Here is a 57671-nt window from a genome sequence, read left to right as displayed (position 1 = left end):
TCAGCTCAAGATAATCACGCCAGTGAGCGGATTCCTGCAGGGATGCACTACTGCTCTTTTGAATGACCTTACTCATGATTGAACCTCACTGAATCCTTCAGATATGTTCATACGGAAGTTGAGAGCCACCAGTGTCAACAGCAAAACAGCACCTCCCAGATTATGGGCCACTGCCACTGAAAGTGGCAGGCTGCCCAGGATGTTACTGACCCCCAAAATGACCTGTACCAGCAGAGCCAGAAGCATCAAAGTGGCCAGCACTCTCAGGCTGTTTCGGTTATTAGACAACTGTGTATTACTATATCGAAGTACCTGTACAAAAAGGAACAGCAGAAACACCGTAGTCACCAGTGCCCCTAATCGGTGTAAAAGATGTATAGCAGTCCGGGCTTCAGAGTCCATTTTTCCACCCAGATAATTCGGACCAATAGACTGGCTGACATTCAAACCGTCGGCAAAATCAGCCTCAGGCAGCCATTGCCCCTGACACATAGGAAAATCAGGACAGGCCAGGGCGGCGTAGTTGGAGCTGGTCCAGCCTCCCAGTGTGATCTGTAAAATCAACACCAGCAGTCCGACAGCGGCTAAGCCTCGCAGCCGATCTCTCTGGCCAGAGGAGGGGAGTTTTGGCCAAACCAATCCGGATAAACGAAGGGTCAGTAAAAACAACAAACTAAAGGTAGCAAAGCCACCCAGAAGATGAGCGGTCACCACCTGGGGCCAGAGCTTTAATGTCACAGTCCACATGCCGAAAGCCGCCTGCAGAATAATCAGCCCCAGAATCAATAAAGGCAGTTTTAATGGCTGTCCCGGCTCTTTCCGGTTCCGGACGGCCTGAATGGCGATCATCAAAACCTGCAGCAGCAGGGAGCCTGCGACATACCGATGCACCATTTCAGCCCAGCCTTTGTCGACCTCTACCGGGGCATGGGGAAAGAGTGTTTCCGCTATGGCTATTTCCTGCGCTGTTTCAGGTACTGTCAGGAAGCCATAACAACCTGGCCAGTCAGGACAACCCAGTCCTGCGTGAACCAGTCGTGTATAAGCCCCTAACCCGACAACCACAGCGGCCAGCAAGGTTGCAAACAGGGAGAGATAAAAACCCGTTCTCTGTCGTTTTGTCTGGCTTCTTGTTTTTTTAATAGACGCTGTCGTCATAGAACACCTTTCAATGTCAGCCGATGTTTGATGCTTTAAGCAACTTCCTTAAGTCTTTTAATAAATCTCCACCGTACTGCCCTGGCTGATACTTCATCATGATATTCCCCAGGGGGTCAACGATGTAAAAGCCATTGGTTGGCCATTCTCTTTTTTCACCCGGGTTTTTACCCAGAGCCTTCAACACCGATTCTTTACGACTGCCTAACCAGATCAGATCAGGGTGTTCGCTGAGTAAACGCTTGTTTAATTCAGGATTCGATGAGGAAGAAATGAACACCCGAACGACCCGATCACTGTCTCTACCCAGCGCCAGATGCGCCTGACGGGTTTGATAGAGCGCTTCCTGACAGGCCTGATCAGAACAGGCATCGTCACCAAACACCAGAACCCCCCAACGTCCCTCCAGCCCTTGCAGATCAAACATTTCATTATTTTTCTCAAGCGTCATACTCTGGAAGCTGGCAGGGGGTAACAACAGTTCACCTTTGTTCGTACGACCATCCGGCACAAACTGTGTTCCAAAGAAATAAAAGTACCAAGCCAAACCCATTGCCAGAGATGGCATGAGAATAACCAGAGCCAGTTGCCAGCGACTTTTTGTTTTCTTTACTCTTTTCATTCTTATAATACCCGGTTGATTAGATAGTCACATTTCTGCACTCAAAATATAAAAGGAATCCGGATCATCCCCGGCTCCGTCAAGGTCCATGAGGGCATAACCGAGTTCTCCATATTCGGGAGGTCTCATAAACCGGAACGCTGACGACAACCAGGTTATTTGTGCCGGTGTTTGCAGTGAAATATCACCATCGACCTGAATAGACAGCGGTGTCTCATCCTGATGTTGAATGCCCAGTTGAGTAAAAACAAGCTCCCGTTGACCTGACCAATTGCGTAATTTCTGCATATTCGTCCGAGTCAGACCTGACCAATTGAGTAATCTCTCCATAGTCATCTGAATAAGTGTCCAAATGGGATGCGTCCTCTGATGACTATAAAGCAGCTTTCCCCGCGTACAGATCGGGAGCATGTAATTAAAAAGGGCGATTCCACCTCCGAACGTTGGCCCTGTACTTGCGGCCAGAAAATTCAATGGAATATTGAACCTGCCATTATCAGTAGTGCACCTGACTATGGGTGTATTCCATCTCATCGCTGAACTGATGGCTAACATTGCAGAGGCCATACTTCTGGGTGAGTATCTGAGCAGTCGGCTTGGTCGTTTACCACTGTTGTGGTCGTCTTTCTTTTTTTTCATCTGGGTCGCCATACCCAGATCAAACTCGCTCACTGCCAGAACCGTTTTCTTCTCGCAACTGCCTCTTTCACAACCTTCAATTTTATAGGCACCAAAGCGCATAGGAGTGCCATATACCAATGTCCGAAGGGCATGCATCGGTTTACCCAATCGGAGTGTATTCGCAATGTCGTTTCCCTTACCCGCCGGTATAACACCGATAACAACTTGTGGTTTACCTTCAAGACCCTGAACCACCTCATGGATAGTGCCATCGCCACCAACAGCAACAATCAATAACTGATCTTCCTGATCGTGTTGCACCTGTTGCCAGTCCAGATATGCCTGCATTGCCAGTTCCGTTGCATGACCCGCATGTTCTGTAAAAAAAACGTTATATGTCGCTTGTACCGCAGCTGCAGCCTGGTCTTGTGAGCCGACTGCTGTATAGTGCTGGTCGACCGCTTCTTCAATTCTGTCCCAGACCCTCCAACCTTTACCATTATTACTGGCAGGATTGACGATAAAGCAGGCGTGACGAATCGTTGCAAATCCATATACAGGAATAAGAAACACAAAAAGCAGCAGGACATATAAATAAAAAACTCGACTACTCACAGTAAACCATCCCCTTTTCTGTCAGTCACGGATACCTGTTTTTGTTGGCATTGATCCGGGCCTGGCGGTGGTAATTGCCATAGATACAAACCCAGCCATTAAAAACCATTGGATAGCTTAGCTGAGGTTTTTCTGAGAAACAGTCTGATAGCCACACTGAAAATTTAAATGGAACCCTGCTTTTTCCTGGCTCTTTAATCCTCCACTTCATCGAGATACATCAGGGCATGACCGAGTTCTCCATGTTCGGGAGGTCTCATAAACTGGAACAACCCCCTCAGCCAGGTTATTTGTGCGGGTGTTTGCAGTAAAATATCACCATCGACCTGAATAGACAGAGGTGTCTCAACCTCGTTTTCAATATTCAGTTGAGTAAAGCAAAGCCGCTGCATACCTGGCCAGTGGAATAATCTCCCAATGGTCATCTTGATAAGTCTCCAAATGAGGTGCGTGCTTGTCTCCATGTTAATCTGAATAAGTGTCCAAACAGGATGAGTCCTGTGCTGATTATAAAGCAGCTCTCCAAAGAATCTGGACGGTCCCATATCGTTATAAAGGGTAAGCCCGCCTCCTACCGTCGGCCCTGTCCCTGCTGCCAGAAAATTCAAGGGGATATCATGATAGCTTCCACGATCAAAACGACACCTGACATTGGGTGTATTCCATCTCATTGCTGAACTGAAGGCTAACATTGGATAGGCCATACTTCTTGGTGAATATCTAAGCAGTCGGCTTGGTCGCTCACCACTGTCGTGTTCATCTTTCTTTTTTTTCATCTGGGTCATCACACCCAGCTCAAACTCATTCACTGCCAGAACCGTTTTCTTCTCGCAACTGCCTCTTTCACAACCTTCAATTTTGTAGGCACCAAAAGGCATAGGAGTGCCATAAACCAATGTCCGAAGGGCATGCATCGGTTTACCCAATCGGAGTGTTTTCGCAATGTCGTTTCCCTTACCCGCTGGTATAACACCAATAACAACTTGTGGTTGACCTTCAAGACCCTGAACCACCTCATGGACAGTGCCATCGCCACCAACAGCAACAATCAGTAACTGATCTTCCTGATCATGTTGCCCCTGCTGCCAGTCCAGATATGCCTGCATTGCCAGTTCCGTTGCATGACCCGCATGTTCTGTAAAAAAAACGTTATATGTCGCTTGTAGCGCAGCTGCAGCCTGGTCTTGTGAGCCAACTGCTGTGTAGTGCTGGTCGACCGCTTCTTCAATTCTGTCCCAAACCCTCCAACCTTTACCATTATTACTGGCAGGATTGACGATAAAGCAGGCATGGCGAATCGCTGCAAATCCGTTTACAGGAATAAGAAATACAAAAAGCAGCAGAACATATGAATAAAAAACTCGACTATTCACAGTAAACCATCCCCTTTCTGTCGGTCACGGGTAACTGTTTTTGTTGGCTCTGTCCGGGCCCGACTGAGGCATTTACCGAAGATACAAACCCAGCCATTGAATAGCGTAGCCGAGGTTTTTCTGAGAAATAGTCCCACTGCAATACCCAAAATTTACATGGAATCCTGCTTTTTCTTCGCTCTTTCGTCCTCGGCTTCTTCAAAGTACATGTCGAAATAATTGTAATCACCATATACGGGAGGTCTCATAAAATGTAACACTCCCGGCAACCAGGTTATTCGTGCCGGTGTTTGCAGTAAAATATCACCATCAACCTGAATATCCGGAGGTGGTTCCTTCACGTGCTCAATGTCCAGTTGATTAAACTGAGCCCGTTTGAGGCCTGACCAATTGAATAATCTCTGCATAGCCACCTGAACAAGTGCCCAAAGGGGTGGATCCCACTTCTCACCATAAAGCAGCTCCCCCTGCGAACTGTCTGCTCTGACACCATCCTGAAGGCCAAACTCGCCTCCGATTATAGGCCCCGTGACCCCTCCGGCCAGTATATTCAGAGGGATATGGAATCTGCTACCCCCATTAATGCTGCACTTGACCATAGGTGTATTCCATCTCATTGTTGAAGCGAGGTCTGAGAGTGGATAGATCATATTTCCGGGTGAGTAACTCATCAGTCGACCCGATCGTTCACCGCTCCCGTAATCACTTTTCCTTTTTGTTAACTGATTCGTCACTCCCAGATCAAACTCATTGACTGCCAGAACCGTTTTCTTCTGGCAACTTCCTCTTTCACAAGCTTCAATTTTATACGCACCTAAAGGTTGAACGGCTCCATAAACCAGTGTCCGAAGGGCATGCATCGGGTCACGCAATTGAAGTGATCTTGCTATATTGTTTCCCGTACCCGCCGGTATAACCCCAATAATAACTTGTTGTCGATGAGCTTCTAAACCCTGAACCACCTCATGAACAGTGCCGTCTCCTCCCACTGCAACAATTAACAACTGATTCTCTAATAACTGCCTGGCCGAGGCGGACTTCAACGCCTTCCTCCCGGCTTCTTTATAATGTAATAACTTCTTCTTTAATAATTTATGCTCGTCCCCCTGCAGCTCCTGCTCCTGTTGCTCCCGCTGCTCCTGATGCTCCTGCTGCCAGTTCTGATGAGCTTGGGTTGCCAGATCCGTTGCATGACCTGCATATTCCGTAAAAAACACTTCAAATGTCGCTCGATCCTGAGCAGCAGCCTCGTCCTGTGAGCCTACTGCTGTGAAATAATGATTGACAGCCTGTTCAATACTTTCCCAGACTCTCGCACCCTGTCCATTATTACTGGCTGGATTAACGATAAAGCAGACGTGGCGGATATCTGCCAATATGCTTTTCGGAATCTCTGGATATGGGTTTCCCGGAATCACCGCAAATCCGTTTTTCGGAACAAGAAATACAAAAAGCAGCAGTCCATATAAATAAAAAATTCTGCCAGTCACGTTGAGCCATCCTAATTTCTGTAAGTACCGGAACTTTTTTATGCGGTTTTTGCCAGCTTCCAGAAGACTGATGTCTCCATCTGCCATAGGACCCACCATTAAAAACCATTAGACAGCTTAGACGAAGTTTTTCCGTGTAATGTTCAAGCCCTACTTAACGTTTAAAAAATTCAAGTAAAGTCAGCTCTTCTTCACGACGCATTGCCTCATAACCGAAATCACCGGGTTCAGGGGGTCTCATAAACTGGAATACTTCTGGCACCCAGGTTACTTGTGCCGGGGTTTGCAGCAAAATATCACCGTCAACCTGAATATTCTGAGGTGCCTGACCGTGCCCAATGTCCATTTGAGTAAACCAAGTCTGTTGCAGAGCTGACCGATTGAATAATCTCTGCATGGTCATCTGAAAAAGTGTCGAAATCGGGTGAGCCCTCCGCTGATTGTAGAGCATCTGTCCCTGGTCACTGTTCGGACGCATACCATTAAAAAGTCTGACTCCACCTCCAATCGTTGGCCCAGTTCCCGCTGCCAGCAGATTCAGGGGGATATTGAAGCTGCTACCGCCATCAATACTGCAATCGACTGTAGGTGCATGCCATCTCATTGCTGAACTGAGGGCTGACATTGTATAGACCATTCTTCTGGGAGAGCATCTCAGCAGTCGGCTTGGTCGCTCGCCACTGTCGTGTTCGTTTTTCTTTTTTGTCGCCTGAGCCGTCACACCCAGATCAAACTCGTCCACTGCCAAAACCGTTTTCTTCTCGCAAGTTCCTCTTTGACAACCTTCAATTTTGTAGGCACCAAAGGGGGCAGGTCTTCCATAAACCAGACTCCGAAGGGCATGCATGGGATTACCCAAACGAAGTGTTCTTGCTATATCATTCCCCGTACCTGCCGGTATAATCCCTATAACGACTTGCGGCTGTTGATTTTCTAAACCCTGAACCACCTCATGGACAGTGCCATCCCCGCCAACGGCAACGATCAGTAACTGATCTCCATGAGCGTGTCGCCCTTGCTGCCAATTCCGGTATGCCCGAAGTGCCAGTTCCGTTGCATGACCAGGGTGCTCCGTAAAAGACACTTCATATGTCGGCCCTAACGGAGAAGCAGCCTGGTCCATAGAGCCGCTTGCTGTATAGTATTGGTAATGGTCGAGGGCTTCCTTAATACTGTCCCAGACTTTTTCCCCCTGGCCATTATTACTGGTGGGATTAACAATAAAACAGGCGTGGCGAATTTCTGCAAATCCATTTTCCGGAATAAGGAATATAAAAAACAGCAGGCCACATAAACAAAAAATTCTGCTAATCACAGTGAATCATCCTCTTTTGCATCAGCTGCGGACACCTCTTTATGGTGCTTTTGTTGGCTTTGACCCAAGCCTGAACATAGCATCTGCCAGAGATAGAGAAAGAGCAGGACCAGAGCCATCAGGAACCATTGAATAGCGTAGCCGAGATGTTTCTGAGAGGTAGTTTTCATTGTCAGGGGGCGTATCAGATAAGCGCCGGGCTGATTCTGTTCCAGCTTCAGAATATATAGAGGTAGCGTCTGCCCCAATGCTTCCCCCATTCGGTCAAAGTGGATGGCCTGAATACGTTTGGGCCACTCTTCATGCCAGATATCTTCACCCAGCGTGAACGGATTCCCCAATAACCGATAGAGTTTGCCCGTTAACTCAAGTTCTCCATCAGGTGTCTTGATTTCCGGCAAACTGTCTCTGGATTGAGCAGGTATCCAGCCTCTGTTGACCAACAAGTACTGACCATCATTGGCCAGAAAAGGCATGATCAGGTCGTAACCGGCACGACCTTCGTGAATCTGGTTATCGAGAAAAAAAGCCCGACCGAAAATAAAACGACCACGGACGTTTATCGGCAGATACATGGCATCAGAGTAGCGGCTGATATCAGACAGGCTGAGAGCGGGCATGGTCTGTCGTTCTGCCAGGGTCTGCTCAAGCTCAAGCTTCTCCTGGTATCGGGACATCTGCCAGAACCCCAGTTTGATCAGCAGGGGCAAAAGCAGCAACACCAATAGCGACAACTTAACGCGATAGCTCTTAAGGGATCGATAGCTATACTTCAACATCGGGTGCTCTACCAAACTCCGCTGTTATTCTGATCTGAATGCCTTTAACGTAAGAAAAAACATGTGCGACACAGATTGATTTAACAATCGGTTAAGCAAACCGTTTTTCATCAACTCAGGCATCAGCAGGGAGCGTAATATGTGGTTAAAAATTATTATTGTTGTTCTTTTTCTTGCCGTACTCTTCTGCCTGGGCAGAGGCATGTACTTTCTACTTAAAGGTGATGGCGGTTCCGCCAAACTGGTAAATTCACTCACCGCCCGGGTTGGCCTGACCGCCCTGATCATGTTGATCATTGTGGTGGCCTGGCTGTTTGGAGATGTTCACAGTAACGCTCCCTGGCTGTACCGCTAAACGACGAAAGTCGTTAGTTTCCACCTCTTCCCGGAAATGTCGGGCTCTCCTCATATCAGATAAACAAAGATAAACAGGCCGAGCCAGACCACATCAACAAAGTGCCAGTACCAGCTGGATGCCTCAAAAGCAAAATGGTTATCCGGCTTAAAATGCCCTTTATAGATACGAATCAGCATGATCAGCAACATTATGGCACCCAGGGTGACATGTGCCCCGTGAAAACCCGTCAAAATAAAGAACGTTGAGCCATAGATACCCGCGCTCAGGGTCAACCCGAGCTCATTGTAGGCTTCGGCGTATTCTTCAGCCTGAAAGTAAAGGAAAGTAAAACCCAGAATCAGGGTGAGAATCATCCATACCTTCACCTTGGTTCTCTCTGCCTTTCTGAGGGCATGGTGTGCAATCGTCAGGGTAATACTGGAAGCGACCAGTAACAGGGTGTTCAGCAGAGGAAGATGGAATGGATCGATGACCCCTCGGGCTCCCGGGAATGTTTCATTATCCGGGTTGGTCATCAGCGGCCAGTCCGCTTCAAACTCTGGCCAGAGGTGTTCATGAGTGGAAGCACCGTCTCCCTCGCCGGCCAGCCAGGGAACGGCAAAGTAACGGATATAAAAGAGCGTTCCGAAGAAAGCCGCAAAGAACATGACTTCGGAGAAGATAAACCAGCCCATACTCCAACGGAAGCTGCGGTCCATCTGGTCACTGTAAAGACCTTTGCGGGACTCTTCGATGACATTACTGAACCAGCCAAAGATCATGTAGGCCATGATCAGGGAGCCGCCGAAAAACACATAATGTGCAAACGAATCTTTTACCCCGGCAGACATGTCGTTCATCATCATGCCTGCACCCAACAGCATGGTAAAAAGACCTATCGAGGCAATGATCGGCCACTTGCTCTGGGCCGGAACATAATAGGTACCTTCACCTTCTTGAGCCATCAGAATCTCCTCAGGACGGCAGTGTCCTCTCTCCCATTGTCGTCACATCAAACAAGGTGTACGACAACGTTAGTTTGGTGATATGCCGGGGTAATGCCTGATCCACAATAATTCTAAGCGGCATGATTTTTTCTTCGCCTGCTTCCAATGTCTGGGTGGTGAAGCAGAAACACTCTACCTTGTGCAGATAGTTGGTAGCCTGAAACGGTGAAACACTGGGAATGGCCTGACCGATCATTCGTTCGCCGGTCGGGTTGCGGGCAAAGAACTCCAGCTCGCCAACCTGCCCGGGGTGAACCACCACTTCTGTGACGCTGGGTTTGAAGTCCCAGCTCATCTCAGCATTGTTGGTTGCCACAAACTGCACTTTCACCTTCCGGCTGGTATCCACCTCAGCCGTTTCGGCATTGTAGCGGTATGGATTCGGATCGGTTTTGCCATTGAGTCCCGTTACCTTACAAAACACGTCGTATATGGGAACCATGGCAAAGCCGAAACCAAACATACCGCCAGCCACCAAGCCAGTCTTGATGACAGTTCTCCGCGACAGGTCGGCCGGGGTATCATCCTTCTCACTCATTACTTCACGTCCGGTGGTGTGGTGAAGGTATGGTAAGGTGCTGGCGAAGGCAGGCTCCATTCCAGACCTTCTGCACCTTCCCAGCTTTGAGCCTTGGCTTTCTCGCCGCCCCTGATGCATTTGATCACGATAAACAGGAACAGCAGCTGCGTGGTTCCAAACATAAAGCCACCGATACTGGCAATCATGTTGAAGTCGGCAAATTGCAGGGCATAATCCGGAATACGGCGAGGCATACCCGCCAGCCCGATAAAGTGCATCGGAAAGAAGGTCAGGTTCATACCGATAAAGGACAGCCAGAAATGCGTCTTGCCCAGCGTCTCGTCATACATATGACCTGTCCATTTGGGCAACCAGTAATAGACCGCAGCAAAGATGGCAAAAATTGCACCGGGTACCAGTACGTAGTGGAAGTGAGCCACGACAAAATAGGTGTCGTGATACTGGAAGTCAGCAGGGGCAATAGACAGCATCAGCCCAGAGAAACCACCAATGGTAAACAACACCACAAAAGCAATACTGAACAGCATGGGGGTTTCAAAGGTCATGGCGCCCCTGAACATAGTGGTAACCCAGTTAAAGACCTTCACTCCGGTAGGTACAGCAATCAACATGGTGGCGTACATAAAGAACAGTTCACCCACCAGCGGAATACCTACGGTAAACATATGGTGCGCCCAGACAATAAACGACAAAAAAGCAATACTTGCGGTGGCATAGACCATTGACGTATAGCCAAAGAGGGGTTTTCTGGCGAATGCTGGCAGAATGGCTGACACAATCCCGAAGGAAGGCAGGATCATGATGTACACCTCCGGATGTCCGAAGAACCAGAAAATATGCTGGAACAGAACAGGGTCGCCACCACCGCCGGCGTTAAAGAAACTGGTGCCAAAGTGGATGTCCATCAGCATCATAGTCACAGCACCGGCCAGTACCGGCATAACAGCAATCAGCAGATACGCAGTAATCAACCAGGTCCATACAAACAGCGGCATCTTCATCATGGTCATGCCGGGTGCCCGCAGGTTCAGAATGGTGGCGATAATATTGATCGCCCCCATGATGGACGAGATACCCAGCATGTGGATGGCAAAGATAAAGAAGGTGGTTGACGGCGGCCCATAGGTGGTTGACAGAGGTGCGTAAAATGTCCAGCCAAAGTTTGGACCCCCGCCTTCCATAAACAGTGTGCTGATCAGCATCACGGCTGCAAAAGGCAGAATCCAGAAGCTCCAGTTATTCATTCTTGGCAGCGCCATGTCTGGCGCACCGATCATCAATGGAATCATCCAGTTAGCCAGGCCGACAAAGGCAGGCATGACCGCACCGAATACCATGATGAGACCGTGCATGGTGGTCATCTGGTTAAAGAAGCCGGGATCTACGATCTGCATCCCTGGTTGAAACAGTTCCGCCCGGATCACCATCGCCATAGCACCGCCGGTCAGGAACATAATAAAACTGAACCAGAGATACATGGTGCCAATATCTTTATGGTTCGTGGTTAGCACCCAGCGCACCAATCCCCTGGCAGGACCGTGATGGTCATGATGCTCGCTTGGCTTGTCATTTGCGCATGTGTCTGTCACAGCAGTCATGGTTGCATTCCTCACAGTCCAGCCTGATGTGTATTAGTATTCGGCTCATTCACCGCTGGCTTACTGACAGCAGCAGACCCGCCTGAAGCTTCAGCATCCGTCGCTTTGTACTCCCCGGTATTCTTGTATTCCAGAATTTGCTTCGGCGTGACCAGATCACCGGTATTATTACCCCAGGCATTTCTTTCGTAGGTAATGACTGCCGCCAGATCGACTTCGCTCAACTGGGCAGCAAAGGCCTGCATGGCGGTACCCTTCTTGCCGTTCAAGACAATATCGATATGCGCTTTGACCTGATCTTTCTCAACAGCCATTTTTGATCCTTTGAGAGCAGGAAACAGGGGCGGCATACCCTCACCATTGACCTGGTGACAGGCCGCACAGACTCTTTCGTAGGTGTTTTTTCCGCGCTCCATCAGCTCGGCCATAGTCCAGTTTTTACTGGTTAACTCACGCTCTTTAGCAGCCAGTGTTTTCTTCTCTGACAACCAGTCTTCATAGTCATCCGGTGACCTGACATCCACTACAATGGGCATAAAGCCATGATCCTTCCCACACAGTTCTGCACATTGACCACGATAAATTCCGGGACGTTCGACGTTGGTCCAGGCTTCGTTAATAAAACCCGGAATAGCATCCCGTTTAACGGCGAATGAAGGTACCCACCATGAATGAATAACATCTGCGGCAGTGACCAGGAAACGGATCTTTTTACCTGCAGGTAATACCAGTGGTTCGTCAACCTCCAGAAGATAGTTGGGGTCTTTGCTGCGAACGTTATAAATCTGTTCCGGTGTAGTTTTGAGATTACTGAAGAAGGACACTCCTTCTCCCAGATACTCATACTGCCACTTCCATTGATACCCGGTAATTTTGATATCAATTTCAGCTTCATCCGTATCGTAAATATCAATCAGTGTCTTTGTTGCCGGAATCGCCATGCCCACCAGAATTAATAGTGGGATAGTCGTCCACAGTATTTCTACAATCGTACTTTCATGGAAGGGATGGGGCTTAACGCCTCTTGATTTACGGTGCATGAAAATGGAGTAAAACATAACACCGAATACCAGAATGCCAATGACCACACAGATAATAAATATGGTCATGTGCAAGTCGTAAACCGAACGACTGACTGCCGTAACCCCCTCGGTCATATTGACTTTCCAATCAGCCAACAGACGGCTGGGCATCATAAAACCTGATAGTGTGGTCAGAAAAACCAGAAAGTATTGACCGACTCCCCCGGAAACAATAGAAGAGGGTCGTTTTCTGGAAGTTAAACAAGTGGAAGAAACCAGAACTTTTCCTGATCCGAGCGACAATAACGACCGGACTATTCGAAAAATGGCACCATACCGGAACCCCGCCATTGGCACCATCCGGGATGGGCGATATTTACCGCTCATGCTTTTCGTCCCGTTCATGGCAGTTTTTATCAAAAGAAAGAGAGCTAGTGCGTGCTGCATCATTCCCTTACATCCCCTGACTGTCCGCCCAGACAAGGCGGTGACTTATTATTATTGTTCAGCAGACCCAAGTCTTGCTTTCAGAGGCGACGGGGCAGCAAGCATCCGGACATCCCCGAGCAATGCTTACTGACTTGACTAGTTGTCGTTACCGGACAGGAGCCACACAGCATCTTGCCAGAAAAACTGCAATACACTTTAACTATCAGAGCTAACTACCAGAGCTGCTGATTTACAGAGATTTCAGCCAACCGTCTACCTGTTATTTCTTTTTCGCTGTGGAGAAAAAAACAACCCGGTTCAGGCTATCTGCGGAAAGTCAAAGTGCCAATATTCAATCGCAAGAGAGCGCTAAGTAACCGACAACGTCATACTACTTCGGACCCGACCTGCAAAACCTACTGCACAGGAACACCCTGCAAATAACAATACCCGTGAGACGCATTGAGTGATTCATTCAACCTGACAATGATCGCTCATCAAGTATAGTCCCAGAACCTCATTAAACAACATGATTGCACAAAATGAAAAGAGTCTTGTCAAAAAATACCTTTAATAAAAAATTGCCACTTGTCGTTTAAAATAAGGTAACGTGAATTCAATGGAAAGAATACCTGTTTAGACTTTTTTCGATCACTCTTATTGAGTCAGCACAACTTTGTAACGCCTGTCACAGATACAAACATCCATTCATCTTCTTTATGATATTTTTGTTACACCTCGAAATGGGTGGATCAGAACCAACTTTCAGAGCCTGTTTAAGCATATGTAGTGTGTCATTTTTTTGACTGCACAAGTGCTTGCACTTTTTCATTTTTGTCGTAATTTACAGTCTTTTTTAAATTCTAATTTAATGAATAAAAGATCTTTGTATTATGAAAAAGAGGTATTTAAAAAAGCTTGAGTTCTTGTTGGTACTATGGTCTTTTTAACACCTTCACGGTGACGTTGCAGTACCCAAATTAATAGCAACCGCAACGGAGACAATCATGGACGTAGTGGCAATTAATAATCTGATCGATTGTGCCCGAAAGCATGAAGAGGGCTCAAGCCACCTTCAGTCGCTTGTCTGTCAACAGGTGGAGCAGTTGCACCACACAATCGAACTTCCCGACGACATGGCCAGTGAGACACTGCTGAAGTTTGCAGTTGAATACATTGATCATGTACCTGACTTTCTTGAAGCGCTGGATCAGGCTTCAAAGGAACTGGACATTGAGGCTTTCATTTCCCCTTTTCTAAGCATTGCCGAAGAGAACTTTCTGGCACCGGTTTTGCAGTCCCAAAATAATGTGGGGCTGTTTGATCTGCTGGATAAAGCCTACTTTACGCATCGACTGATTGAGGAAGTAAACGACAGTTACCTATCTCGAATCGGCTCTCCCCTGATCCCGATGAACATGACCTGGGCCAACCTGATCATTCATGCCATTCTGGGTGAAGAGTTTGGCAATGAGCTGGACAAAATCGTTGAGCAGACGGTCAGGCACATGATTCGTTCGCAGGAGCTTTATAACGATCGCATGTTCAAGGATTTCGTCAACAACCGCAATCCGGAGCAGTGGGTAACGACCTGGTCAAAATGGAATTGCCTGTCCAGCCGTATGGGTATTGAACTGAAGTTTACGTCAGCAGCCTGATCCGGGGCACTGACGATGAAGTAGACGTTAATGCAGAGGACTGTATTTGAACATCGCTTGTTAAACTCCAATAGCCATGGCGCATTTGCAAAGCAGCACAGCTGTGAGGGTTTATCATAACATCTGATTTCGAACTCAGGGTTGTTGATCCAGTATTCTTACGATCTGAACAGCGCTTTCCTTTTTAGCATCATCATCCGACTTCCTGTCTTCTGGGGAGACCCTCGTCACTGGTGGTTTCCCCGCAAGAGAAGGATCTTTTTCCATCACATCCGAATAATGGCATTCCACGCACTCGCGATAGTTTTCACCGTTCTCGGTGTACATCCTCACCGAATCCTGCTGACCACAGGATGGACAGACGGCTCCGGCAATAAATCTTTTCGTTGTCATAGCTCTGAGGCCTACAGCAAACAGGTGCCACAGCGCATAAATGCCTATAGCACATAAAGAAATACCAAGACCCCGAGATCCCATGATCTCAGAGCCTTTCATTCAAAATTCTCTTTTCAGACAGAGATACCCGAATGGCGCAACAGAGCATCCACTTCTGGCTCCCGGCCCCGGAAATTTACAAACAGCTCCATGGGCTCCGCAGAACCGCCTTTTTCCAGAATTTCATGCAGGAAAGACTCACCGGTCTGGCGGTTGAATATACCCTCTTCTTCAAATCGGGAGAAGGCATCCGCAGACAATACCTCAGCCCATTTGTAGCTGTAGTAGCCCGCCGCATACCCTCCAGCAAAGATATGGCTGAAGCCATGCTGGAAACGATTGAAGGCCGGAGGCATAACCACAGAGACCTGACTGCGAACTTCATCCAATACCGCCTGAACCGTTTTCCCTTCACTCACGCTTTTTGAAAAGTCTTTATGCAGTTTGAAATCAAACAGTGAGAACTCCAGCTGACGCACCATCATCATGGCGGACTGGAAGTTTTTAGCGGCCAGTAATTTATCCAGTTTATCTTCAGGCAGAGGCTCGCCCGTTTCAAAATGGCCGGAGATCAAAGCCAGACCTTCTTCTTCCCAGCACCAATTCTCAAGAAACTGGCTGGGCAGCTCGACTGCATCCCAGGCTACGCCATTGATTCCGGATACGGCAGAATAATCGACCCGGGTCAGCATATGATGCAGACCGTGACCAAACTCATGGAACAGGGTCACAACTTCATCATGGGTCAGCAGGGCTGGCTGATTACCAACGGGTGGCGTGAAGTTACAAGTCAGGTAAGCCACTGGCAGCTGAACTTTGTCGCCAATCCTGCGACGCACCCGGCACTCACCCATCCAGGCACCACCGCGCTTGTGTTCACGGGCATAGAGGTCGAGGTAGAAACGACCAATCACTTCGCCATCGCGAATAACATTGAAAAAGCCAACATCTTTGTGCCAGGTTTCAACGTCGGTGACCTTGTCAAAGGTAATTCCAAATAGGCGTTCCACGACAGAGAACATGCCATTCACTACTTTTTCTGACGGAAACCAGGGACGCAACTCTTCCTGAGAAATAGCGTAGCGCTGCTGTCTGAGCTTCTCGCCATAGTAGCCAATGTCCCAGGCCTGCAAATCTTCAGCACCGTGTTCTGCTTTGGCAAAGGCTTTCAGTTCATTCAGTTCTTTTTCTGCCTGAGGCTTGCTCTTACTGGCCAGATCTTCCAGAAACGCAACGACCTTGTCAGTGGAGTCAGCCATTTTGGTCGCCAGTGAGTATTCCGCATAGTTATTGAACCCCAGCAGTTCGGCCAGCTCCTGACGTAGCTTGAGGATTTCATTAATATTGCCTGAATTATCAAATTCACCCGCATTCGGACCCTGGTCCGATGCCCGGGTACTGAACGCTGTATAAACCTCTTCCCGCAACTCACGATTGTCTGCATAGGTGATCACCGGGAAATAGCTCGGAAAATCCAGATTCAGCATCCAGCCTTCGCTGTGACCTTTGGACTCAGCCAACTGTCTGGCGCCTGCCAATGCGGATTCAGGCAGGCCGACCAGCTCTGATTCATCGGTAATCAGTTTGGACCAGGCCATGGTGGCATCCAGAACATTGTCAGAAAACTTACTGGTCAGTTCAGAAAGACGTTTTTGAATGTCGCCATAACGAGCTTTTTTCTCTTGCGGCAGGGCAACACCCGCCAGTTTGAAATCCCGCAGATTATCGGTAATGACTTTTTTCTGAGCCTTATCCAGATTCTCGAACCCCTCTGACTCAGACAGCGTCAGATAGGCCTGATAGAGATCCTGATTCTGACCCAGCCATGTTGAATATTCGCAAAGCAGGGGAAGACAAGCATTGTAAGCATCTCTTAGCTCATCGGTATTGACGACAGCATTCATATGACCCACCGGTGACCAGGCCTGATTAAGCCTGTCTCCCAGACTGTCCATGGGTTCCTGAAGCGTCTTCCAGCTGAAGGTTTGATTTTTATCTGCCAGAAGTGCGTCTACCGCTTGCTCACTTTCGGCAATAATGGTCTCTACAGCCGGTTTTATATGCTCTGGTTTAATCTTGGCAAAAGGAGGCAGTTCGCAGGTTTCCAGCAGTGGGTTGCTCATAATTCAGATGCTCGCTGTTTATTGTCCAAACTGATGGTTCTTTTTATGTCTATGGGTGCAGGATTATCGGTTTTCAAGGACAATGCAATACTTGAAAGCGTTCTGCTTCGCGACAATAGTTGTCTAAAAGGCATAACTTTCTTTCAGTTTGAGCAATTGTTGTTCTAACTTTCCCTGTCTGAGAAACTATTGAGGCATGAGATGAGTCCAACTGTATTCAAGGAGAAGCACTATGCCATCATCAACGCATGGAATATGCACTTCCGGAACTGAAGTGACAAATATCTCATCTCATGGCATCTGGCTAATGACCAGTGGCAAAGAGCTGTTCATGTCTTACGAAGATTTTCTATGGTTCAAGGACCAGCCAGTTAGCGCAATCATCAACGTTGAAGAACTCAGAAAAGGTCACTTCTATTGGCCAGATATTGATGTTGATCTTACTGAAACAATGATTGAATCTCCTGACCGTTTTCCTCTTAAAGCCCAGACAAAGAGCAAGCAAAGAAGTCAAACATCATGACAAGCCAATCCATCAGAACCTTCAGAGGTCATACCCCAGCACTGGGTGACCGGGTATTTATTGACGAAACCGCCCTGGTCCTGGGCGACGTAGAAATTGGTGAAGACAGCTCCGTCTGGCCCATGGCGGTGGTGCGCGGAGATATGCATCGCATCCGCATAGGCTCACGCACCAGTATTCAGGACGGTTCGGTGTTGCATATCACCCATGCCAGCGCGTTTAACCCCGATGGTTATCCGTTGATTATTGGTGATGAAGTGACGGTCGGTCACAAGGTCACCCTGCACGGTTGTACGATCCACAATCGCTGCCTGATTGGCATTGGAGCCGTGGTGATGGATGGCGTAGTGGTCGAGGAGGAAGTGATTGTCGCTGCGGGCAGCCTGGTGCCACCGGGAAAGCGACTGGAAAGCGGGTTTGTCTACAAAGGCAATCCAGCCCGTAAGGCTCGCCCAATCAGTGAAAAAGAGAAGGCTCTTTTCTCTTACGGTGCCGACAACTATGTGAAGTTGAAAAACGAATACCTGGGCCTTTAGAAGGTTATTAAAAATAAATTTAATATAATTAAAATTCACTTTCGCCCAAAGTATTACAGACGCTTGAACTATCCAGACCTAATCTTCCCATATCAGCAAATGATTTGGGGAGATTCACCATGAGCGAAGCCATTAAGCCCATCAACACAGCAGCCACTCAACAGTCCCACTGGATCGCAGACAGCCAGATGGATAAGCAGGAAATCTACAACGCTGAAAAGCAGGCTGAGAAATTTCATGAAAACCTCAGCGCCCAAACCGCTGAACAGCATTCTGGATATATGAAAGATAAACAGGCAAGACTCGCATTATTGCTGAGCCAAAAGAATTTTGTTATCTGAGCCTATGCAGATTGACTGGGGCTGCTATGCTGTCAGCTCCATTCACGTAAACAGGTTCCATAATTCATGTCCCTAGAAGTAAGACTTGAAAAGCTTGAAACCCAGCATAGAAACCTTGACGCAGATGTGCACAGTCTGGCCAGGGTGTGTGCAGATATAAAAAACATCGCACTCACTAATCAGCATGATATTGCCGGATTGAAGTTAGATGTTTCCGGGGTGAAGACGGATCTCGCTGGTGTGAAAGCCTGCATAGCTGCATTGACAGAAGCCACCCACGCAGGGTTCAAGAGGGCGGATGAACAACACAATGAGTTCGTCAGGGAAACCCGCCAACGCTTTGATGAACATGACAAGCGCTTTGATGAACATGACAAGCGCTTTGATGAACATGACAAGCGCTTTGACGAAGTCGATCGGCGCTTTGACAAGGTCGACGAGCGTTTTGATCGGCTCGAGTTACTCATTCGTCAGAGAATTCCCAATACACAAAACTAATCACTTCCGAAAACTTACCCTTCCACAAAAAGCCCGCCAGATTTTAATGGACGGGCTTTGCCGTGCAAAATCGACAAATCAGGATTGGTTTTTTTAAAGTCCAGATGTTATAAGCCCGCTCAATTTTTTTATTCCAATTCTGAGTCTAAGCTGAACCGATGGAAATCTACTCCACAGCCATATTGCTGTTCCTGATTATGGATCCGCTCGGCAATATGCCAATCTTTATCTCTGTTCTAAAAGCTGTGCCCCCCAGGCGTCGGGTCAAAATTCTGATGCGGGAAATGCTGATCGCCCTGTTGATTCTGGTGATTTTCCTGTTTGTCGGCGATGCCATGCTACGGGTACTCCATCTCAGGCAGGAAGCGGTCAGTATTGCAGGGGCGATTATCCTCTTTATTATCGCCATCAAGATGATTTTCCCTCCCAGCCGAGGGGGTGGCATCATGGGTGACACTCCCGATGGCGAGCCTTTCATCGTACCTTTGGCCATTCCTTTGATTGCCGGTCCTTCTATCCTGGCCACCCTGATTCTGTTGGGTAATCAGCACCCGGGAGAACAGGCTAAACTGGTGACGGCGTTGCTGATCGCCTGGGCTGCATCCGCCGCCATCCTGATGTGCTCAAATCAATTTATGAGAGTATTGGGCAACCGTGGTGTATTCGCTATTGAGCGACTGATGGGGATGATTCTGGTGATGCTTTCTGTGCAAATGTTTATGGATGGTATTGCCAAGTATCTGGGATAATTCCTAATCGTTTGGAGGCTGCAAAAAGTCAGCCTCCAATCTCAAAAGCCGTAAAAGTATCCTTAATTTATATCTTCCATACAAAATACTTATCGCCTGATGCGCTGCAAAAAAGGTGTAACTTTGCCAGCATAAAAAAACTGCATAACCCTTATGAAAAAAACTTATAACCATAGATTAAGGAAAAGTCAGTTTATTCACCTGTATTTTTATAAATTTCAACAAGTCTAACTTTTTTGAACGATTCAATTTTTACGCACATACGTTCAAAAACCTTCTTGATCCTTTTTACAACTTTTAGTTATATTCGGTTACCCGACCACTGTGATTCGGTTTTTCTGTATTAAAAACACATAATCCGAATAGTCGATGATCAGGGTCGGGGAAGATTTCCGTGATCTGTTTTTCGGGATCAATGCTACACCCGGCGGAATTGACGACAGTAGTCCATCAAATAAAAACAACCACCCAGTAGATGACTCTTTACTCAAGTTGAGAACATTGAACAAGGTGTTATAAAACGGCAATACACAGGATCGTGTGTTACTCGTCTTGCTCTGACACATCCGTCAGCAGCAACAGCACCCGCCCATTACCATAACTCCAATCAGAATTATGCGTTGACCGTTATCAGACCGGTCATCGAATGAAGGGGATAACAATATGAAGAAGCCATTCAAGGCTCTGAAGCTTGCCGGTATTCCGGCTTTGACTCTGGCTGCCAGCATCATGGCCGCCTCCAGCGCCAACGCCGCAATCGTTCCGGCAGGCACACAACTGGCACAGGTCCAGGAGCTGGTCCGCGGGAACGGTGCAGAGCCTGCCTCTCTGGATCCACAGAAAGTAGAAGGCTCTCCAGGCAATAAAGTTGTTAAAGATTTGTTTGAAGGTCTGGTAAACCAGGATGCTGAAGGCAATGTTATTCCCGGTCAGGCAGAAAGCTGGTCAATTTCCGACGATAACAAAGTATTTACCTTTAAGATTCGAGATACAGCAAAGTGGTCCAATGGAGACACTGTAACAGCCCATGACTTTGTTTTTGGTTTCCGAAGAGCTGTAGACCCAGTCACTGCGTCACGCTATTCCTGGTATATGGAAATTCCCACTATCGTTAATGCTTCTGAGATTATCAAAGGTGAACAGCCCGTTGAAAGTCTTGGAGTCAAAGCTCTTGATGATAAAACCTTTCAGGTAACGCTTGAAAAACCTGTACCTTACTTTATCAAAATGCTGGCTCACTACACTATGTTCCCTGCACCGGAGAAGGTTATAAAAAAATATGGAAATAACTGGACCAAGCCGGAAAATATAGTATCAAATGGCGCATACAAGATGGAAAAATGGGTTGTGAATGAACGAATTACATTGTCTCGCAATGCCCAATATTGGAATAATGAACAAACCGTCATTGACAAAGTCACTTTCCTGCCAGTCTCTGGCAATATTGAGCTTACACGCTACAAAGCAGGTGAAATAGACTTTACCAACGGCATAACACCTATTCCCGTCCAGCACTTTGCCAGCTTGCAGAAAAGCATTCCTGATGAAATAAAAATCACCCCAAGGCTCTCCACTTATTATTATGAGTTTAATGAGAAGGTTAAGCCTTTTGATGATGCTCGTGTCAGAAAGGCCCTTTCCTATGCAATCAATCGCAACGCTATTGCCAAGTATGTAATGAAACAAGGTGAAACACCTGCTTATACTTTCACACCTAAATCTGTAGCTGGTTTTATTCCACCTGAAATAGATTACAGCAAGATGACTCAAGCTGAGCGTGATAAAGAAGCCAAGCGCCTCCTGACAGAAGCCGGTTTCGGTCCTGATAATCCATTAGAATTTGATCTCCTCTACAACACTGATGAGGCACACAAACAGATAGCTATTGCCATCTCGCAGATGTGGAAGCCTTTAGGCGTTGAAGTCACACTGGAAAATCAGGAATGGAAAACCTTCCTCGATAGTAAAGATGAAGGTAAGTTTCAGGTTGCCAGAGCAGGGTGGGCAGGAGACTATAACGAAGCGTCGACCTTTCTTGATTTAAAAACATCCACTCATGGTCAAAACGATGGCAAGTTTAATAGTCGTGAGTATGATGCCTTAATGGAAAAATCCAGAACTGTTACTACAGACGAAGAGCGCGCCGAACTTTATCGCAAAGCAGAAGAAATACTTGCAGAGGATATGCCTTTAGCACCTATCGTTGAGTACACAACAAGCCGACTGGTTAAGCCATACGTCGGTGGTTACCCAATGAGCAATGTTGAGGACAACGTTTACACCAGAGATTTGTATATCAGGAAACATTAATCTCTCTGGCGTGGAAAACCCCTGGTTCCCACGCTCTTGAGGGATGTCACAAACCCTCCGGTTTCCGGACTGAAGCCCGGCAACCGGAGGGTTGGTAACAGCCTCTCCTGCATGGAAACAAGTTTTACATACAGTCAGGGACACATAGTCGTCTAAGACTAACAAAGAGTGTACCTATGTTTATATTTATTCTGAAACGCATCGGCGTTGCCATTCCGACACTGTTCATTCTCGTACTTTTGTCGTTTTTTCTGATGCAGATGGCTCCGGGCAGTCCTTTCACGGGCGATTTCAATATGCCACCGGAGATCCTGGCCAACCTTGAAGCCAAGTACCACCTCGACAAGCCGCTCTGGCAACAGTTTGCCTATTACCTGAAAGACCTTCTGCAGGGCGACCTGGGACCGTCTTTCAAGTACAAGGATTACACCGTTAACGAACTGGTGGCCCAGAGCTTCCCGGTTTCCCTGACCATTGGCTCACTGGCGTTTTTATTCACCGTTATTGTGGGAGTTGGACTGGGAACTCTGGCAGCCCTGAAGCAAAATTCCTGGATCGACTACACCATAATGACGTTCTCCATGGTGGGCGTTGTACTTCCTTCTTTTGTGATTGCGCCACTGATGGTACTGATCTTTTCCATCAGCCTGAAGTGGTTGCCTGCGGGTGGCTGGAACGATGGCAGCTGGCAGAACATGATTCTTCCTGTCGCCGCCATGGGTATTCTTTATGTAGCGGCAATAGCCCGAATCATGCGTTCCAGCATGATTGAAACCCTGAACAGCAACTTTATTCGTACTGCCAGGGCCAAGGGTTTGCCAAAGCATCACATGATTCTCAAACATGCCCTGAAACCCTCATTGCTGCCTGTTGTTTCTTATCTGGGCCCGGCTTTCGTCGGCATTATCACCGGCTCTGTGGTGATTGAAACCGTGTTTGGCCTGCCGGGCATGGGCCAGCATTTTGTCAATGGAGCACTGAACCGGGATTACTCGCTGGTATTGGGACTGACGATCATCATTGGTTCACTGACCATCCTGTTCACCGCTATCGTCGATATTCTCTATGGGCTGATCGATCCAAAAATCAGGGTGGGGGGTTAAACCATGGCGTCTATTTCCATGAAAACCGGCACTGTGAATAACATGGTGAAAAAAGAGAGCCAAAAGGCTGTGGAAAACTTCTCCGAACAGCTTGCCAACGAGCGCTTGGAGATTGAAGGGCGCAGCCTCTGGGCCGATGCCCGCCGACGCTTTCTGAGTAACAAGGCCGCTGTCGCCAGTATGATTGTTCTGGCAGCGGTCACCTTGCTGATTATCTTTGGCCCTGCGGCCAGTCAGTTCACTTATGAAGAAATTGACTGGGCCAATATGGCTGCACCACCCTCTATGGAAACCGGACATTTCTTTGGTACCGACCACCTCGGTCGGGACCTTTTCGTACGGACCCTTGAAGGCGGACGAATCTCCTTCATGGTAGGTGCACTGGGGGCTCTGGTGGCCGTTATTATCGGAACCATTTACGGTGCCATGGCGGGCTTCCTGGGTGGCCGTGTTGATAACCTGATGATGCGGGCCCTGGAAATTCTTCAGTCTTTCCCGTTTATGTTTCTGGTTATTCTGATGATCACTTTCTTCGGACGCTCCATATTGCTGATCTTTATCGCCATAGGGGCGGTCTCCTGGCTGGATATGGCGCGTATCGTCAGGGGTCAGACCTTGAGCCTGAAGAGCAAGGAGTTTGTCGAAGCGGCCATCATCAGTGGCGCCAATTCCAGCCAGATTATTTTCCGTCACCTGATTCCTAACCTGCTCGGTATTGTGGTGGTTTACGCCTCCCTGCTGGTGCCCGGAATGATTCTGTTTGAATCCTTCCTGAGCTTCCTGGGACTGGGTGTACAGGAACCCATGACCAGCTGGGGTGCACTGGTCAACGAAGGCGCCATCTCTATGGAAGTGGCGGTCTGGCAGCTGGCCTTCCCGACCACTTTTCTGGTGATTACCCTGTTCTGTTTCAACTTTATTGGCGACGGGCTCCGTGATGCCCTGGACCCGAAGGATCGTTGATATGCAACTATTAGATGTCGATAACCTGCGGGTTCGATTTACGACACCCGACGGAGATGTCACAGCCGTAAACAATATGACCTTTTCTCTGAAGGCTGGTGAAACACTGGGCCTGGTAGGAGAGTCCGGGTCAGGTAAAAGTCAGACTGCTTTTGCTCTCATGGGGCTGCTGGCCAAAAACGGCATTATTGAAGGTTCCGCCAGGTTTGAAGGACAGAATATTCTGGCGCTGAGTGAGACTGAGCTGAATCGTATTCGTGCCCAGAAGATCGCCATGATCTTCCAGGACCCCATGACCTCGCTGAACCCTTACATGAAAGTAGGGCCTCAGCTGATGGAAGTTCTAAAGCTGCATAAAGGCATGAGTAAAAAAGAAGCCTTTGAAGAATCCGTAAAAATGCTGGATGCGGTAAAAATTCCTGAAGCTCGCAAGCGAATGAGTATGTATCCCCATGAGTTTTCAGGCGGTATGCGTCAGCGGGTTATGATTGCCATGGCATTGCTGTGTCGTCCCAAACTGTTGATTGCTGACGAACCGACCACCGCTCTGGACGTCACCGTTCAGGCTCAGATCATGGAGCTGTTGAATGAACTGAAGACCGAGTTTAACACCGCCATCATTATGATCACTCACGACCTGGGGGTGGTGGCCGGCATCTGTGACAAGGTACTGGTGATGTACGCCGGTCGTACCATGGAATATGGCACCACCAACGAGGTCTTCTATGATCCTCGTCATCCATATTCCCGAGGCCTGCTGGGTGCGATTCCACGACTGGATACACAGGGTGATTCGCTGCCCACTATTCCGGGCAATCCTCCGAACCTGTTGAGCCTTCCACAGGGCTGTCCTTTCCAGGAACGTTGCCCTCATGTCATACCACGTTGCCAGCAGGAAGCGCCGCCACTGGAGAGCTTTGGCGAAGGTCGTCAGAAAGCCTGTTTCTGGACACCCGACAACCCCGTTAATACTTCCGGCAGGGAGGTGGCAGCATGAGCCTTCAGCGATTTATAAAAAGCCCTCAGCGAGCTATAGAAAGCCCTCAGCCTATTTTGAAAGTTCGGGATGTTAAGGTTCATTTCCCGATTCATAAAGCCAAAAACTGGCCCTGGGAGAAATCCCCGGTCCTCAAAGCCGTTGATGGTGTCAGTTTTGATCTCTTCGAAGGAGAAACCCTCGGTGTCGTAGGTGAGTCCGGTTGCGGCAAATCAACACTGGCCCGCTCGATCATTGGTCTGGTGAAGGCTACGGAGGGTAAAATTCTCTGGCAGGACGACAATATTGCCGGGCTACCGGAAAAAGCCATGAAAAGTATCCGCAAGGATATCCAGATGATTTTTCAGGACCCTCTGGCGTCACTGAACCCGAGAATGACCGTAGGCGATATCATTGCCGAGCCTCTTCACAACTATTACCCGGATCTCTCGAAAGATGAGATTCTTTCCCGGGTTCGTGAAATGATGACCAGGGTGGGCCTGCTGCCTAATGTTATTAACCGTTATCCCCACGAGTTCTCTGGTGGTCAGTGTCAGCGTATTGGTATTGCCCGGGCACTGATTCTCAAGCCGAAACTGGTGATTTGTGATGAGCCGGTGAGTGCTTTGGACGTGTCCATACAAGCTCAGGTGGTTAACCTGCTGAAAGAGCTTCAGCAACAGATGGGACTGTCACTGATCTTTATTGCCCACGACCTGAGCGTAGTCAAGCACATCAGTGATCGGGTACTGGTGATGTACCTGGGTAATGAGGTAGAGACCGCCAAAGCCGAGCCAATGTATGATGCCCCCCGTCATCCTTACACCAAAGCTTTGTTGTCGGCGGTGCCTGTCCCTGATCCGAAAATGGAAAAAGAGAAGGAGATTGAACTGTTGGAAGGTGAACTGCCATCGCCTATCAACCCACCCAGCGGCTGTGTCTTCAGAACCCGCTGCCCGATAGCAGAAGCCAGCTGCGCCGAGCATCGTCCAAGACTGATGAATGTAGGCAACCAGCATTTTGCGGCCTGTCCCAAGGCCTGATTAACTTCTCACCTGTCTAATGGCAGGTGAGTCGTCTTGCCGTTCAGCTAGCCTTCCGGCAACCAATTCTCTGTCATGATTTGCTCAAAATCCCAGGGACAGCTCTCTGGAAAACTGCTCTCATCCAGTCTCTGATGGGGCTGGACGTAATCATTCATGGCCTGAATAGCCAGTTTCTTACCACTGGCGTAAGCGTCGTCAAATACCTCACAGACTTTATGATTCAGGTGGGAACGGTCCTGAAGCAGAATGACCAGCTGTTCCCTCTGTTCCCGGATAGTGCCTTTCCAGCTACGGCAGTTATATGGCTCTGGAAGCACCGGATTAATGACTTGAGTCTGGTACTGGTATTTGAGCAAGTGCAGCAAGAGAGTCGTTAGCCTGGATCGAAGGGTGTTTCGATCATTGCCCATATCATCAAACTCCTCAATGACTCTCTCCAGATCAAGTTGATCAAAGCGCCGGTTGATCAAGTGATCTTTCTGTTGCTCTTTCCAGCGATAAAAGTCAGTTTCGTACAGGTTTTCCATAAGCTACCTCCATTGCTCTTCCACTTTAGGCAAAAACAAAAAGGGGAGCAAAGGCGAACTGAAGAAAGATTCCTACAGATGGGGCTGTCACTGATCTTTATTGCCCATGACCTGGGCGTAGTCAAGCACATCAGTGACCGGGTACTGGTGATGTACCTGGGTAATGAAGTAGAGACCGCCAAAGCCGAGCCGATATATGTCGCCCCCGTCATCCTTACACTAAAGCGCTGCTGACTGCGGTGCCTGTCCCAAGGCCTGTATCTTTACTTCTTGCTATATCTGCTGACGCAGATATGGCTCCCTTTCTCATAAACCTGCAGAACAAAACAGGTAACTGACTGGCACAGCCACTAGCTGATCCGAGAAGGGTAGTACCCTGTCTCCGTTATAGACGATAACACCTCGTTGAATACATCCTGTTTTTATCAGCATTTCCTGAGCCGCAAACATTTCCTTCTTAATCGTTAAGCCTGCTTTCACTTCAATACCTGTCGCTCGTCCGCTACGTCCGGACAAAATAAAATCCACCTCTCGCTTGTTTTTGTCACGGTAATGGAACAATTGACAGTCCTCATCACTGACAACGATAGCTTTCAGCAATTCTGAGCAAACCCAGGTTTCCATCATTGGACCCATCAGATTTTTATCAGCCTGAAGCGAATCTTCATTGATACCTCTCAGCGCACAAAGCAGTCCAGTGTCCACAAAATGTATTTTGGCCTGCTTGACACTTCGTTTCAGCTCATTGCGATGCCAACCGGGAATTCGCTTCACCAGATAAAGATTTTCCAATGCCGAAACATACTTCTGTACCGATTTAATATCCATCTGCACAGCCTTTCCAAGACTGGCATAGTTCAAAGCATTTGATGAAATAGAGGCTAACCGTTTCAGTAGTTGAGCCATTTCATCCAGCTTTTGCAGCTGGAACACTTCTTTGATATCTCGCCGAACAATGGCATCGCTATAGGAAAGATGCCAACGAGCCCTCCGTCTTGGTGAACGTTGCTGAACTTCAGGATAACCGCCGCAGACAATCGCCGAGATAACGTCATCGTATCCAAAAGAAATCAAGGGCTTTGGAACAAAATCTGGAGACAAGAGTTGTTTAATAATATCGTTTTCATCACTACTGAATAAAGACTGTTGCAGCTCAGGTTGACTGAACGGATACAGGGTCACGAACTCAACTCGACCAGCCAGAGAATCTGCCAGTGTGGGCAGCGTCATAAGATCAGCAGAGCCGGTCAGAATAAAAGAACCAGGCTGACGATCTTCATCTACTAACAATTTGATAGTACGTACCAGTTCAGGAGCCCTCTGAACTTCATCAATAATGACAGGGCGTAATTGATGACGCAGCAAGCCAATAGGATCATCACGGGCAATGGATAGAATATTTTCGTCATCCAAAGTTAGATAACTACCCTTTTCTATTAGCTCGGGTAGCTCCAGAAGATGCTTGCTCAGAGTAGTCTTTCCAGACTGTCTTGGGCCGGTTATCACCACTACGGGTGTATCAGTCAGACATTCCTGAAGGTACCGTTCAAGAGCTCTGGTAATGTAGGGCATGTTTTCGACCAAAATGGATTTTAAACCCGACTATTATGGATTTTAGTTAAGACTAAAATGGATTTCATTTAAGACTATTATGGATTTTAGTTAAGACTAAAATGGATTTCCAATAAAGATATAATGAATTTAAATCACTCAGTCATATTGCCTGTCAGCTGGTTTGGGACGAAGCCCATGGCTCCGCAAGCCGGTCAGACTGAATGGCTGAAAACCCGACATCACCCCTGAAGCGTACTGATTAATTATGTTTCAGGGGTTGTCATCTGGGCATTTCAAGGGTTTAATTCGCGCATTCTAAACAGCCCTGAGCTTGATCAACGATCGAGCCTTCCGGCAGAGTGAAACGCTTAATAAGTGCTTCCCATTCACTGTTGGTTCTTAATTTCCAGTTTCTCTATCCCTGTCCTGACTGGCTGGTTGGACCTTCCCGTTATTGAAGGTTGGTTTTAAAAGGAAAGGCATCATGCTAAAAGACAACACATACCTTGAGACCCTCTATAATGGCTACGGCCAGAGCTTTTCCGTCGATGAGATGTTGTTCGAACAAAAAACCGAACACCAGCATCTGGTCATATTCAACAATAAGATGTTTGGTCGCATGATGGCACTGGACGGTGTTATCCAGACTACAGAAAAAGATGAGTTTATCTATCACGAAATGATGACCCATGTGCCGATCCTGACTCACGGTAACGTCCGTCGTGTTCTGATCATCGGTGGTGGTGACGGTGGTATCCTGCGTGAAGTGCTCAAGCACAAAAGCATTGAACACGTCACTATGGTTGAGATTGATGGCGCAGTGGTCGATATGTGTAAAAAATGGCTGCCTGATCACTCCGCTGGCGCTTACGAAGACCCACGGGCCCAACTGGTGATTGACGATGGCATCAACTTTGTCAGTGACTGTGAAAAAACACCTGACGGCAGCTTTGACGTCATCATTTCTGACTGTACAGACCCCATCGGTCCCGGTGAAGTGCTGTTCTCTACAGAGTTTTATGCTGGCTGCAAACGTCTGCTAAAAGAAGGTGGCATCTTTGTCGCTCAGAACGGCGTCTGCTTTATGCAACTGGATGAAGTAGAGACCACCAGCCGTCGTCTGGGCCATTATATGAAGGACTGCTACTTCTACAGTGCCGCTGTACCCACTTATGTAGGTGGTATCATGACCTTTGCCTGGGGCTCCGACAATCCCGAAGCCCGTCACGTTTCTCTGGCAACGGTGACTGAACGTTTTGAAGCCTGCGGTGTCGAAACACATTATTACACTCCCGCTATCCACAAGGCAGCTTTTGCTCTGCCCGGATACGTAGAAAAGGCGATACAGAAGGTCAATGACTAACCCAGTGATGCCCGGCTTTCCGGAAGGCCCGATAAACAACCCTGACGCGGTGATCAGAGAAAGCGGATGGAGCGTTGAAGCCTCACGCTCCACCTACAACGCCCGCTATTGGAGCCAGGGATACTTCGATATTAACGACGATGGTGAAGTCGTTTATCTGCCCAGGGGCAGACCGGCAGTCAGTCTCAATAATATTGCCGCCCAACTGGTCCGCAAAGGTGCATCATTACCGATCCTGGTACGTTTCCCGGAGATTCTCCACGATCGGGTTAACACACTGTGTGACGCCTTTAACCAGGCCATTGGAGAATATGGCTATCGCAATGATTACCTTGCGGTTTACCCCATCAAGGTGAATCAGCAGCGAGCCGTGGTTGAAGAGATTCTGGAAAGCCAGGCCGCCAGGCAGGATCGCCAACTGGGTCTTGAGTCTGGCAGTAAACCTGAGTTGCTGGCGGTATTGGCCATGGCCAAGCGTGCCAGCTCTGTCATTGTCTGCAATGGCTACAAAGACAGGGAATACATTCGTCTGGCACTGATTGGTGAAAAACTGGGGCATCAGGTCTATATCGTTCTGGAAAAAATCACCGAACTGGAAATGGTTCTGAAAGAAGCCAAAGAACTCGGTGTCACCCCAAGACTGGGGCTTCGTGTTCGCCTTGCTTCCCAGGGTAAGGGAAAATGGCAGGCCAGTGGTGGCGAGAAATCCAAGTTTGGTCTGTCTGCCAGCCAGGTACTGAATGTCATCAAGCGACTAAAAGACAATGGCAACATGGACTCTTTGCAGCTGCTGCATTTCCATCTGGGCTCCCAGATGTCGAATATTCGTGATATACGCAAGGGCATCAGCGAATGCGCGAGAGTTTATGCAGAACTGTATCGCCTGGGTGCACCGATCCATTGTCTGGACGTGGGTGGCGGTCTGGCTGTGGACTACGAAGGAACCCGAAGCCAGAGTAACTGCTCCATGAACTACAGCCTCCAGGAATATGCGAACAATATCGTTTATACCCTGGGAGACCTTTGCGCCGAACAGGCCATTCCTGTACCCAGGATTATATCCGAGTCGGGTAGAAACCTGACGGCTCACCATGCCGTCCTGATCACCGACGTAGTGGGTGTTGAAAGCTACGAGCCGGAAGAACCTGATGCACCGGGCAAAGAGGCCCCACAACTTCTCCATAACATGTGGCGCTCCTGGCAAGATCTGGTGAAAGGTGTTGAGCAACGGGCACTGGTTGAGCTGTTCCACGACACTCAGAGTGACCTTTCAGAGGTTCATACACAGTTCGGAATCGGTCTGCTGGATCTTGAGCAAAGAGCCTGGGCAGAAAGTATTAATTTGAGAATTTGTTATGAGCTGTCCAGACGTCTGTCTCATAAAAACCGCTCTCACAGACCTCTGATTGATGAGCTGAGTGAAAAACTGGCTGACAAATTCTATGTCAACTTTTCACTGTTTCAATCTCTACCCGATGCCTGGGGGATTGATCAGGTTTTCCCGGTGCTGCCACTTTCCGGCTTGAACCGTCCGCCGGAAAAGCGGGCCGTTATGCTGGATATTACCTGTGACTCCGATGGCACCATCGACCAGTACGTTGATGGTCAGGGCATTGAAACCACTCTGCCGGTACCTGAGTGGCACCCGGATAAGCCTTATATGATTGGTATTTTCCTGATCGGCGCCTATCAGGAAATTCTGGGTGATATGCACAACTTATTTGGCGACACCGACACGGTATCTGTTCGTGTCACGGAACTGGGATTAGTCGAGATGTTTGATTTCCAGACCGGAGACACAGTGGAAGATGTTCTTAAGTACGTCAATCTGAAGCCGGAAAGCTTCCTGCATACCTACAAGAAACTGGTGGAAGAGTATCTGCCGGAATCCAGCCGGGCCTCTGTGCTGGCAGAGCTGGAAGCGGGCTTGAAGGGTTACACCTACCTTGAACACCTGGGAGGAATTGAGCTGTGATGTTCTTCGAAGGCTCTGAAAAAAAAGTAGAAGTCATTATAGCGACTGAAGCCGGTTCGCTGCGTGGGCTGGGCAAAAACTTCTGGTCCGATATGGTAGCCAAGGCTCAGGCGGACATTCTGACGACCCTGAGCAATGACTACTGCGACGCTTACCTGCTGTCTGAATCCAGCCTCTTTGTCTGGGAAGACCGCTTCCTGATGCTGACTTGTGGAACCACAACTCTGGTCGATGCCTTCCTGTTTTTTCTGGAACATGTGGCTGACGAACACATTCTGTTTGCCAGCTTTCAGCGCAAAAATGAGTACCTTTCACATCTGCAGAAAACCTCTTTTGAAGAGGATATTCACCGGATTCAATCTGATTTGAAAGGTAGTGCTTTTCGTATTGGCAGTCTGGACAGTCATCACAACTATATCTTCCATCTGAATCGTCCCTACCAGCCCAGGGCCGATGACCAGACCAGTGAGTTACTGATGTATCACATCAAAGGTGAGAGCGCTCAATATCTGCGCGGTGAAGGGCAAACGATTGAAGGTATCCGAAAACTACTCAGACTGGAAGAAATATTGCCCGGTTTTGATCTGAGTGACTGGCTTTTTGAACCTTTTGGTTATTCTCTCAACGCCATCAGAGGTGATCGTTACGCCACTTTCCATATCACACCTCAGGAAGACAGCTCCTATGTCAGTTTTGAGACCAACCTGAATATGGAAGACGCTGCTATTCTGGAAAGTCTGCTGGAAGCCCTGCGCCCGGGCAGTTGGGACCTGATTGGCTTTAATGCACCAGCTCCCCTGCGGGAAAATGGCGAGTTCAGCTGTCTGACAGAATGCCTTCTGCCTTTGGCCTGTGGCTATGAAATGAGTTTTAATCATTACCAGCACACAGAGCAGCGCTCACTGCAGGCCGTGGAGCTGACGGGATAAGATCATGACTACGCTGACAAAGAAGGAAGACCACTCCCTTTACGCTAATGCCTTTGGCTTTCTGCGGCTGCCAATGAATTTCAACCCTGTTCAGTCTGGTACTGACCTGATCATTACCGGTGTTCCATTTGATCTGGCGACTACAGGGCGCAGCGGCGCTCGCTTTGGTCCTGAGGCTATTCGCAAGGCTTCAGTCAACCTGACCTGGGAGGGCAAGCGCTGGCCCTGGTTCTTCAGCCTGAAAGATCATCTTTCTGTGGCTGACTGCGGTGATCTGGTCTTTGAATGCGGCAATGCACAGGATATGAGCGATACCCTGTTCCAACATGCCGACCGGTTATTGTCTGTTGGCAAACGTATGCTGACGTTTGGCGGCGATCACTTTATTACCCTGCCTTTGCTCAGAGCCCACGCCAAACATTATGGACCTCTGGCACTGATTCACTTTGATGCTCATACCGACGACTATGACCAGGGTGGTAAATTCGACCACGGAACCATGTTTTATCATGCCCAGGTTGAAGGGTTGATTGATACCTCGGCTTCGACCCAGGTGGGTATTCGAACCAATTACGATCACAAGAACACCCCCTTCAATATTCTGGATGCCAGTTACGTCAACAGTACCCCAGTGGCAGAGATAATTGACAATATACGTAAAAGAACAGGTAATCGCCGTGTTTACCTGACCTTTGATATCGACTGCCTGGACCCGGCTTTTGCTCCGGGAACCGGAACCCCGGTTTGTGGCGGCCTGACCTCGGACCGGGCTTTACAGCTGCTCAGAGGTCTTGAAGGTCTGGATATTGTGGGCATGGATGTGGTTGAAGTCGCGCCGGCTTACGATCACGCCGATATTACCGCTCTGGCTGGTGCTACGATTGCTCTCGAGATGCTTTATCTTCAGGCAGCCCAATCAAAAGCCACCTGACAACCATCCGGCTCAGGCAAGCTGCCCGTTGGTGCTTTGCCTGGCAGGGAGTTGTCCTACCACTCTGACCACTTCAAGCTTATCGGAACATGACAGCAGGGCAGGGTGTGAACCCGGCTCGCCTTCCGGTATCGGCTGTCCCATCTTCTGATAGAAGTCGACCCAGTAGGGGAATATTTCTCCGGTTTCCAGATCACGAAACCCCATGGGGGTTTCCGGAAATACCGGCTCTCCCTTGTTGGCAGACCTGAACGCTTCCAAAACAAGAGCACTGCAGTACCAGGCTCGGTCACTGATATCGGATTGAGCATGACCCTCCGGAGAGAAGTTTCTGTTATAGGGCGAGTGCAATTGCTCATCAGCAAAGGCCAACGCTTCATCAACTAAAGCAAGCCATGGAGACTTGAGACGAGCCATCAGAATGCAAGGCCGCCCCAGTCCATCACATACGGATTTGTCGATAAACTGATTCAGGCTTAATGTCTGAACCTTTGGCATGACCGCTTCAACCAGCTCCCCGCCTTCCATAGCAATGGCGACATGATTCAGAGCCATGCCGTTGTAACCGGCAAACAGTCTGCTGATAACCCACTCCAGCTCTCCTCCCTTGCGCAGTTGAAACAGAAGGTCGCCTTTTTGCAGTTCTGGAATGGAAATTGCGTTTGGCTGCTCAGTCATTTATCAAAATCCTCATAAAACCTGATGAGAGATTTCTGGAAATATTCAGGTTTTCTGCAGCCTCAGCCGCCGAAAGATTCATAGGCTCCAGAACACAGAACCTTACAATTTCCCTGGATGATCCGTCCTTCTATTTCTGATTCGTTTTGTCACAGGACGCTACTCAATAACAGTTTGAAGCTTTGCCAGGACTTCATTAACCAGTGTTTCAGGGGCGCTCTCAACCTTCCTTGATGGCCTTGCCCTAAGATCAATCATCCTCACACCATTAATGAGCACCACTCCCTGAGTCTCTGTTCCCGTTCCCATCAATGGAACAGTAAAACCCTGCACACGGGAATAATTACCTTCCTGGGTAATTGGGGCAACCAGCATAGAGCCCAAGCGATTAAATGCGTTTACGGAGAGTACAAGACAAGGTCGGCTCTCTCCCTGCACTTCAGATCCCGACACTGGGTTTAGATTCACCCGGACGATATCGCCACGATCGTAAATGCTCAAAGTGCTTCATCCCCAACAGGCGGGATAGAATCCCATTCGGTTAACTCTTCCGGCATGGCCGCTGACAGATCGCACTGGGCCAGCAATTCATCCATTGAATAGCGTGGCCGCTTGGTGGCCTTGGTAATCACCAGACTGTTTTTCACCTCCTCAATAACGATACTGTCACCATCCTTCAAATTCAGCCTGCGCAGAAGCTCTGACGGTATGAGTTCAGGTGGCAACTTGAATATAAGCAGCACTGGTCGGGTGGTGATGTTATGTCAGTGAAACCTCAATCCACCAGAAAGTAGCAACCCTGGCCAGGTGCCCCCATAGAAATACCTAACTGACTTCTTTTGGTCATTGTTAATCCACAATGTTTCACCAGATTGCACTTCCAGCCATATACTGCCAGACCTATCTGGAGAGAACTCCCCCATCTGGAGAGAAATAATCATCCACAGGACTCCTATAAAACTAAAAATTTTGCCGTTCATCAACTGAATGCGTAACCACATGTACACCATCCCCATACAAATTGTTATTGCCCCTAAATTGAGAGAATGGCGTGGCGGGCATTGGTTGTACTTCCCTTTCCCCGAGACTTCTGCACATGGGACAGGTTCTATTATTCACTAGCCAGGTCGCCAGGCATCTTTCATGAAACATATGGGTGCATGGTTCGAAAACCTTGACTTCACTTTCGGCAAAAGGTGCATAACAAATAGGGCATTCTTCGCTCAGCTCTTGATAACGTGCTGACTGATCATTTGGGCTGTTGGGTGGTGTGGTTCCGTTCATATCTCTTACTCCTATCTCTGTTTTTCAAATAACCTGTAGCGTTAGATCATTGTCTATCCATTTAGTTCCCAGTGCTTATTTTTTTGGTACGCCCGGCATGGGCATGAACTTATGGGCTGAAAGTCCCTTGTGGAAGAACCTACACAGGATTCTGCCTTAAAAATTGCAATGCTTTGCAGGTTCTTATAATCAGGCACTACGAATGTTCATCTCTGGCTTTATGGCGATAGCAGGGTATTTTTTTAGCAGCTTTTTATCGTGGATTAGTTTTTACCATCAGAGGCGCCCTTCGTTTCGCCACTCGCTCGTTTCTTCGTGATGAGTTTCCGGTAACTGGTTCCATCGGTTTTTTGATGCGTTCAAGGGTATCCAGCTTTTTCGGGTAATGGGTTTCCAGTAATTCCCTTACTTCTTGCTCCATAGAACGGTTAGCAAAATCGTCGGGGGGTCATTTCTTTCGAGCTTACGGATCGCCTGTAACCTTCATGATCTCGCCAGCCTCGGAGTTTGGCTGCTCAGTCGTTTAACCCCCAGAGAGCTCATTTCTGAGCATTTCCAGAACAGGAGTGGTCTCCGGACGGACACCTCTCCAGATAGCAAACTGCTCTGCGGCCTGTTCTACCAACATACCCAGACCATCAATCACGGTTCCCGCCCCCTGATCCAATGCCCAACGGTTGAATACTGTATAAGAAGCTGAATACATCATGTCATAACAACAGGTCGAAGCAGCAATGACTGATGGTGGAACTGGAGGCAGATCACCATGCAAACTGGCAGAGGTTCCATTGATGATAATATCAAAATGACCTTCCAGTTCTGAAAAACCGGAAGCTTTTACGGGTTGCTCCGGAAACAGGTCTGCCAGAGCCTCGGCCTTGCTGACAGTGCGGTTGGCAATCACCACTTCGGACAGCTCCTGTGCAAGGATTGGCTCAAGGATACCTCTTACCGCACCACCAGCCCCAAGAACCAGCACCCGCGCTCCTTTGATTGAAACACCATTGTTGACCGTCAGGTCCTGAACCAGACCGAGTCCATCGGTATTGTCTCCGTTGAGAGCACCTTGTTCATCCAGCCAGAGGGTATTAACTGCCCCGGCTTTCTGAGCCCTCGCCGTTCGCACAGTTGATAGCTGCCAGGCCTGCTCCTTGAAAGGAACCGTTACACTCAGACCCAGGTAACCGCCATTTTCAAAAAAGCGTTTAACGGCCTGTTCAAAATCATCAACCGGAACCAGTTGGGCGTTGTAAGTCAGCCTGTGCCCCACAGACTCGGCAAACATGGCATGAATTCTGGGCGACTTACTGTGCTCAATGGGGTTTCCCATCACAGCGTAATGATCAACAGGTATGGCCATTGTTTTTTCTCGGGGAGTGTCACTTTAAATATCAGACCCAGTCTCTGGGTTTCAGAAATTCATTATACAAACGGGCCTCTTCTGTCCCGTCTTCAGGGTGCCAGTTGTAATCCCAGCGCACAACAGGCGGTAGAGACATCAGGATAGACTCGGTGCGGCCACCGGATTGCAGACCAAACAGTGTGCCACGGTCGTATACAAGATTAAACTCAACATAACGCCCGCGCCGGTACTCTTGAAAATAACGGTTCTGTTCTGTGTATTCAGTGTCCTTACGCCTCTGAACGATGGGCAGATAAGCGTCGATATAACTGTTGCCTACCGCCTGCATAAACTCGAAGCAGCGTTCAAATGGCCACTCGTTAAGATCATCGTAGAACAGACCGCCGACACCACGGGGCTCGTCCCGATGCTTCAGGAAGAAGTATTCGTCACACCATTTTTTGAAGCGGGGATAGACCTCTCCGCCAAAAGGTTCGCATGCGGATTTGGCCACCTGATGCCAGTGTATGCAGTCTTCTTCGAAACCGTAATAGGGTGTCAGGTCATAGCCACCGCCGAACCACCAGACCGGATCAGCCCCCTCTTTTTCGGCAATCAACAGACGAACATTGGCATGAGACGTTGGCACAAACGGATTCCTGGGATGAATCACCAGAGAGACCCCCATGGCCTGAAAACTCCGGCCTTCCAGCTCGGGTCTTTTTGCGGTGGCGGAAGGGGGCAGTTTATCGCCTTTTACGTGGGAGAAGTTCACTCCCCCTTTTTCAAACAGAGAACCATCTTCAATAACCCGGGCACGGCCACCACCACCACCGTGGTAATCCCAGGTTTCTTCACGGAAAACAGTACCAGTGTCTTCTTTTTCCAGAGCGCTACAGATAGCGTCCTGCAATGACAGCAGGTATCGCCTGACACGCTCTACCTGTTTATGGCTGTCTAAAGACTCGCTGCTGTTTTCCGAACTTGTGGCTTTTCCGGTTTGGGCATCGGTCACCATAATACTCCCTGGGCTGGCTGGATAAAAAAGAGATGCAGTTTAACAGAGCCGGAATCAACCGGCCCGAATCAGTTGTCCTGTCTGAAGATCACGAATTTCAGAAGGTTCGGTCTGTGGGCCCGTTTCACCGGAAACAATCAGAGATACCAGGTTTCCCATCTGTTCCTGAACCTGCTGCTCAGTCATTAGAGGAGATTCTCCTGCCCGGTTGGCAGAAGTGGATACCAGTGGCTGCCCGGCCTGTTCACAGAGCTTTTTAACCACCGGGTGAGCACTGACCCTGACAGCGACCGTATCGAACTTTCCACGAACCCAGTCCGGTGTCCATCGCTCAGTATCAGGCAGTAGCCAGGTATAAGGCCCCGGCCAACTGGCTGATAAGGTTTCAAGCTGTGCTTCGGTCAGGTTGGAAAGCAGGGGAGCAATCTGTTGTTGAGATGAGGCAACCAGTATCAACCCTTTTTCAACAGGGCGATGCTTAATAGCCAGCACTTTGTAAACAGCTTCCCGATTCCAGGGGTCGCATCCGAGCCCCCAGACCGCTTCCGTAGGGTAGGCTATGACCCCCCCCTGTTCGATAACAGCCTGAACTTTAGACATAGCGTTTCATCAACTTGATCAGCGAGTAGCGGAGTTTAGCAAGGCTGTAAAAACGCCGCTAGCTGATCAGGACTGACTCAGGCTTCTGTTGATGACTTTCCGACACGTTCATGCAGCGCAGGGTAGGCTGCCTGATCGAGCCATTGCGTCAGCTCACAGAGCTTGTTTTGCACACTGACGGTACTCCCACCACAAACATTGATGTGGCCCATTTTGCGACCAGGCCGTTTTCCTTTGCCGTACCAGTGAATATGAGCCCCCTCCATTGCTATCACAGCATCGGGAAGCGTGTCTTCACCCAAAATGTTGATCATAGTGGTTTCACGGATAAGACGGGTACTGCCCAAGGGCATTGCACAAATAGCGCGCAGATGATTTTCAAACTGACAGGTTTCAGCTCCCTGCTGAGTCCAGTGCCCGGAGTTGTGAACCCTTGGCGCTATTTCATTGACCAGCAGGGAGCCATTGACATCAAAGAACTCCAAAGCCAGCACTCCGACGTAGTCCAGACTCTCTGCTACTGCAATGAACATCTGCTTTGCCTGTCCCTGCAAAGCCTGATCAGTGATCGCAGTAGAGAGACTCAACACTCCGTTGGTATGTACATTCTCGGCCAGAGGGTAGACCGCAACTGTTCCATCTGCGCTTCGGGCACCGACCAGTGAGACTTCACGATCAAAAGGGACAAACTCTTCGGCAACAATAGCCTGATGCTCTGTGGCTGCAATGCAGTCGGCCATTTCTGCCCAGATGGCATCAGCCTGATCCGCCTCTTTTAACCGCCACTGCCCTTTACCGTCATAGCCGCCCAGAGCACTCTTGAGCACCATGGGCAGCCCCACGTGCTCAATGGCTTTCCGGAAGTCTTCGTATGACTGAATGACAAAGTATCGGGCATTTTGAACGCCTGCATCGTCCAGCCGTTTTTTCTCGATTCGGCGGTCGCCACCGGCCTCAATAGCTTCTGTAGATGGCAGGAATTTACCGCTTTTCTCGCAGATTGCCAGAATATCGAGGGGAATGTGCTCAAATTCTGCGGTAACGACATCAGCCTGCCTGATTGCCGATTCCAGGTCATCACCGGTGGTCATTTGAGTCAGTGGGTGAACCACTGTTTCGCTGCTTACATCATAAGCACTGATTTGAATGTTCAGCGGTGCGCCAGCCAATGACATCATTCGCGCCAGCTGACCGGCCCCCAGCACTAAAACCTGCATCAGATTAATCCTCAGCCGGATTGGGATTAGCCAGAACCGTGTCCGTTTGTTCTTTACGGAAAGCTTCTACTTTAGCCATGACCGCTTCGTTGTGGGTACCAATGATTTGAGCGGCCAGAATACCGGCATTGGCTGCACCTGCCTCGCCAATGGCCAGAGTTCCTACGGCAACCCCTTTGGGCATCTGGGCGATGGACAGTAATGAGTCCATACCCTTCAGTGCTTTGGACTGAACCGGCACACCCAGAACAGGCAGGCTGGTGAAAGCTGCAGCCATACCGGGCAGGTGAGCCGCACCGCCTGCGCCTGCGATGATGACTTTGAGGCCGCGCTCTTTTGCACCAGTGGCGTAATCAGCCAACAGCTGGGGAGTCCTGTGTGCTGAAACCACTCTGGTTTCATAGCGGACTCCAAACCGATCCAGCATTTCTGCTGCCAGTTTCATCGTTGGCCAGTCTGACCTGGACCCCATGATAATGCCGACTTCCATCTCAAACTCCTGTAAGCCGTGTAATGGTCGGTGGATGATTCGGGGTAGATTATAAGAAGACTTGTACGTTTGAGCGAATAAGCATTAGAAAATCTTGCAATAAAATCTCAATGGTCGGGAAAATGATTGTTTTTTGTTCAGATTGAGAACTAGGAGGCCGACCGGATATAACCACCAGGCACCGACTCAATAAAACCTTCCAGCTCCATTTCAGTCAGAATGACAGAGACCTGGTCAAACGAGAGCCCTGATATCTGGCAGATCAGATCCACACTGACGGCTTCACCGTTCATGCTTTCCAGAATGACTCTTTGTAACCCTGACAAGTCAGAGCTGGCCGATTCAGGTTTATGAGAGGGTTCAACAAAAGCCCGGAGATAGCTCTGCAACTCAATCAGGATATCCTCAGCCGATTCAACCAGAACAGCCCCTTCCTTTATGAGCTTATGACAGCCACAGCTGAGAGGATTTAACACAGAACCCGGTACAGCAAAGACTTCGCGCCCCTGCTCGGCAGCCAGTCTGGCTGAAATCAGGGATCCGCTGTTCAGTGCTGCCTCAACCACCAATACACCCGATGACAAGCCACTGATGATGCGGTTTCTTCTTGGAAAATGTCCGGGGTTTGGTGTCGTCCCCAGGGGAAATTCGCTCACGAGAGCGCCCTGGATTGCTATAGCCTGATACAGGTCGCCATGGCTTCTTGGATAAACCACATCCACCCCGGTTCCCAGAACCGCTATGGTACTGCCATAACTGCCCAGCACTCCCTGATGCGCAGCTGCATCTATCCCCAATGCCATACCACTGGTAATAACCAGTCCTTTTCGAGACAGTTCCTTAGCCAGCTCCTGAGCGAGTCGACGCCCCTGGGGAGTCGGTCTGCGGCTGCCGACAATGGCGAGCTGAGGCTCATTCAAGAGATCGATATTACCGATCACGTAAAGCAGGGGAGGCGGGTCACTTAACTCTTTGAGAGCAACAGGGTATTGAGGCGATTGCAGGGTAATTATGTGATGAGCCTGGCTGGATTCCAGCCAGAGTCGACAATGGTTCAGACGCTCAAGAATATCGGGGGTCTCAGGATTCCCTGATAATTGCGCCGCCAGTTTTTCCGGCAGCCCCATTCTCAATGTCTGATAAGAGGCTGACAGAATAGCGTCTGCAGAACCAAACTCCCGGATCAGACCATTGAAGCGAACCGCACCTAATCCGGGCTGAAAGGAAAGCAGCAGCCATTTGCGTAAAGGCTGCCAGATGGAATCATGGATTTGCTGAGTCATTGCACCTCAGGGGCTTTTCAGAGTGTCTCCTACACCTATTTCTTCATAGGCAGTCAGCACAATACCATAGCTCACTTTTTCAAAAGTACGATAAATCATGATCATACCGGCTCTTTCAGGAGGCAGATTGACCATTTCACCACTGATCTGATCCTTAACCTTCAGGTTCTTGTAGGCATTGAGTATATCGCCCTGACGCAAACCTTCCCGGATACCCCGATTGATAATAACGCTGTTGAACTGACCGACTTTTTTCACCCCATCAACCACAGAAACAATTTTACCTTCCACCGGTGCATCAGGTGCTCTGGGGAAGAAGGTAGTTTGAAGGCTGAAGGTGTCTGCTGGCACCACTTTATCACCAGGCCTAACCTCCCGCTGGCTTGTCTGGATTTTCAGACTGGCAATGCCATTGTCGACTTTTTGCAGGGAAGCATCGGCCACTTGATGGCCAATAATACCCAGTACTTCACCGCTGTCAGGATCTTTCAGAACGTCTCCGGCTCGGAGAATGTCGAGACTCTTGTCCAGAGAGCCTATTTGTCCCCGGACATAAACCTTGTCTCCCGCGCCGGTTATAATTCGTTCCTGTCTGGAAGCAAATATATAAGGAGCACTTTCTAAAGCCCGTTTAGAGGTAAATACCCGGCTGCTCTTGAGAAAGGCATCGATTGCGCTGAGCGGGATAGCAGGAATTGCGGATTCAGCAGGCAGTGTTCTTACTTTCGGGCTGAGCTTGATGGTTCTGCCACTCTCGCCACGACGGACAATCGTCAGCCTTGGACGACCATCGATGTAAACCAGGCTCACCAGATCACCGGGGAAGATAAGATGAGGGTTATGAATCTGGGGGTTTGCGTGCCAGATTTCAGGCCATAGCCAGGGACTTTTCAGAAAGCGGTTGGAAATTTCCCACAGCGTATCCCCTTTTTTTACCATGTAATCCCGGGGAGAATCTGACTTGATCGGACTCTCGTAAGCTATCCCTGATGACGACAGGCAGAGCAGAAGAACGCCCAGTACTATGCTTCTCATTGGTTACCGATCCCTTGCACTTGTTGTTGGTTTTATTCCAGCAGTTTATCAACGGGTCCTGTCATCGGGCAATCAAACCCTTCAATATGAAGAAAATCTGCCCACAAAATTGTGACTTATCTTTTTTATTCCACTGCACCCATAGCCGATAAAACAAAAGCTCAGGGACAAATCTGAGTCACTATTGTTCTCGACCGGCAACGGCCTTTCTGTACTTCAGAGCAAATCAGGAAACTATCCAAAGCAGTGATTTTTGCCTACATTAGGAAGGCTGGAAGGCAGCTAGGGAGGTGATATATGGAAAACCTTTATAAAACTGATTATTACCAATGGGTCAAACAACAAAAAGAACTTTTGATAAACCGTCAGTTTGACCAGCTTGATCTGGAACATCTCATTGAGGAAGTTGACGATATGGGTAGGCATGAGCCCCGGTCACTCACCAGCCACCTGAAGCAACTACTTATGCATCTCCTCAAATGGCAGTTTCTACCAGAGCGTCGATCAAGAAGCTGGCAGGACTCCATTATTCTCCACAGGGAGGATGTTGAAGAACTGCTTGAGGAGAATCCAAGTCTGGGGCTGAAAGTACCTGAACTTTTCAGCAAGGCCTATAAAAGGGCGGTTGTACTGGCGGTTAAGCAAACCGACCTCCCCACCAGAACTTTTCCAAAAGAATGCTCATGGACCTATGAGCAAGTGATGAAAGATGGCTGGTTGCCTGAGGAATAGCAGGGCTTGAAACTGTCGGCAGGGGACTTCAATTAGTCGAGAATAAAGTAATGAAAATACCTGTTAAAGCAGCCAGCAAAGGTTATATGCTTTACTGGCTACTATTGCTATCGTTACCCTCAACGTCGTCTGTCATTTCTTTATCAGCAATGAATCTCTTTAATGGTGGAGCGGTAGGAAGGTGGGCAATCTGCTCTTCAAATTGAACCCGACTTCTTACTGCCAGCTTTGACAGCTCTTGTAGCGAAAGGGGGGTATTTGAGCCTTTGATATATTTGACAGAGATTGTTGCGTATGACCTGACAACGTTCACAGCCAGAAAAACGGTTTTATGCTTTAGCCCCGAAAACGCATCTCCCAAATATTTCCCGTTGGTTTTGAAGCCTATCGTTCCAGCATTCATATCTATTATGCAACTTATCTTTTCAGGCGCATTAAATGTACTGTTTGATTCGTCTTTGGGGTAATTGCCTATCGTTTGGCCATTATGAATCAGTTTGTTGTTTTCTATGTTCCAGCCCCATGAGGACTCCGTGCTACCAAGAAGGTTTGTGTAAGCTTTTCCATGCTTAGGAGTTCCTTCCAGTGCAACCCCAATCACCGGATGAGAGCCTCGCCTCAATGTCGGCCATTCAATGTCCAGAATATGAATGCCTTTTGAAAAGCCGGTATCCGACATGGCAATATCTGTACTCGATCCAGAGTCAAAGCGTACTAGTTTTGTTGGCTCATCACTTAAGATATCAAGATTGTCACCACTTTTGGCTCGATCCCAAATGATGGGAATGAAGAGATTAGTATCATCCTGACATTCCAGGGCTTTTAAAGATAGTGATGTATAACTACACACCTGCAATGGGACCATTTGATCGACTTTCCTTCCTTCCCAGAATGCATTGCCATGTCCAGCTGTGGTTGCTTGACTGGTCTGAGAGTTGGAGCTTAGACACGATATTGGCAAACACGACAAATATTGTGAAATACGGCTTGATGGATTCATAATTACATTCCCTTGAATTAATATTTATTTAGATAGCTTTAAATTGAAAAAGTTCCTTTTTTGCCCCAATTTTCACCACTCCATCGATAACATTCCGATTTCAAAAAGTTAATAAGTCGTGCCAACCATTAATTCGAATGTGATATATATTTGAAAATCACATGATTGCATCTTATTTCGCTCCGAAGCCCGTTTCCATGACGGGCATGAGATCACCTCGGAAGATGTCATCTTTTCATTCAAAGCCCTCAGTGAAAAAGGAAGCCCCCGATACAAAATGCAGCTGGACTCCATTGCTTCGGTGGAGGCACTGGGCCGGAGAAAAGTCCGCTTTAACTTTAAACAGTCGGGTTCCCGCCAACAGCTATTCCACGCAGCGGAGCTTCCCGTTCTGCCAGCCCACTTCTGGAAGAACAGGGCCATCGATAAATCAACCCTCACTCCACCTTTAAACAGCGGCCCCTACAGAGTCAGTCATGTGGAACCCGGCAAGCTGATTGTGTTCTCAAGGGTCGAGGATTACTGGGGAACTTACCCGTTAACAAGGGAAAATATAATTTCGACACAGTGAACATACATTTCTATCGCGATTTTCAGGTAGCCCTGGAAGCCTTTAAATCCGGTGGACACGATCTGCATCTTGAAGTCGTCGCCAAGAACTGGCAGTTCGCCTACGACTTCCCCGCTGTCATCGACGGGCGTATAAAAAAACGAACCATTCCCCATCAGATGGCTTATGGCAGCAGCTTTTTCTTTTTCAATACCCGTCGTCCATTATTCAGGGATATACGGGTTCGCCAGGCCATTACCCTGATGTTTGATTATGAATGGACGAACCGGGTGATCTTTCATAATGCCTACCGTCGTTCTCACAGCTACTTTCCCAACAGTTCTCTGGGAGCTATTGATAAGCCAACCCCCGCAGAGCAGAAGCTACTAGCGTCATTAACTCCCTCATTACCGAACCCGATTGTCAGTCAGGCATTTCTTTCAGGAAAAACCTCGAGTCCATCGGAATCACCATGAAATACACGGTCATGGACTCCAGCCAGTATTACGCCAGAATGCGATCCCGGGACTTTGATATGATTGCACAATTACTGCCGCAGACACTCTCGCCGGGTTTGGAGCTGTTCGATTATTTCCATTCAAGCCGGGCCCATGACAACAGCTCCAGAAATTTTGCCGGCATTGACCATCCGGTCGTAGATCAACTCCTTCAGAAACTGACTGAAGTGAATTCACAACAAGAACTCCAAACCCTGACACGCTCACTGGACCGGGTGCTACTGTGGAACTACTATGGCATCCCGAAGTGGCACTCCACTTACATGAGGGTGGCTCACTGGGACAAATTTGGCTGGCCTGAGCAACTGCCGGAATACACCACCAGCTTCAGCACCTGGTGGCAAAAGCCCTGAGCACCGGAATTTAACATTGCTTGCCGATATCTGACTGATTACCAGCCTCCTGGCACGGTCATGGAAATCACACTCCGATGCCACACTCCTGCTAAGCCCGCAGTCATCTAATCATTTCTCCTGATAACGGCGCTCAAAACACAGATAGCTCCTCCTTAAGTTCATCGCCTATCCGTCAATAAGCACTTAAAAAATGGAACATTCGCACTTAAAACTACCTATATACCTAAAAGAAATTTAAAATTACTTTTTAATTTAATGAAACAGCTTGAGAATCCCCATGGCGCTTCTGGAAATCCTTCAATACCCTGACGAAAGACTTCGCACTATTGCTGAGCCCGTGGCCGAGGTAAACGACGATATTCGTAAAATCGTCGATAACATGCTGGAAACTATGTACCAATCCAAAGGCGTTGGTCTGGCGGCCACTCAGGTCGATATCCATCTGCGCATTGTCGTGATGGACTTTTCCGATGATGGCAACGAGCCTGTGGTTCTGATCAATCCAACATTCGAACCTCTGACCGAAGAGTTGACGGATCTGTCTGAAGGCTGCCTGTCCATCCCGGGATTCTTCGAGCTGCTGGATCGCCCGGCTGAGATTCGTCTGACCGCACTGGACAGAGACGGAAACGAGTACTCAAAAGACCTGGATGGTCTGGCTGCTGTCTGCGTACAGCATGAGCTGGATCACCTGAATGGCAAACTGTTTGTGGACTATCTGTCCCGACTGAAGCAAGAACGTATTCGCAAAAAGCTGGTGAAGAACAAGCGCCTTGCCACAGCTTAATGACTCTGATGATCTCCCGGATAATGCAGGAAAAGCCGCTCCGGGGGACTCAGATTTTACTCAGGCCCTTACTTTATCTATCATCGCCGCCATCCCAATCGTTCTGTCGAGCCTTTAGAAAACCTAATGAAAAGTCTTCGTATTGTCTTTGCCGGTACTCCGGATTTTGCCAGCGCCCACCTTCAGGCGGTTCTGGACAGTCAGCATGAAGTCATTGCCGTATACACCCAGCCCGACAGACCGGCGGGACGAGGCAGAAAACTCAAGCCCAGCCCGGTGAAAGCGCTGGCGTTGCAACATGACATCCCGGTGTTTCAGCCACAATCTCTGAAAAAAGATGACGCCGCCCGGGAACAACTCGCTGCGCTCAAACCCGATCTGATGATTGTAGTGGCCTATGGTTTGATACTTCCGAAAAGTGTTCTGGAGATTCCAACCTTTGGTTGCATCAATGTGCATGGATCAATTCTGCCACGCTGGCGTGGAGCAGCTCCTATTCAACGGGCTATTGCTGCGGGTGATGAAGAGTCCGGTGTCACCATCATGCAGATGGATGAAGGTCTGGATACTGGCGATATGCTGGTTAAAGCCCGCTGTCCGATTCACACAACAGACACATCTTCCGATTTGCATGACCGTCTGATCGAAGTAGGGCAGCCGACTCTGATTGAAGCCGTCAATGCTATCGCTCAAGGCACTATCCGTGCAGAAAAGCAGGATGATGGTAATGCTTGTTACGCCCATAAAATGAGCAAGGAGGAAGCCCGTATTCAATGGAACAGATCAGCAACTGATCTTGATTGTATGATACGGGCATTCAACCCTTGGCCAGTGGCGACAACAGAGCTGGAAGGTAATGCCATTCGGGTCTGGGAGGCAAAGCCTGTTACAGGAAACCATGATTTGGCACCCGGCACCCTGATCAAGGCTGACAAATCAGGCCTGGATATTGCTACTGAAGAAGGCATACTGCGTCTCACTAACGTGCAGTTATCTGGCAGCCGTGCCATGCCAGTGCAGGACCTGCTCAACAGCCGCAGGGATATGTTTGTACCCGGGAAAAAATTCAACTGATGGCCAAGCAATCTTCCGTTCGACTGGCGGCAGCCAAAGTAATCAGCCGTGTTGTTTCCGGTGAATCCCTGAGCCAGGTATTACCTGAATATCAGCAAGCCCTGCGCAAGAAAGACCAACCGCTTCTGGCAGAGCTCTCTTACGGCACACTGCGTTACTATTTTCGACTGGATAGCTGGCTCAGCACCCTGATGGACAAACCGCTGAAAGCAAAAGAGCAGACGATTCACAGTCTGATTCTGGTGGGGCTCTACCAGTTGTTCTACACCCGCATTCCGGCACACGCCGCTATTGGGGAGACCGTTCAGGTCACCCGCATGATGGGTAAAGCCTGGGCCCGAGGTCTTGTGAATGGTGTTCTGCGTTCTGCACAGCGTCAGGAAGAAGCGCTCAATGCACTGGCTGAATCCAACGACATTTGTCTTACAGCTCACCCCCAATGGCTGGTCGGCAAAATCCGCAATGCCTGGCCCGGGCACTGGCAGGATATCACCCGGGCCAATAATCAGTCTCCACCTATGACCTTGCGGGTCAATGAGCGGCATTTAAAGCGTGATCGATACCTGAAAAAATTACTGGATGACTGCATTCAGGCTTCGTCTTCTCGGGTGTCTCCTCAGGCAATAACCCTGACGCGGGCTCTCCCGGTGGATCAGCTGCCCGGCTTTTCGGACGGTGTGGTCAGTGTTCAGGATGAATCTGCTCAGCTTTCCGGAAACCTGTTGCCTGTCAAAAAAGGTGACAAGGTTCTCGATGCCTGCTGTGCTCCGGGAGGCAAAACCTGCCAGCTGCTGGAAATGTTCCCGGGCATTGAACTCGATGCTCTGGATATAGATGAGAAGCGACTGGCTCGTGTGCAGGAAAATCTGGATCGTATTGGCCTGAAGGCCCGACTCATGACCGGTGATGGTGCTCAGCCAGAGCAGTGGTGGGATGGACAGAGTTACGATCATATTCTGCTGGACGCCCCCTGCTCGGCAACCGGTGTCATCCGCCGCCATCCGGATATTAAACTGCTTCGCAAACCCGAAGACATTGATGCATTGGCTGAGCTTCAAGGCAAGATTCTTAATACCATGTGGTCGTTGCTCAAGCCCGGTGGCACACTGCTCTACGCAACCTGTTCCATCATGCCTGCTGAAAACAGCAAACAGATTGCCGCCTTCCTCGAACATCAGGAAGACGCCGAACTGCAACCCTTTCCAGGAGAATGGGGACTGGATACCGGCTTTGGCCGACAGATTCTGCCCGGTTCAGGTGACGGTTTTTTCTACAGCCTGCTGAAAAAAGTGGACCATGATTCTGACGAAACCATTGAGCACTCTGAGCAGACAAACAGCCTTCAGCCAATAAAAAGCCATCAGGAAAGTCTATGAAAATCATCATTCTCGGTGCCGGACAAGTAGGCGGAACCCTGGCTGAAAACCTGGCCAGTGAAGAGAACGACATCACGGTAGTGGATGCCAACGGAGAGCTTCTCAGAGAGTTGCAGGATCGTATTGATATCCGGACTATTCAGGGTATGGCCTCCTTCCCCTCTGTACTCAAACAGGCCGGTGCTGATGATGCTGACATGCTGGTGGCGGTAACCAACAGCGATGAAGTGAACATGGTGGCCTGCCAGATTGCCTATACCCTGTTTCACACACCTTCCAAGATTGCCCGTATTCGTCAGGCGGCTTATCTGAACAGGGATAAACTGTTTGGCGATGATGCTATGCCCATCGACGTATTGATCAGCCCCGAGCAGGTGGTGACCAACTACATTCGACGCCTTCTTGAACGTCCCGGTGCTCTTCAGGTTCTCGACTTTGCCGATGGCCGTGCCCAGCTGGTGGCCATGAGAGCCTATTATGGCGGTCCATTGGTCGGGCAGGAGTTGCGCTACCTGCGTGAACATATGCCCAACGTTGACACCCGTGTGGCTGCAATTTTCCGCCGTGGCAAGGCCATCATGCCCAAGGGGACCACAGTGATCGAGGCCGACGATGAAGTATTCTTCATCGCCGACCGCTGTCATATCCGGGCTGTCATGAGTGAACTGCAGAGGCTGGATGATGATTACAAACGCATCATCATTGCCGGTGGCGGTAACATTGGTTTGCGCCTTGCTCAGTCGGCTGAAAATGATTTCAAGGTAAAAATCATTGAGCAGAATATGGAGCGCTGTCAGTTCCTGTCTGAGACGCTGATCAAAGCCATGGTTTTCAATGGCAATGCATCCGATAAAGAGCTGCTGATTTCTGAAAACATCGAAGAGACGGATGTCTTTTGTGCCCTGACCAACGATGATGAAGCCAACGTCATGGCCGCTATGCTGGCTAAACGACTGGGCGCCCGAAAAGTCATGGCCCTGATCAATAACCCTGCCTACGTTGATCTGGTCCAGGGCGGCGAGATAGATATTGCGATTTCTCCACAGCAGGCCACCATCGGCAGTCTTCTTAAACACGTACGAAGAGGGGACGTTGTCAATGTTCACTCACTTCGTCGTGGTGCAGCAGAAGCCATTGAAGCCATTGCCCATGGCGATGAAAATTCATCCAGAGTCGTCGGTAAAACGGTTCAACAGGTCGTGCTGCCCCCCGGAACAACCATCGGAGCCATAGTCAGAAACGATGAAGTGTTGATTGCACACGACACTACTCGTATAGAGTCCGGGGATCATATCATTCTGTTCCTGACCAACAAGAAACGTATTCACGAAGTAGAACAACTCTTTCAGGTTGGACTGGGGTTCTTTTAAACGATACATTTCGACATTAGAGTCAGCGGTTTATTTTTTACCAGACTTGAAAAATGACACCCATGACTAGGAGCCTGACCGAGAATAGCGCCCGTAGCGAGGACGGCAGAAAATTGAGTATGAAAATTCGGTTTTGTGAGGAGAATAGCGAGCTATTTGACGAACAAAAGCGGATTTTCAGACCAATTTGCTGCCGCCGCAGTAGGGCAGTCTATTCTCGGTCAGGCTCCTAGGAGCCTGACCGAGAATAGCGCCCGTAGCGAGGACGGCAGAAAATTGAGGATGAAAATTCGGTTTTGTAAGGAGAATAGCGAGCTATTTGACGAACAAAAGCGGATTTTCAGACCAATTTGCTGCCGCCGCAGTAGGGCAGTCTATTCTCGGTCAGGCTCCTAGGAGGTATTACCGCATCTGGGGGGTCCGATGGGGTGGTACCAGTCTTGTGTACTTATTGATAATTGAATCAGACGGCATGGCCGTTGTCTGTATAACTAGAAAAACAGGGTCTTATGCAGTTTTCTGTCGTTTTGCCCGTCCTGGGTATTCTCTTGATGCTATTCAGCTTCTCCAGTCTTCCACCTCTGGCAGTGGCGATGATCTATGGGGAATCTGAAATTTCACTGTTTTTATATACTTTTTTTCTGACTTTTCTTATCGGTTTCTTATTTTGGTTTCCCTTCAGAAAAATTAAATCGGACCTTCGCCCCCGTGACGGCTTTATTATCACTGTTCTTTTCTGGGTGGTCCTGGGAGGCATGGGTTCCCTGCCACTTTTATTAATGACAGACCCGGGACTCAGCGTCACTGATGCCCTATTCGAGTCCATGTCGGGCCTGACCACCACTGGCGCTACGATACTGACGGGCATCGATCACCTGCCCAAATCGATCCTCTTTTATCGCCAGCAACTGCAGTGGCTGGGAGGCATGGGGATCATTGTTCTGGCTGTCGCTATCATGCCTATGCTGGGCGTCGGAGGGATGCAGCTTTATCGGACAGAAACGCCGGGACCTATAAAGGACAACAAGCTGACGCCCCGAATTAAAGAAACCGCGAAAGCACTCTGGCTGCTCTACGTGACATTAACGGCAGTGTGTGCCCTGGGTTACTGGCTGGCAGGTATGAACCTTTTTGATGCTGTGAGCCATAGCTTTTCGACCATAGCCATTGGTGGATTCTCAACCCACGATGCCAGTATTGGCTATTTTGAATCACCACTGATTAATGCCACGGCTACTTTCTTTATGCTGGTAGCCGGTATTAACTTTGCCCTCCACTTTTTCGCCTGGCGCAATAAATCTACTTACCATTACTGGAAAGACCCTGAGTTTCGCACTTACCTGCTGATCCTTCTGGTGGTTTCATTGATTACAGTGGCAGGCCTCTACTTCTCTGCCACTTATGATCTGGCAGACTCCCTCGATTACGGTATTTTTGAGGTGGTTTCTGCTGCCACGACGACCGGTTATGCCACCAGCGGTTTCTCAGCCTGGCCAACATTCCTGCCACTTCTTCTCTTTATGACCAGTTTTATCGGGGGATGTGCAGGCTCGACGGCAGGAGGGATTAAGGTGATTCGTGTACTGCTGATCTTCAAACAGGGTGTAAGAGAACTTCGTCGTCTGGTTCATCCTAACGCCGTTTACTCCATCAAACTCGGTGGCAAGGCTGTTCACAGCCGAGTCGGTGAGGCGGTCTGGGGGTTCTTTGCCGCCTATGTATTCCTGTTTGCCGTTATGATACTGGCTGTGATGGCAACGGGTGTTGATTTGACTACCGCTTTTTCTACCGTCGCTTCCAGCATGAATAACCTGGGCCCCGCCCTGGGAGAAGCCGCCGAAAACTACAGCACGCTTCCTGATACCGCGAAATGGATTCTCTGTTTTGCCATGCTGCTGGGTCGTCTGGAAATCTTCACACTGCTGGTACTATTCACACCCACATTCTGGAAATACTGAGACGGGAAAAGTTATTCACAACAGCTAACAGCTTATCCACATTTTCTTCAGAACTCCATGATCTTGTCCCGTGGAGTTTTCCGGATATTATTACCCTCTTATTCACAACGACCTCATTTCCAGAGGGATACAACGGTATCCGCTCCAGAGCCAAAACGTTATAATCCGCTGCTGTTTCCAGAAAATTAAAGCCTAATTTGAGCCTCCATGAGGTAGTACTGTGACTTCTCAAAGCACGCCTGATATCAAGACATTCCAGGGCCTTATTTTGGCCCTTCAGCAGTTCTGGGCTCGCCAGGGCTGTGTCATTATGCAGCCGCTGGACATGGAAGTGGGTGCAGGCACCTTCCATCCAGCGACGTTCCTTCGCGCTATCGGTCCGGAAAACTGGAATTCTGCCTATGTGCAGCCCAGCCGTCGTCCAACAGATGGTCGTTATGGTGAGAACCCAAACCGTCTTCAGCACTACTATCAGTTTCAGGTGGTAATGAAACCTTCTCCGGATAACATTCAGGAACTTTACCTGGACTCCCTGAGAGAGCTGGGCATTGATCCACTGGTGCATGACCTTCGCTTTGTAGAGGACAACTGGGAATCCCCCACACTGGGCGCCTGGGGTCTGGGCTGGGAGGTTTGGATGAATGGCATGGAAGTCACACAGTTCACCTACTTCCAGCAAGTGGGTGGTATTGAGTGCTATCCGGTGACTGGTGAGATCACCTACGGTCTTGAGCGTCTGGCCATGTACATTCAGGGTGTTGATAACGTCTACGATCTGGTTTGGACTGAAGGCCCACAGGGCACAGTATCTTATGGCGACGTCTTCCATCAGCAGGAAGTAGAGATGTCTACTTTCAACTTTGAACATGCTGACACTCAGGAACTGTTCCATCAGTTCGATTTTTATGAAGGTGAATCAAGACGTCTGGTCGAAGCTGGCCTGCCTCTGCCTGCCTATGAGTACGTCTTGAAAGCTTCCCATACATTCAACCTTCTGGACGCCCGCCACGCCATCTCGGTGACAGAGCGTCAACGCTTTATTCTGCGAGTCAGAACGCTCGCCAGAGCTGTAGCCAAAGCCTACTTTGACGCTCGCCATAACCTCGGCTTCCCGCTGGCCAGTGAGGATATCCGCTCAGAAGTTCTGGCCAGTCTGAAAGACAGCAAGACACAGGAGAAGAAGTAATGAGTCAGAAAGATTTCCTGGTCGAGCTGGGAACAGAAGAGCTGCCTCCAAAAGCGCTTAAAAGCCTTTCCAATGCTTTCACTCGCGGCATTGTTGATCGCCTGAAGAGTGCTCAGCTGTCTTTTGACAGTTATGAAGCCTTTGCCGCACCTCGTCGTCTGGCTTTGCTGATAAAAGGGCTGGAAACGGCTCAGCCTGATCAGCAGCTTGAGCGCCGCGGCCCTGCTATAAAAGCCGCCTTCAACGCAGAAGGCAAGGCCACTAAAGCAGCCGAGGGTTTTGCCCGTTCTAATGGAGTGTCTGTCGACCAGCTGGAGAGGCTGGAAACCGATAAAGGTGCCTGGCTTGTCTATCGTGGGGTTCAGCAAGGTTCCGACACCACTCAACTGCTGCCAGACATGGTCAGTCAGTCTCTCAATGAACTGCCTATTCCCAGGAGAATGCGCTGGGGTGCGCAGCGCACCGAGTTTGTTCGCCCTGTCCACTGGTTAGTCATGCTAATGGGTGGAGAGGTAGTCAATTGCGAAATTCTGGGCCTGAAATCAGGTAACCAGACTCGAGGCCACCGATTCCATGGGAACCAGCCTCTGACCATTAACCAGCCTGCCGATTATCAGAACCTTCTGAAAGAGCAGGGTAAGGTGATGGCTCTCTTTGAAGAAAGACGCAGTCTCATTAAAACACAGGTAACGGAGCTGGCTGCCGGATTAGGTGGCGAAGCGGTTATCGATGAAGACCTTCTGGATGAAGTGACCGCTTTGAATGAGTGGCCTGTTGCTCTGTCCGGTCGTTTTGATGAAGAATTCCTGGAAGTCCCTGCTGAAGCCCTGATTTCTTCCATGAAGGAGCATCAGAAGTATTTCCACGTCCTGTCAAAAGAGCTATCTCGGGAAGGAACATTGCTTCCCCATTTTATAACCATTGCAAATATCGAGAGCCTGAAGCCTGAACACGTAGTATCCGGTAACGAACGGGTAATAAGACCTCGCCTCGCAGATGCCAAATTTTTCTTTGATACAGACAAAAAAAACACGCTTGAAGCACGCAGGGAGACCCTGAAACCCATCGTTTTCCAAGCACAGCTGGGATCGCTGTTCGATAAGAGCGACCGCATTGCAAAACTGGCGGGTTTTATCGCTAAACAGGAAGGTGGGCAGGAACAGCTGGCTGTCCGAGCCGGAGAACTCTGCAAATCAGATCTGACTTCAGAAATGGTTTTGGAATTCCCGGAGCTGCAGGGCATCATGGGGCAATACTACGGTGCAAACGATGGTGAACCACAAGAGGTATGCCTCGCTCTGAACGAACAGTACATGCCACGCTTTGCAGGTGATGAGCTACCCTCTAGCCTGACAGGTTGTGCCGTAGCGATTGCTGACAAAATCGATACCATCACCGGCATCTTTGGCATCAATCAGCCACCTTCAGGCAATAAAGATCCGTTTGCTCTGAGAAGGGCCACCCTGGGTGTCCTGCGAATTATTGTTGAGAAGAAGCTGGATGTGGACCTGCGTGATCTCATTAATCAGTCTGTCGAAGGTTATCAATCACAAGGGGTTGAGCTGCCAGCAGCCAGCGGAAAAGCTTTAGCAAATAATGAAGAGCTGGCAGAAACTGTTCTGGATTTCATGCTGGAGCGTTTCCGCTCCTGGTATCATGACGAACAGATTCCTGTTGAAGTCTTCCTTTCTGTTAAGGCCCTGAAACCATCCCGCCCCTTCGACTTTGATCAACGTGTCAAGGCAGTGCATCGCTTTAGTCAGATGGTCGAAGCCGAAACCCTTTCTGCAGCCAACAAGCGTGTTTCCAACATTCTGGCAAAAGCCGGAGATCTGGTCATTCCTGACTCCGTTGACCCTGCACTGATGACAGAAGCCGCAGAAAAGGCTCTGGCCACAGCGCTGGCCGACAGTAAAGAAAAAGCTGCACCGATTCTGGAACAGAGACAATACACAGTCGCTATGGAAAGTCTGGCGCCACTGAAGGACTCTGTAGACCGCTTCTTTGATGAAGTATTGGTCAATGCTGAAGATCAGCAGGTTCGTTTGAACCGCTATGCTCTTTTGAAACAATTACGCAGCCTTTTCTTACACGTTGCGGATATTTCATTACTGTAGGTTGCACTCGGGACTGCCTTTGTTGCAGAAATTCTGACTAAAGCTTGATAAAGTGGAGTGCGGCATTTATGCCGCACTTTTTCTATCTTTTGGAAAAGTTTTTCAGGTATGAAGCCTGCTGACTGAAATTATGAGTAAACTGATCATTCTTGACCGCGACGGAGTCATCAATAAAGACTCCGATCACTACATTCGTTCGGTGGCTGAGTGGATTCCTCTACCAGGCAGTATTGAAGCCATCGCCAGACTGAGCAGGGCAGGGTATTCCATTGCCATTGCAACCAACCAGTCAGGCCTTGCCAGAGGTTACTTTACTCAAGAAACCCTTGAGGCCATGCATCAGAAAATGCTGGATCTGTTAGCCTTGGAAGGAGGCAAGATAGATTGTATTCGATACTGCCCCCATGGCCCTGACGATCAATGTCGCTGCAGAAAGCCTTTGCCTGGCATGATTGAACAGATCGAAGAAGCCCTGAACATACCCGCATCATCTGCCTGGGTGGTCGGGGATTCTCTCAGAGACCTTCAGGCAGGGCAGGCAATGGGGTGCAATGTAGCTCTGGTGAAAACCGGCAAGGGTGTCAGAACGATGAATAAAGGGGAAGGCCTCCATAATGTACCAGTATTTGAAGACCTGGCTGCATTTACCCGCTTTATTCTCGAACCGTCACAGGTCAGTATTCAAGGATAAACAAGATAGGTTTTAAATGACATTCGTCGTTCAATATATAAGAACAGCGTTATTTTATTTTCTGCTGGCCACCTTCACCGTTTTCTGGTCCATTTTACTGTTTTTTGCTATTCCTTTTGTTCCTGTTAATAGACGCCACAAATTATTGGTGAAGTACTGGGCGATGATGGCTATGGGACTGGCCAGATTTATCTGTGGGATAAAGTATGAAGTGCACGGGAAGGAAAATATTCCTGATACACCCTGTGTCATGATCAGTAATCACCAGAGCACCTGGGAAACCTTTTTCCTGCAGATGCTTTTCAGTCCTCAGGCTCCGGTTCTTAAAAAAGAGTTATTTAAGATTCCATTCTTTGGCTGGGCAATCAGACTCATTAAACCGATCGCTATTAATCGCGATGACCCCAGGGCCGCATTAAATGATGTAGTAGAGCAGGGTACTGATGCCTTACACAACGGTCGTTGGGTTCTTATTTTTCCGGAAGGAACCCGCAACCCTAATGGTCAGTTAGGCAAATTTTCAAGAGGTGGTGTCAATCTGGCAAGAAAGGCCGGGGTTAATGTACTACCCATTGCCCATAATGCTGCTGCTTGCTGGCCTATGAACAGCTTTCTGAAAAAGCCCGGTACCATTCAGCTTCATATAGGAACGGTCATAGAAACCACAGACAGGACGGCGCTGGAGATTAATAATGAGGCTCGGAACTGGATTGCCAATACACTCGACAACATGAACGGGAAATCGAAACAGGTTTAAACAAAAACATCATTCATCACCGGGTATAGGGTAACAGGTGATGAATGATTTAGAGCCTTATCAAATGAGTATCAGGCAGCCATGTGTTTTTCAATCAATTGAATTATGATATGAATGACTTTGATGTGAATTTCCTGAATCCGATCTGCATAACCAAAGTGGGGCACCCGGATTTCTATATCCGCCAGACCGTCCATTTTCCCACCATCCTTACCCGTCAGAAGAATCACTTTCATCCCTTTTTTTCGGGCTGCTTCAATCGCTTTTAAAATATTGCCAGAGTTACCACTGGTACTGAGCCCGAACAGTACATCACCTTCAAAGCCTACACCTTCAAGATAACGTGAGAATACATAGTCATAACCGTAATCGTTGGAGACACAGGACAAGTGACTGACATCAGAGATAGCAATGGCCGGGTAGGCAGGGCGGTTATCACGATAGCGACCAGTCAACTCTTCAGCAAAGTGCATGGCATCGCAATGGGAGCCTCCGTTACCACAGGAGATAACCTTTCCACCCTGCTTAAAGGATTCCGCCAACAGGCTCGCCGCACGGTCTATGGCATCAATACAGGTTTCATCATTGAGAAAACGCTCCAGAACCTGCTGGGCTTCTTCGAGTTCTGCACGAATTACTGAATGGTTCATGGCTATCAACTGTCGAATCAGAGGCCTAAAGTATACTGCTGATACATTAACGGCGCAGCATAACTTTATTTGCCCGGAAGAGGATTAATAGATTGGGCTCAGAGCCACTTTTCATGGCCCCCTGAGACCCTGTGAGGATGAGGTATTAAATGTCG

Annotated in this window: 60 protein-coding genes (2 of these 60 only partly in view); 30 read left to right on the top strand and 30 right to left on the bottom strand. The window is 48.8% G+C overall.

Annotated elements, in window-relative coordinates; all coding sequences use genetic code 11:
* The 8 genes from cyoE to ACOJUO_RS07545 form a co-directional block, all read right to left on the bottom strand.
* Positions 1-76 carry the start of a heme o synthase gene (gene cyoE, locus ACOJUO_RS07580; protein ID WP_422136131.1) on the bottom strand. It extends 842 nt beyond the left edge of the window, so 76 of the gene's 918 nt are visible here — the first part of the coding sequence; its start codon is at positions 74-76; its stop codon lies off the left edge, out of view.
* Positions 73-1158, bottom strand: coding sequence for a COX15/CtaA family protein (locus tag ACOJUO_RS07575; RefSeq protein WP_422139423.1), 1086 nt, complete (start codon positions 1156-1158; stop codon positions 73-75). Before ACOJUO_RS07575 ends, cyoE begins: the two co-directional genes overlap by 4 nt.
* Before the next feature lie 16 nt (positions 1159-1174).
* Positions 1175-1780, bottom strand: coding sequence for an SCO family protein (locus tag ACOJUO_RS07570; RefSeq protein WP_422139422.1), 606 nt, complete (start codon positions 1778-1780; stop codon positions 1175-1177).
* A 27-nt stretch (positions 1781-1807) separates the two neighbouring features.
* Positions 1808-3016: a diacylglycerol/lipid kinase family protein gene (locus ACOJUO_RS07565; protein ID WP_422139421.1), complete on the bottom strand. Its 1209-nt coding sequence runs from the start codon at positions 3014-3016 to the stop codon at positions 1808-1810.
* A gap of 194 nt (positions 3017-3210) precedes the next feature.
* Positions 3211-4389 (bottom strand): diacylglycerol/lipid kinase family protein, encoded by a 1179-nt coding sequence (locus tag ACOJUO_RS07560; RefSeq protein ID WP_422136127.1) that lies wholly within the window; start codon positions 4387-4389, stop codon positions 3211-3213.
* A 152-nt stretch (positions 4390-4541) separates the two neighbouring features.
* The gene (locus ACOJUO_RS07555; RefSeq protein WP_422139420.1) at positions 4542-5879 is read right to left on the bottom strand and encodes a diacylglycerol/lipid kinase family protein; all 1338 of its coding nucleotides are present in this window, start codon (positions 5877-5879) and stop codon (positions 4542-4544) included.
* A 154-nt stretch (positions 5880-6033) separates the two neighbouring features.
* Entirely contained in the window at positions 6034-7194 is a 1161-nt protein-coding gene (locus ACOJUO_RS07550) for a diacylglycerol/lipid kinase family protein (RefSeq protein ID WP_422139419.1), read from the bottom strand.
* Positions 7191-7973, bottom strand: a complete 783-nt coding sequence (locus ACOJUO_RS07545) for an SURF1 family protein (protein ID WP_422136124.1) — start codon at positions 7971-7973, stop codon at positions 7191-7193. Before ACOJUO_RS07545 ends, ACOJUO_RS07550 begins: the two co-directional genes overlap by 4 nt.
* Positions 7974-8112: 139 nt before the next feature.
* Between ACOJUO_RS07545 and ACOJUO_RS07540 the strand changes: the two genes are divergently transcribed.
* On the top strand, positions 8113-8328 hold the full coding sequence (locus tag ACOJUO_RS07540) for a twin transmembrane helix small protein (protein ID WP_422136123.1): 216 nt from the start codon (positions 8113-8115) through the stop codon (positions 8326-8328).
* 50 nt (positions 8329-8378) lie between these two features.
* Here ACOJUO_RS07540 and ACOJUO_RS07535 read toward each other — a convergent pair whose 3' ends face one another.
* The 4 genes from ACOJUO_RS07535 to coxB are packed head-to-tail and all read right to left on the bottom strand — an operon-like array spanning position 8379 to position 12652.
* The gene (locus ACOJUO_RS07535; RefSeq protein WP_422139418.1) at positions 8379-9275 is read right to left on the bottom strand and encodes a cytochrome c oxidase subunit 3; all 897 of its coding nucleotides are present in this window, start codon (positions 9273-9275) and stop codon (positions 8379-8381) included.
* A gap of 10 nt (positions 9276-9285) precedes the next feature.
* Positions 9286-9855: a cytochrome c oxidase assembly protein gene (locus tag ACOJUO_RS07530; RefSeq protein ID WP_422136121.1), complete on the bottom strand. Its 570-nt coding sequence runs from the start codon at positions 9853-9855 to the stop codon at positions 9286-9288.
* Complete coding sequence (ctaD, locus tag ACOJUO_RS07525; RefSeq protein WP_422139417.1) at positions 9855-11456, bottom strand: cytochrome c oxidase subunit I; 1602 nt, start codon at positions 11454-11456, stop codon at positions 9855-9857. The genes ACOJUO_RS07530 and ctaD overlap by 1 nt, the downstream gene beginning before the upstream one ends.
* Positions 11457-11467: 11 nt before the next feature.
* Positions 11468-12652 (bottom strand): cytochrome c oxidase subunit II, encoded by a 1185-nt coding sequence (gene coxB, locus ACOJUO_RS07520; RefSeq protein ID WP_422140060.1) that lies wholly within the window; start codon positions 12650-12652, stop codon positions 11468-11470.
* Positions 12653-13914: 1262 nt separating this feature from the next.
* Here coxB and ACOJUO_RS07515 point away from each other — a divergent pair.
* Complete coding sequence (locus ACOJUO_RS07515) at positions 13915-14565, top strand: hypothetical protein (protein ID WP_422136119.1); 651 nt, start codon at positions 13915-13917, stop codon at positions 14563-14565.
* A 135-nt stretch (positions 14566-14700) separates the two neighbouring features.
* On the opposite strand, the gene ACOJUO_RS07510 is transcribed toward ACOJUO_RS07515, so the two are convergent.
* Both ACOJUO_RS07510 and prlC read right to left on the bottom strand, forming a co-directional pair.
* A complete protein-coding gene (locus tag ACOJUO_RS07510) occupies positions 14701-14958 on the bottom strand; it encodes a YheV family putative zinc ribbon protein (RefSeq protein WP_422136118.1) in 258 nt (85 codons plus the stop codon).
* A gap of 116 nt (positions 14959-15074) precedes the next feature.
* On the bottom strand, positions 15075-17123 hold the full coding sequence (prlC, locus tag ACOJUO_RS07505; RefSeq protein ID WP_422136117.1) for an oligopeptidase A: 2049 nt from the start codon (positions 17121-17123) through the stop codon (positions 15075-15077).
* 232 nt (positions 17124-17355) lie between these two features.
* On the opposite strand from prlC, the gene ACOJUO_RS07500 reads away from it, so the two are divergent.
* The 10 genes from ACOJUO_RS07500 to oppF all read left to right on the top strand — a co-directional run bounded on the left by ACOJUO_RS07500 (position 17356) and on the right by oppF (position 26165).
* Positions 17356-17646: a DUF2442 domain-containing protein gene (locus ACOJUO_RS07500; RefSeq protein ID WP_422136116.1), complete on the top strand. Its 291-nt coding sequence runs from the start codon at positions 17356-17358 to the stop codon at positions 17644-17646.
* The gene (locus ACOJUO_RS07495; protein WP_422139416.1) at positions 17643-18182 is read left to right on the top strand and encodes a gamma carbonic anhydrase family protein; all 540 of its coding nucleotides are present in this window, start codon (positions 17643-17645) and stop codon (positions 18180-18182) included. The genes ACOJUO_RS07500 and ACOJUO_RS07495 overlap by 4 nt, the downstream gene beginning before the upstream one ends.
* A 119-nt stretch (positions 18183-18301) precedes the next feature.
* Entirely contained in the window at positions 18302-18523 is a 222-nt protein-coding gene (locus ACOJUO_RS07490) for a hypothetical protein (RefSeq protein WP_422136114.1), read from the top strand.
* A 66-nt stretch (positions 18524-18589) separates the two neighbouring features.
* Positions 18590-19021, top strand: a complete 432-nt coding sequence (locus ACOJUO_RS07485) for a hypothetical protein (RefSeq protein ID WP_422136113.1) — start codon at positions 18590-18592, stop codon at positions 19019-19021.
* A 158-nt stretch (positions 19022-19179) separates the two neighbouring features.
* Entirely contained in the window at positions 19180-19770 is a 591-nt protein-coding gene (locus ACOJUO_RS07480) for a YhgN family NAAT transporter (RefSeq protein ID WP_422136112.1), read from the top strand.
* A gap of 663 nt (positions 19771-20433) precedes the next feature.
* Positions 20434-22080, top strand: a complete 1647-nt coding sequence (locus tag ACOJUO_RS07475) for a peptide ABC transporter substrate-binding protein (RefSeq protein ID WP_422139415.1) — start codon at positions 20434-20436, stop codon at positions 22078-22080.
* 176 nt (positions 22081-22256) lie between these two features.
* On the top strand, positions 22257-23183 hold the full coding sequence (oppB, locus tag ACOJUO_RS07470; protein WP_422139414.1) for an oligopeptide ABC transporter permease OppB: 927 nt from the start codon (positions 22257-22259) through the stop codon (positions 23181-23183).
* A gap of 42 nt (positions 23184-23225) precedes the next feature.
* Positions 23226-24146: an oligopeptide ABC transporter permease OppC gene (oppC, locus tag ACOJUO_RS07465; protein WP_422137053.1), complete on the top strand. Its 921-nt coding sequence runs from the start codon at positions 23226-23228 to the stop codon at positions 24144-24146.
* A 1-nt stretch (position 24147) separates the two neighbouring features.
* Positions 24148-25143, top strand: a complete 996-nt coding sequence (locus ACOJUO_RS07460; RefSeq protein ID WP_422139413.1) for an ABC transporter ATP-binding protein — start codon at positions 24148-24150, stop codon at positions 25141-25143.
* Positions 25140-26165, top strand: a complete 1026-nt coding sequence (oppF, locus tag ACOJUO_RS07455; RefSeq protein ID WP_422139412.1) for a murein tripeptide/oligopeptide ABC transporter ATP binding protein OppF — start codon at positions 25140-25142, stop codon at positions 26163-26165. The genes ACOJUO_RS07460 and oppF overlap by 4 nt, the downstream gene beginning before the upstream one ends.
* A gap of 47 nt (positions 26166-26212) precedes the next feature.
* Here the strand turns inward: oppF and ACOJUO_RS07450 are convergent, their stop codons facing one another.
* The gene (locus tag ACOJUO_RS07450; RefSeq protein WP_422136107.1) at positions 26213-26695 is read right to left on the bottom strand and encodes a DUF29 domain-containing protein; all 483 of its coding nucleotides are present in this window, start codon (positions 26693-26695) and stop codon (positions 26213-26215) included.
* Positions 26696-26773: 78 nt separating this feature from the next.
* Here ACOJUO_RS07450 and ACOJUO_RS07445 point away from each other — a divergent pair, with 78 nt between their 5' ends.
* Complete coding sequence (locus tag ACOJUO_RS07445; RefSeq protein WP_422136106.1) at positions 26774-26929, top strand: hypothetical protein; 156 nt, start codon at positions 26774-26776, stop codon at positions 26927-26929.
* Between the two features lie 72 nt (positions 26930-27001).
* Here the strand turns inward: ACOJUO_RS07445 and ACOJUO_RS07440 are convergent, their stop codons facing one another.
* Positions 27002-28267: an ATP-binding protein gene (locus ACOJUO_RS07440; protein WP_422139411.1), complete on the bottom strand. Its 1266-nt coding sequence runs from the start codon at positions 28265-28267 to the stop codon at positions 27002-27004.
* A 466-nt stretch (positions 28268-28733) separates the two neighbouring features.
* Here ACOJUO_RS07440 and speE point away from each other — a divergent pair, with 466 nt between their 5' ends.
* The 4 genes from speE to speB are packed head-to-tail and all read left to right on the top strand — an operon-like array spanning position 28734 to position 33447.
* Positions 28734-29612, top strand: coding sequence for a polyamine aminopropyltransferase (gene speE, locus ACOJUO_RS07435; RefSeq protein WP_422139410.1), 879 nt, complete (start codon positions 28734-28736; stop codon positions 29610-29612).
* Positions 29605-31587, top strand: coding sequence for a biosynthetic arginine decarboxylase (speA, locus tag ACOJUO_RS07430; protein WP_422136103.1), 1983 nt, complete (start codon positions 29605-29607; stop codon positions 31585-31587). Before speE ends, speA begins: the two co-directional genes overlap by 8 nt.
* Positions 31587-32516, top strand: a complete 930-nt coding sequence (locus ACOJUO_RS07425; protein WP_422136102.1) for an adenosylmethionine decarboxylase — start codon at positions 31587-31589, stop codon at positions 32514-32516. Before speA ends, ACOJUO_RS07425 begins: the two co-directional genes overlap by 1 nt.
* Positions 32517-32520: 4 nt before the next feature.
* On the top strand, positions 32521-33447 hold the full coding sequence (gene speB / locus ACOJUO_RS07420; RefSeq protein ID WP_422139409.1) for an agmatinase: 927 nt from the start codon (positions 32521-32523) through the stop codon (positions 33445-33447).
* Between the two features lie 12 nt (positions 33448-33459).
* On the opposite strand, the gene ACOJUO_RS07415 is transcribed toward speB, so the two are convergent.
* The 11 genes from ACOJUO_RS07415 to ACOJUO_RS07365 all read right to left on the bottom strand — a co-directional run bounded on the left by ACOJUO_RS07415 (position 33460) and on the right by ACOJUO_RS07365 (position 42394).
* Positions 33460-34125 (bottom strand): YiiX/YebB-like N1pC/P60 family cysteine hydrolase, encoded by a 666-nt coding sequence (locus ACOJUO_RS07415; RefSeq protein WP_422136100.1) that lies wholly within the window; start codon positions 34123-34125, stop codon positions 33460-33462.
* A gap of 159 nt (positions 34126-34284) precedes the next feature.
* The gene (locus ACOJUO_RS07410) at positions 34285-34626 is read right to left on the bottom strand and encodes a type II toxin-antitoxin system ChpB family toxin (RefSeq protein WP_422139408.1); all 342 of its coding nucleotides are present in this window, start codon (positions 34624-34626) and stop codon (positions 34285-34287) included.
* The gene (locus ACOJUO_RS07405; protein WP_422139407.1) at positions 34623-34850 is read right to left on the bottom strand and encodes an AbrB/MazE/SpoVT family DNA-binding domain-containing protein; all 228 of its coding nucleotides are present in this window, start codon (positions 34848-34850) and stop codon (positions 34623-34625) included. Before ACOJUO_RS07405 ends, ACOJUO_RS07410 begins: the two co-directional genes overlap by 4 nt.
* 235 nt (positions 34851-35085) lie before the next feature.
* Positions 35086-35409 carry an RING finger protein gene (locus ACOJUO_RS07400; RefSeq protein ID WP_422136097.1) on the bottom strand — a complete coding sequence of 108 codons (324 nt, stop codon included), beginning with the start codon at positions 35407-35409 and terminating at the stop codon, positions 35086-35088.
* 523 nt (positions 35410-35932) lie between these two features.
* On the bottom strand, positions 35933-36769 hold the full coding sequence (gene aroE, locus ACOJUO_RS07395; RefSeq protein WP_422139406.1) for a shikimate dehydrogenase: 837 nt from the start codon (positions 36767-36769) through the stop codon (positions 35933-35935).
* Between the two features lie 31 nt (positions 36770-36800).
* Positions 36801-37769, bottom strand: coding sequence for an oxygen-dependent coproporphyrinogen oxidase (gene hemF, locus ACOJUO_RS07390; protein ID WP_422139405.1), 969 nt, complete (start codon positions 37767-37769; stop codon positions 36801-36803).
* 54 nt (positions 37770-37823) lie between these two features.
* Positions 37824-38369 carry an L-threonylcarbamoyladenylate synthase gene (locus ACOJUO_RS07385; protein WP_422139404.1) on the bottom strand — a complete coding sequence of 182 codons (546 nt, stop codon included), beginning with the start codon at positions 38367-38369 and terminating at the stop codon, positions 37824-37826.
* 77 nt (positions 38370-38446) lie between these two features.
* The gene (locus ACOJUO_RS07380) at positions 38447-39586 is read right to left on the bottom strand and encodes a 5-(carboxyamino)imidazole ribonucleotide synthase (protein ID WP_422139403.1); all 1140 of its coding nucleotides are present in this window, start codon (positions 39584-39586) and stop codon (positions 38447-38449) included.
* A gap of 4 nt (positions 39587-39590) precedes the next feature.
* Positions 39591-40076: a 5-(carboxyamino)imidazole ribonucleotide mutase gene (purE, locus tag ACOJUO_RS07375; RefSeq protein ID WP_422139402.1), complete on the bottom strand. Its 486-nt coding sequence runs from the start codon at positions 40074-40076 to the stop codon at positions 39591-39593.
* A 149-nt stretch (positions 40077-40225) separates the two neighbouring features.
* Entirely contained in the window at positions 40226-41359 is a 1134-nt protein-coding gene (gene dprA / locus ACOJUO_RS07370; RefSeq protein ID WP_422139401.1) for a DNA-processing protein DprA, read from the bottom strand.
* A gap of 6 nt (positions 41360-41365) precedes the next feature.
* The gene (locus ACOJUO_RS07365) at positions 41366-42394 is read right to left on the bottom strand and encodes a LysM peptidoglycan-binding domain-containing protein (protein WP_422139400.1); all 1029 of its coding nucleotides are present in this window, start codon (positions 42392-42394) and stop codon (positions 41366-41368) included.
* 297 nt (positions 42395-42691) lie between these two features.
* Here ACOJUO_RS07365 and ACOJUO_RS07360 point away from each other — a divergent pair, with 297 nt between their 5' ends.
* Positions 42692-43126, top strand: a complete 435-nt coding sequence (locus tag ACOJUO_RS07360) for a DUF29 domain-containing protein (RefSeq protein ID WP_422139399.1) — start codon at positions 42692-42694, stop codon at positions 43124-43126.
* A 91-nt stretch (positions 43127-43217) separates the two neighbouring features.
* Here the strand turns inward: ACOJUO_RS07360 and ACOJUO_RS07355 are convergent, their stop codons facing one another.
* Positions 43218-44126, bottom strand: coding sequence for an SPRY domain-containing protein (locus tag ACOJUO_RS07355; protein WP_422139398.1), 909 nt, complete (start codon positions 44124-44126; stop codon positions 43218-43220).
* A 169-nt stretch (positions 44127-44295) separates the two neighbouring features.
* Here ACOJUO_RS07355 and ACOJUO_RS07350 point away from each other — a divergent pair, with 169 nt between their 5' ends.
* The 12 genes from ACOJUO_RS07350 (at position 44296) to ACOJUO_RS07295 (ending at position 56866) form a co-directional block, all read left to right on the top strand.
* The gene (locus tag ACOJUO_RS07350; RefSeq protein ID WP_422137052.1) at positions 44296-44697 is read left to right on the top strand and encodes an ABC transporter substrate-binding protein; all 402 of its coding nucleotides are present in this window, start codon (positions 44296-44298) and stop codon (positions 44695-44697) included.
* Positions 44694-45152 (top strand): ABC transporter substrate-binding protein, encoded by a 459-nt coding sequence (locus ACOJUO_RS07345; protein ID WP_422139397.1) that lies wholly within the window; start codon positions 44694-44696, stop codon positions 45150-45152. Before ACOJUO_RS07350 ends, ACOJUO_RS07345 begins: the two co-directional genes overlap by 4 nt.
* Complete coding sequence (locus tag ACOJUO_RS07340) at positions 45149-45547, top strand: hypothetical protein (RefSeq protein WP_422139396.1); 399 nt, start codon at positions 45149-45151, stop codon at positions 45545-45547. Before ACOJUO_RS07345 ends, ACOJUO_RS07340 begins: the two co-directional genes overlap by 4 nt.
* Positions 45548-45827: 280 nt before the next feature.
* Positions 45828-46337 carry a peptide deformylase gene (gene def / locus ACOJUO_RS07335; protein ID WP_422139395.1) on the top strand — a complete coding sequence of 170 codons (510 nt, stop codon included), beginning with the start codon at positions 45828-45830 and terminating at the stop codon, positions 46335-46337.
* 126 nt (positions 46338-46463) lie between these two features.
* Entirely contained in the window at positions 46464-47411 is a 948-nt protein-coding gene (gene fmt / locus ACOJUO_RS07330; RefSeq protein WP_422139394.1) for a methionyl-tRNA formyltransferase, read from the top strand.
* Positions 47411-48787: a 16S rRNA (cytosine(967)-C(5))-methyltransferase RsmB gene (rsmB, locus tag ACOJUO_RS07325; protein ID WP_422136084.1), complete on the top strand. Its 1377-nt coding sequence runs from the start codon at positions 47411-47413 to the stop codon at positions 48785-48787. The genes fmt and rsmB overlap by 1 nt, the downstream gene beginning before the upstream one ends.
* On the top strand, positions 48784-50157 hold the full coding sequence (trkA, locus tag ACOJUO_RS07320) for a Trk system potassium transporter TrkA (RefSeq protein WP_422136083.1): 1374 nt from the start codon (positions 48784-48786) through the stop codon (positions 50155-50157). The genes rsmB and trkA overlap by 4 nt, the downstream gene beginning before the upstream one ends.
* 509 nt (positions 50158-50666) lie before the next feature.
* Positions 50667-52115: a TrkH family potassium uptake protein gene (locus ACOJUO_RS07315; protein ID WP_422136082.1), complete on the top strand. Its 1449-nt coding sequence runs from the start codon at positions 50667-50669 to the stop codon at positions 52113-52115.
* A gap of 220 nt (positions 52116-52335) precedes the next feature.
* Positions 52336-53301, top strand: a complete 966-nt coding sequence (glyQ, locus tag ACOJUO_RS07310) for a glycine--tRNA ligase subunit alpha (protein ID WP_422136081.1) — start codon at positions 52336-52338, stop codon at positions 53299-53301.
* Positions 53301-55418: a glycine--tRNA ligase subunit beta gene (gene glyS, locus ACOJUO_RS07305; RefSeq protein WP_422139393.1), complete on the top strand. Its 2118-nt coding sequence runs from the start codon at positions 53301-53303 to the stop codon at positions 55416-55418. The genes glyQ and glyS overlap by 1 nt, the downstream gene beginning before the upstream one ends.
* Positions 55419-55548: 130 nt before the next feature.
* Positions 55549-56109: a D-glycero-beta-D-manno-heptose 1,7-bisphosphate 7-phosphatase gene (gmhB, locus tag ACOJUO_RS07300; protein WP_422136079.1), complete on the top strand. Its 561-nt coding sequence runs from the start codon at positions 55549-55551 to the stop codon at positions 56107-56109.
* Positions 56110-56125: 16 nt separating this feature from the next.
* Entirely contained in the window at positions 56126-56866 is a 741-nt protein-coding gene (locus tag ACOJUO_RS07295) for a lysophospholipid acyltransferase family protein (RefSeq protein WP_422136078.1), read from the top strand.
* Between the two features lie 71 nt (positions 56867-56937).
* Here ACOJUO_RS07295 and lpcA read toward each other — a convergent pair whose 3' ends face one another.
* Both lpcA and gyrB read right to left on the bottom strand, forming a co-directional pair.
* Entirely contained in the window at positions 56938-57516 is a 579-nt protein-coding gene (lpcA, locus tag ACOJUO_RS07290; RefSeq protein WP_422136077.1) for a D-sedoheptulose 7-phosphate isomerase, read from the bottom strand.
* A 145-nt stretch (positions 57517-57661) separates the two neighbouring features.
* Positions 57662-57671, bottom strand: the final stretch of a protein-coding gene (gene gyrB, locus ACOJUO_RS07285) for a DNA topoisomerase (ATP-hydrolyzing) subunit B (RefSeq protein ID WP_422136076.1). 2405 nt of this gene lie beyond the right edge of the window; the window shows 10 of its 2415 coding nt (coding positions 2406-2415); its start codon lies beyond the right edge, outside the window; its stop codon occupies positions 57662-57664.

The organism is Endozoicomonas sp. ALC020 (assembly GCF_049275935.1).
Lineage (GTDB): Bacteria > Pseudomonadota > Gammaproteobacteria > Pseudomonadales > Endozoicomonadaceae > Endozoicomonas_A.
Note: the sequence above shows the minus strand (reverse complement) of the source record. Positions and strands in the feature narration are given on the sequence as shown.

Bases quoted from the DNA above. Each gene is read 5' to 3' on its own strand.
- ACOJUO_RS07575 (WP_422139423.1), bottom strand. From the start codon at position 1,158: ATGACGACAGCGTCTATTAAAAAAACAAGAAGCCAGACAAAACGACAG.
- ACOJUO_RS07570 (WP_422139422.1), bottom strand. From the start codon at position 1,780: ATGAAAAGAGTAAAGAAAACAAAAAGTCGCTGGCAACTGGCTCTGGTT.
- ACOJUO_RS07545 (WP_422136124.1), bottom strand. From the start codon at position 7,973: ATGTTGAAGTATAGCTATCGATCCCTTAAGAGCTATCGCGTTAAGTTG.
- ACOJUO_RS07540 (WP_422136123.1), top strand. From the start codon at position 8,113: ATGTGGTTAAAAATTATTATTGTTGTTCTTTTTCTTGCCGTACTCTTC.
- ACOJUO_RS07535 (WP_422139418.1), bottom strand. From the start codon at position 9,275: ATGGCTCAAGAAGGTGAAGGTACCTATTATGTTCCGGCCCAGAGCAAG.
- ACOJUO_RS07530 (WP_422136121.1), bottom strand. From the start codon at position 9,855: ATGAGTGAGAAGGATGATACCCCGGCCGACCTGTCGCGGAGAACTGTC.
- ctaD (WP_422139417.1), bottom strand. From the start codon at position 11,456: ATGACTGCTGTGACAGACACATGCGCAAATGACAAGCCAAGCGAGCAT.
- coxB (WP_422140060.1), bottom strand. From the start codon at position 12,652: ATGATGCCCAGCCGTCTGTTGGCTGATTGGAAAGTCAATATGACCGAG.
- ACOJUO_RS07515 (WP_422136119.1), top strand. From the start codon at position 13,915: ATGGACGTAGTGGCAATTAATAATCTGATCGATTGTGCCCGAAAGCAT.
- ACOJUO_RS07510 (WP_422136118.1), bottom strand. From the start codon at position 14,958: ATGACAACGAAAAGATTTATTGCCGGAGCCGTCTGTCCATCCTGTGGT.
- prlC (WP_422136117.1), bottom strand. From the start codon at position 17,123: ATGAGCAACCCACTGCTGGAAACCTGCGAACTGCCTCCTTTTGCCAAG.
- ACOJUO_RS07500 (WP_422136116.1), top strand. From the start codon at position 17,356: ATGCCATCATCAACGCATGGAATATGCACTTCCGGAACTGAAGTGACA.
- ACOJUO_RS07495 (WP_422139416.1), top strand. From the start codon at position 17,643: ATGACAAGCCAATCCATCAGAACCTTCAGAGGTCATACCCCAGCACTG.
- ACOJUO_RS07490 (WP_422136114.1), top strand. From the start codon at position 18,302: ATGAGCGAAGCCATTAAGCCCATCAACACAGCAGCCACTCAACAGTCC.
- ACOJUO_RS07485 (WP_422136113.1), top strand. From the start codon at position 18,590: ATGTCCCTAGAAGTAAGACTTGAAAAGCTTGAAACCCAGCATAGAAAC.
- ACOJUO_RS07480 (WP_422136112.1), top strand. From the start codon at position 19,180: ATGGAAATCTACTCCACAGCCATATTGCTGTTCCTGATTATGGATCCG.
- ACOJUO_RS07475 (WP_422139415.1), top strand. From the start codon at position 20,434: ATGAAGAAGCCATTCAAGGCTCTGAAGCTTGCCGGTATTCCGGCTTTG.
- oppB (WP_422139414.1), top strand. From the start codon at position 22,257: ATGTTTATATTTATTCTGAAACGCATCGGCGTTGCCATTCCGACACTG.
- oppC (WP_422137053.1), top strand. From the start codon at position 23,226: ATGGTGAAAAAAGAGAGCCAAAAGGCTGTGGAAAACTTCTCCGAACAG.
- ACOJUO_RS07460 (WP_422139413.1), top strand. From the start codon at position 24,148: ATGCAACTATTAGATGTCGATAACCTGCGGGTTCGATTTACGACACCC.
- oppF (WP_422139412.1), top strand. From the start codon at position 25,140: ATGAGCCTTCAGCGATTTATAAAAAGCCCTCAGCGAGCTATAGAAAGC.
- ACOJUO_RS07450 (WP_422136107.1), bottom strand. From the start codon at position 26,695: ATGGAAAACCTGTACGAAACTGACTTTTATCGCTGGAAAGAGCAACAG.
- ACOJUO_RS07445 (WP_422136106.1), top strand. From the start codon at position 26,774: ATGGGGCTGTCACTGATCTTTATTGCCCATGACCTGGGCGTAGTCAAG.
- ACOJUO_RS07440 (WP_422139411.1), bottom strand. From the start codon at position 28,267: ATGCCCTACATTACCAGAGCTCTTGAACGGTACCTTCAGGAATGTCTG.
- speE (WP_422139410.1), top strand. From the start codon at position 28,734: ATGCTAAAAGACAACACATACCTTGAGACCCTCTATAATGGCTACGGC.
- speA (WP_422136103.1), top strand. From the start codon at position 29,605: ATGACTAACCCAGTGATGCCCGGCTTTCCGGAAGGCCCGATAAACAAC.
- ACOJUO_RS07425 (WP_422136102.1), top strand. From the start codon at position 31,587: ATGTTCTTCGAAGGCTCTGAAAAAAAAGTAGAAGTCATTATAGCGACT.
- speB (WP_422139409.1), top strand. From the start codon at position 32,521: ATGACTACGCTGACAAAGAAGGAAGACCACTCCCTTTACGCTAATGCC.
- ACOJUO_RS07415 (WP_422136100.1), bottom strand. From the start codon at position 34,125: ATGACTGAGCAGCCAAACGCAATTTCCATTCCAGAACTGCAAAAAGGC.
- ACOJUO_RS07400 (WP_422136097.1), bottom strand. From the start codon at position 35,409: ATGAACGGAACCACACCACCCAACAGCCCAAATGATCAGTCAGCACGT.
- aroE (WP_422139406.1), bottom strand. From the start codon at position 36,769: ATGGCCATACCTGTTGATCATTACGCTGTGATGGGAAACCCCATTGAG.
- hemF (WP_422139405.1), bottom strand. From the start codon at position 37,769: ATGGTGACCGATGCCCAAACCGGAAAAGCCACAAGTTCGGAAAACAGC.
- ACOJUO_RS07385 (WP_422139404.1), bottom strand. From the start codon at position 38,369: ATGTCTAAAGTTCAGGCTGTTATCGAACAGGGGGGGGTCATAGCCTAC.
- ACOJUO_RS07380 (WP_422139403.1), bottom strand. From the start codon at position 39,586: ATGCAGGTTTTAGTGCTGGGGGCCGGTCAGCTGGCGCGAATGATGTCA.
- purE (WP_422139402.1), bottom strand. From the start codon at position 40,076: ATGGAAGTCGGCATTATCATGGGGTCCAGGTCAGACTGGCCAACGATG.
- dprA (WP_422139401.1), bottom strand. From the start codon at position 41,359: ATGACTCAGCAAATCCATGATTCCATCTGGCAGCCTTTACGCAAATGG.
- ACOJUO_RS07365 (WP_422139400.1), bottom strand. From the start codon at position 42,394: ATGAGAAGCATAGTACTGGGCGTTCTTCTGCTCTGCCTGTCGTCATCA.
- ACOJUO_RS07360 (WP_422139399.1), top strand. From the start codon at position 42,692: ATGGAAAACCTTTATAAAACTGATTATTACCAATGGGTCAAACAACAA.
- ACOJUO_RS07355 (WP_422139398.1), bottom strand. From the start codon at position 44,126: ATGAATCCATCAAGCCGTATTTCACAATATTTGTCGTGTTTGCCAATA.
- ACOJUO_RS07340 (WP_422139396.1), top strand. From the start codon at position 45,149: ATGAAATACACGGTCATGGACTCCAGCCAGTATTACGCCAGAATGCGA.
- def (WP_422139395.1), top strand. From the start codon at position 45,828: ATGGCGCTTCTGGAAATCCTTCAATACCCTGACGAAAGACTTCGCACT.
- fmt (WP_422139394.1), top strand. From the start codon at position 46,464: ATGAAAAGTCTTCGTATTGTCTTTGCCGGTACTCCGGATTTTGCCAGC.
- rsmB (WP_422136084.1), top strand. From the start codon at position 47,411: ATGGCCAAGCAATCTTCCGTTCGACTGGCGGCAGCCAAAGTAATCAGC.
- trkA (WP_422136083.1), top strand. From the start codon at position 48,784: ATGAAAATCATCATTCTCGGTGCCGGACAAGTAGGCGGAACCCTGGCT.
- ACOJUO_RS07315 (WP_422136082.1), top strand. From the start codon at position 50,667: ATGCAGTTTTCTGTCGTTTTGCCCGTCCTGGGTATTCTCTTGATGCTA.
- glyS (WP_422139393.1), top strand. From the start codon at position 53,301: ATGAGTCAGAAAGATTTCCTGGTCGAGCTGGGAACAGAAGAGCTGCCT.
- gmhB (WP_422136079.1), top strand. From the start codon at position 55,549: ATGAGTAAACTGATCATTCTTGACCGCGACGGAGTCATCAATAAAGAC.
- ACOJUO_RS07295 (WP_422136078.1), top strand. From the start codon at position 56,126: ATGACATTCGTCGTTCAATATATAAGAACAGCGTTATTTTATTTTCTG.
- lpcA (WP_422136077.1), bottom strand. From the start codon at position 57,516: ATGAACCATTCAGTAATTCGTGCAGAACTCGAAGAAGCCCAGCAGGTT.